Here is a 57,671-nt window from a genome sequence, read left to right on the forward strand (position 1 = left end):
AATTGTGCTTCGCGACTACATCAAACGCGGATGCAAGTGTTGGCTTCCCTGAGTAGAGTTGGCAAAACCGTTCTTCATCAAAAAACACGCCAAAGGGCGTCAAGACTTCCTGCCAACAACGAAAGTGAATGACTTCCGAGTCGACCAAGGTGCCATCAAAATCGAATAGCAACGTCGTTATCATTTTCCTCTGACCCTTACATAAAAAGCGCCACATCGGGCGCCTTTTCATTATTATTGAGCTGCAGTAGGTGGCTCAGCAGTTGCTGGTTCGCCCGTGTCAATCTCAACTAATTCATAGCCTCGCGCTTGACGTTCAACTTTAAGCACTGGCTTATCAAAGGCACTTTTTAGACGCTCTGCATCTGCTTGTAGCTCTTCTAGATTACGACCAAAAGGTGCTGCACCTGTTTCTGACCAGTTGCTTACGCGGCCATTGGCTGTGTATTCAACTTCATGAATTTGATAAAGCGGCTCTTTGCCCTGCTCTTCCGCTAAAATTACGCGGTAATTCCAAAATCCTGACATGCTTGTGCTCTCGCAAAATAACAAAGTGGTACTTTATCAGCTCGACACGCTGATATAAATGAAAAAACCCGCCACAAGGGCGGGTTTTTAGTGTCTATATTCGACTTAGAAGAAGTTCACTTTGAACTCTGCACCGAAGAAACGAGGTTCGTTTACGATTGCAGTATTGTTACTGAAATCTACACCACCGATGAATACACGCTCATCTGTGATGTTACGAGCAAATGCTGCTACTTCGAACTCGTTGCCGCCTTGGTACCATTTATAACCAGTACGTAGACCGCCTTCAAACAACGCTTCACCTTCAAACTCAACTGACTCATATAGGAAGAAGTCAATTTCGCTACGGTATGACCAATCAGTGTAAGCGTAGAACTCACCGTCACCTAGCTCTGCTGTATAGCGAAGAGTGAAGTTAGCAATCCACTCTGGAGCGTGTGGAAGACTGTTACCGTCTAGGCTGTAACCTTTTTCAGTAAGAGGGTCAGTCACTGTACATGCAAAACAACCAGGCGAGAACAAGGTATCGTCTTGTAGTTCTGTGTTGTTGTAGCTGAAGTTAAACATTGCATCGATATTGTCAGTCAATACCCATTCAGTATCTACTTCTAGACCGTAACCTACTGTTTTATCAGCATTCAGAAGTCGTGCGAAGTTACCTGAATCACCACCTACAGCGGTAAGTTGTTGGTCATCCATTTGGTAGTAGAAAACAGTAGCGTTAATACGACCGCGGCCGTCAAGAACGTCTGATTTAATACCCGCTTCAATTGAGTTGATAGTTTCTGAATCGGCAACAGTTACTTCATCACCGAATAGGATACGACCTTGAACACTTGGAGCACGGAAACCGTTAGCTGCACGAGCAAATAGGTTAATGTCGTCGCTGTATTTATAAGCAAGCGCTAGGTCCCAAGAAACGTGGCTATCATCTGGAGATACAGACTTAGTCAAGTTAGCTACTGTGTCGCCTTTGTTAGCATAGCGAGATGCCGTGAAATCACGCTCATCGTTTGAGTAGCGAAGACCAGCAGAAAGCTCAAGCTTGTCAGTTAGTTGATACTCACCTGATGCGAACACAGCCCATGCTGTTGTGTCTTGATCTTGGCGAACATAACCAATTGGGAATTCAAAACCTAGGCCGTCCCAACCGTATGTTTCAATTACTTGCTCTTCGCTGTAATAGAAAGCACCTACTTGGTAGTTGAAGTCGCTAGCAAAGTTGCTTGCTAGACGGATCTCTTGAGTAAACTGGTCATGCTCTGGTAATGCATCTGCAGTTTCAGATGCTAGGAAGATAAAGCCTGGGCCCATCTCGTCTGTAGGACATCCAGGAACGAAATCGTTACCACAACCGAAACCGCCATCTACGTCCGCTCGAGAGAAGATCTCAGCGCTTTCCCAGCCAGTGATCGACGTCAATGTGTGGTTCTCAAGGTCAAACTCTAATGTCAGGCTTGCACCTTGGCTCTCTACATTCTGAGTAGAGAATTGAATTGTGTCGTGATAAGTCACTTCAGGATCAAAACCCGGGCGAGCGTTGTTAGTACCTGTTTCAATCGCGTTCGCGTGGAATACGATTGGCTTACCATTTAAGTCACGTGTGTGATAGTTGAATAATGCACTGAATGCGTCTTTCTCATATAAGAACTGAACGCGAGCTGCAGTTTCTTGGTAACCACCAGTTGCATCATCAATAAAGTTATTTGGAGCACGGTTATCGATGTAATTATCGCGTTGTTGGCGAAGTACAGAAACACGTGCAGAAAGGTCGTCAGTAAGACCTGTACTTACAGCACCTTCAAAATCGATTGAGTTAAATGAACCGTATGAAGCAGCTGCATAGCCTTCTAGCTCTTGAGTAGGACGAGCCGAGTCAATTTTTACAAGACCTGCTGGGGTGTTACGACCGAATAGCGTGCCTTGCGGGCCACGTAATACTTCGATACGAGCAACGTCGAATACTGGGAAGCCTTTAAGAATTGGACTTTCCTGTACAACATCGTCTACTACTAATGAAACAGGTTGAGACGCGTTCAAATCAAAATCAGCGTTACCTAGACCACGTACGTAAAAACGTGGGAAAGTACGACCGAATGAAGATTCTACAGTCAAGCTTGGAATTTTCGCGTTTAGGAAACGGATGTCCATACCAGCTGAGCTATACGCTTCTAGGTTGTCGCCCTGTACAGCTGAAGCCGCAACAGGAACTTCCTGTGCGTTTTCAACGCGTTTACGAGCTGTGATTTGAATAACTTCTAGAGAGTTGTCTTTTGCAGCTGGACCTTGTTGTTCAGCAGCAGTAGATGTGAATGCAGTACCTGCAGCAGCAGAGAACAGCGTTGCTTTGATTAAGTTAGCAATCGCAGTACGTTTCATCGCTTTCATGTCGAATTTGACCCTTAAATTGTACTCTTTTGTTCAACGGTAGATATGTAGCGCCCTATCACCTGGCACAATGTTCAATTTTTCGCGCTTCCACGCGGACCTTAAATTGGAGAGTACAAACACAAATAAAAGGCTGAACATTACGGTTGCGAAGTATAGCAGTTAAAAAGGCTTTTACTTCATTTTTATTTCATTTTTTTGCAACATTTAACCGCTAATCTCTGCACATTCGAGAATTTTAATGCATTTTATTAGCAAATAAGGACATTTGTCCTTTAGTGCAAAAAATAAGCATAGCTCATCTATAATATTTCGCGATAGTCCAATAACAAAAAAACATAAAGGACATTTTACCTGTCCTTTTAAATATGTTCTGGAGGAGCTAATTTCATTCCTAATTGTTGTAATAAACTTAATGCAGCTAAATTCAGCTCATCACACCTTGCTACATAAGTATTGAAGTCCGTTGTTTCTATGTAAGCCAATACCTCTATTTTCAAACCACGCGGCTCAAAGCCAACGAATCGCACACGACAAGGTGCAGCAGATACATCCTCTTGTTCACTTAGGATTTCTAGGAATTGGGATTTGAAAGTCTCGATTTGCTCACTGTTACTTTGAGCGTCCAAAACAAATTCAGGGCGATAGGCTATGCGCTCTCGCTCAGAAATGTTTTCTAGCTCCATATCAACAAAACGCGCATTGGGTACATGAATTACAGAACGATTGAGGGTGCGAATGCGCGTAGCACGAAGACCTATTTCTTCGACGGTGCCAACATCATCACCAAAACGACATAGCTGCCCTACCTTTACGGGGGCGGATGTGTATAAAGTAATCGCTCCGATAATATTTTCCACCGACTTTTGCGCCGCTAGGGCTATCGCGATACCCCCGATACCGAGACCAGCCACTAACGTTGTGACACTAAAACCCAAATTATCGAGCCACATAAACAACGCCAAAATAACTAAAGTGATTTTCAGCACATTACCCAGAGGGCGTAACAAATATATCGCTTGTTCGTTACCCCGCTGTTGTAGACGTAATCCGTACCGATACCTGGCCACATCGATTACGCGCACAAAAAACCAGGTGCAGGCAAGGATAAGCAATGTTGCCCCTTCAAACACCGCTTTGGTGGCCAAAGTCGAATTTTCCTCTGAGGCGAAGTTACGCGCCATAATAACGGCTAAGAGTAGGCATAATGGGCCCGTTATCAAACCTTTGGCCTCATCTCCAGTTTGCGGGTTCGCCTTGATCACTAGCCACCTCAGTAGCTGGGTGATAACCAAAGCAATCAATAAAAACAGCAGAAAATTCATGCTGTAGTACACCCATTGCCACAACTTCACGCCCAAAAAAGCGGTGTGCGGCAAGTTCTTATACAACCAAACACCGATTTCAGAATAGCCATACTCTTCTTTTAATAGCGGAATATGCGCCACCGTGGCATTTGAGATTTTCCAAATATAAGAGTCACTTTGTTCTGCTGGCACACGTTGCATTAAAATTTGCACTGGCCCTTGGCTGGTTTTAATTTCGCCGACAAAGTCACGATAGCTTGGCAGAAAGTCTTCTTTCTTACCCTTAGGGTGTGCGCTCAGGGTTTCAAGTTCTATCCACAAGGTTCTATCTAACACGAGATAAAATATCTCTGCTAGTTGAGGTTTACCTATCGCAAGTACATTTTGGTTTAAATTGCGAAAGTCTAGGTATTGGCTCGCAAGCTCATAATCTTCTTTTCGCGCGGCGTTCAAATAAGCCTGCATTGAACTTCTAGGGGTAGCACGATTGAATTCATCCATGGGCATGGCATCGTCAAGTTCTTGGGAGCGTGGGACAGGTGTTCGTGCTGCCAAATCTTGCGCCTTCGCCACAGTGTCCTGTTGAGGCTGTTCCTGAGATTGCTCTTGCTGCAGCAACTCCTTCACTGTGACTTTAGGTTGAGCGCAAACGCTTAATGAACAAACTAGGCAAAAAATAACAAAGGTAATGCGGGTGATCATTGTTGACTCATAATTATTAGGGACAGTTCCTAGCATAGCCAGCTAGCGCAAAAAGCTCACGCTTTATCGCTTAAAATTGCCACAAAAGCAGTCACTTGCTAGATTGAGTTTCTAACTAATAAAACAGAGATTTTTATGTTGAAGCCTGCCCACACGCTAATCAGCTGCGCCCTACTAGCGCTTATGAACCCTGCTTACAGCGCAACCTATGTTAAAGCCGAGAAAATGCTGGATGTCAGCTCTGGTAAACTAGTCAACGATGTAGTGGTAAGTATTAACGATGGCGTTATTACGAATATCGATAAACGCTTACCGGATGTACTAAACGCCGACGATGAAGTCATCGATTTGGGCAACAAAACCCTACTTCCAGGCTTGATGGATATGCACGTTCATCTCACCTCAGATCCGCGCGTGCCTCGTTCAGATCGTTTTACCCAGTCCGCACCTCGCAAGGCGATTAAAGCGGCATATTATGCCAACCAAACTTTATTAGCTGGTTTCACCACGTTGCGCAATGTGGGTGCCACTGGTTACAGCGTTATCGCTTTGCGTGATGGCATCAATGCAGGTGATGTACCTGGCCCACGTATTTGGGCGGCGGGTCCGTCTCTTGGCGTAACTGGCGGTCACTGTGACAACAACCGAGTACCACCAGAACTTGATTACCGAGCAGAAGGCGTCGCTGATGGCCCATGGGCGGTGCGTGCCAAGGTTCGTGAAAACATTAAATACGGCGCCAACGTCATTAAGTTCTGTGCCACGGGCGGAGTATTCTCAAAAGGCACCAAAGTAGGCGTGCAGCAATACTCACAGGAAGAAATGAACGCCCTTGTGGATGAAGCACACATGCGCGGTTTAACCGTGGCGGCTCATGCTCACGGTACCAGTGGCATCAAAGCGGCTATCGTAGCAGGCGTAGACAGTGTTGAGCATGTCTCTTTCATCGACGATGAAGGCATTAAGCTGGCTAAAAAGTACGGCACTTGGCTATCTATGGATATCTACAATACCGAGTACACGCTTACTTACGGTGAACAAAACGGTGTTGCTGAGGAAAACCTCAACAAAGAGCGCCAAGTATCTAAGCGCCAACGCGAAAGCTTTAGCCGCGCTGTGGATGCAGGCTTAAACATGGTGTTTGGTACCGACGCGGCAATCTACCCACACGGTGATAATGCAAAGCAGTTTTCACGCATGGTTGAATATGGCATGACACCATTACAAGCGATTCAAAGTGCTACTATTAATGCGGCGCAGTTATTAAAAGCGCAAGACACGCTTGGGCAGATAAAAGCTAACTACGCAGCCGACATCATTGCGGTTGACGGCAACCCACTTGAAGATGTCAGTGTGTTGGAAAACGTTGACTTTGTTATGAAAGCGGGACAAGTTTATAAGAACGTTGATTAAAGAAAATTAAATTAAGGAAGCATGGAATGGCGATAAACACTTCATTACCGAGTCAGTGGCCTGTATTTATGATGCAGGGCGTGATAGCAATCATCTTCGCGGCTGTTGCTTGGTTTTTACCTGAGGTTACCCTTGGCGCACTCATTTTCGTGTTTGCAGCCTTCTTTTTGTTTGATGGTGTTTCCCGCATCTGGTTAGCATTCAAACAAAAGTCGTCTTCAAAATACTGGTATGCGACCTTGATTGCCGGCGTGTTAGGCGTGATTGCAGCCATAATTACGGTGTCGATGCCGCAGCTTACAGCCTTAGTCATGCTTTACTTAATAGCTTTTTGGGCTGTCGCCATTGGCGTCATGGAAGTCATTGCGGCTATTCAGCTGTCAAAACACATTCAAGGTTCAATGCTGATCCTGATCAGTGGTGTTTTGTCGGTGATTTTTGGGGTGTATCTGATGGTGAACCCAGGCCAAGGGATCATCGCCATGCTTTGGTTGGTCGCGCTTTATGCACTGATATTCGGAATCATTCTGTGCTGGCTTGGGTTCAAGCTACGTGGCTTAGCCAAGACTCATCAACTCTAAGTAAAAAAAGGGGAAGCCAGTTGGCCTCCCCTTTTTTATATTCGCAGATTAGTGCAATGCGGCGCGATTTGGCAAAGAAGCACATATTTGCGCTTCGCGTCTGATCACCTCAGCCAAACGTGCATCCACTTCATCTTTATCGAAATACTCATACGCAAGCTCAACAAACAAGTTTTTATGCTTTTCTTCTGATTTTGCGATAGCGGTATAAAACTCTTTATCTTTACCTGCTGGCAGTGCTTGCGCAATAAGTGCAAAGCGTTCATGACCACGCGCTTCAATAACGGCGGCTACAAGTAGTCGATCCATCATGAATACGTCTTTGCCGTGGCGGAACATACCGCGCAGCTGGTTCACATACGGGTCTTTTTTATCGTCCCCTAAATTTACGTCACGTTCAGTAAGCAGCTTTACCACTTGCTTGAAGTGAATCATCTCTTCAAGGGCCAAATCGGTCATCGCTTTAACCAATTTACGCTTGTCTGGATAATGAGAAAGCATCGACAAAGCCATGCCTGAGGCCTTTTTTTCTGCTGCCGCATGGTCCTGTAAAAAAGTATCGAAGTCAGCTAATACCGCTTCAGTCCATTCATTTGGAGTTGCAAATTCTAATTCAAACATAGGATTCAATAAGTACTGAAATTGGCGCTATTGTACTGGGACAGTCTCTTCGATGCCAGCACGTGTGACATATTGCTGTTGTGCAGAACGATTGAGCTGGTGTGCTCTAAGGCAACCACCAGCTATCAAGGTTATCTACTTTGCCGTTGCGAGTAGATGAAATTTTAAGTGGACTTTGCACTTCTCGCCACGCCATCACTTTGTTGCCTTTATTTAAATGCGCGAAGCCATCAGAGGTTGGATCAATATCCAAAAATGCACAAAACCGTTGGTAGTCAGCGGCGTTGCTCACATCAATGGTCAACAACCGCTGCGGGTCTGGCGAAAAATACTCTCGAACGGCCTGTTGATGACGCTCATAACAAGCGCTCAAGTGTTGATCATCAGCAAGCGTTTGTGCATTCAATGGCGCGAACACATCTGCATAGCTTTGTTTCAACAAAGGGCTAAAACCACCTTGTTCACACAGCAAGTTCTTTTGCATTCGTAACAAGAGTTGTTTGATGGACGCAAGCCAAGCTTGTCTGTCTCTTTGCAGCAGAATAAAGCGACCGCTGGGGAAATGCTTAGCTAAATATGGGTAATGGCTAAAGCAAGGTGTATCGGCAAAAAATTGTGCCTGTTCAAAGCATTGTTGTGTATAGGCTGTATGGGCTGTTGGGATGCCAGCATTGATTGCGGCTACGCACACGCTTGTAGTACCGGTACGTGGTAGCCCCACAACAAATACTTTATTTTCTAAACTCATAATTGCCCACTCATCGAAAGAGTGGACAATTATACGCGGACAGCTCAATGGTTGAACCCTTAGGGCCGTAACATTGGAGTATATTTTTTTGTGTTTTCACCTGACTTACATAACATCAGTGGGGAATGCAGATTCACCCTCGTCAAATGGTCCAAGGGTCACTGCAAAAGCATCCAGCTAAGATCGACCCACTCTAGTAGTATTTGTCGTGTTTTCCGTCGTCTTTTGGCTCTTCAAATAATTCACGCATACTTTGGGCGAAAGTTTTCAATTTTTCTTTCATCGTGCGCTTAACACTAATTTCCACGCTGCCAAGCACAATTCGACCGTGAATGATAATTTTCGGGCGCTGTACGTCGTTACTGCGCGGTCCCAATGTCACACGTTTATTAGCTATTGAGCCAGCGATATTGGTCACTTGCGTAATAACATCAACATTGTGTGGGACGTATATTTCATGGCTACCTAAATAACAGTTAACGTGAATATGTACTTCTGGGTGAGTAAAAATTGCGTTACTGAAATCCAACTCCATGCAGCCCAATACATTGGTGAGATTAATATGTTTTGGTACGACCCAGTCACCACTGCGCTGATCAGAACTAAGAATTGTGGTGATCTTTGAATCTGCCTGAGCTTGGTCACTGTGAGTATACTGGGGGCGAAAACGTGCGGCTTTCTCACTTTGATAACGCGGGTCTGATTGCAAGGGTAAATCAGCTACAAGTGCCATGAGTTGTTCTTGGTCTTTACACTCATAGGCACTGTCTAGGCGACGCTCAAACGCATCCGCCGATAGTTCACCATGGCTGTAGTTTAAAATAAGTTGATCGATGACCTCTTCTTTTACCACCTCGAGAGGTCTGTCTTTCGCCGCCACTGTCATAATCATTCTCCGTAATAAATCCAAAGCTGTTAAAGCAAGCTCCAGACCAAGATTAAATACTCTTTTAAATCATAGTGTTAATAACAATTAAAATGATAAGAAGTGTAAAAAACACTAACTTTATGGATTTATCACCACTTATTGACAATTATCACTCCAAACGCCCGATTGCACTATACTCACACTACGCTAGACTGAAGCTAGATTAGTCTAGCTTGCAGCAATATGATTCATTTACCAACTTTGATTGGCATATCAACACTGTTAAATTTATTTATCGGGTGTTTTTTATTGGCAATCTACTCACAACGACGACAACGAAGCTTTTGTTATTGGGGGTTATCGTGTGTGGTATTTGCCTCAGCAGAAGTTGTAGCAAGCCTTCGGGTGTTTATTGACTTTACTTTACTCACCTATACTGTTGCCGACATTCTCATTATCACCGCGCCAACCCTCGCATTATATGGTGTACTTTGGCATCTTACTCCAGAGCGTCAGTATCCGGTTGTGAAGTACATTTGTGTTGGCAGTGCTGTGGCCCTGCTAGCGTTATCTCCTTATTTAATGCTATCGCAACTATTCACCAGCCTAGTGGTCGCAACTCTGTTCGCAGCGACCGCATTTCACCTATCTAAAGCAAGAGTCCTGACCAATATTTACATCCTCATTTTAACGTCCCTTTTCGTCCTTCATAGCGTATTAATGCTTGGCCAGGCAGCCTATATGTCATCGATTCTATCGCTGCCGATATCCGATAAGTCAAACCACATCTTGGAAATTATTCTGGTTATTCACTTAGTACTAACGACCTGCACCGCGCTGGTTTTTCCGATGTTGTATTTCACTCGCTCAGAAGCGCACCTTATCAATCTTGCAAACTTTGATGCCCTCACTAACTTGTACAATCGTCGCGCCTTTTTCACCTTTGGCGAGCAACGAATAAAAGAATGCATTGATAAACAGCAACCCATTGCTGTGATGATGATAGATGTCGATTACTTTAAGCGCGTAAACGACCAATTTGGTCATGATGCTGGCGATGCAGCTTTAAAATGGATTGGTAAAAAGATTGGTGATCATATTCGCAGTTCGGACGTGGCCGCTCGCATCGGCGGTGAAGAGTTTGCCTTGATACTGGCAAACACCGATCATGAAACAGCCATCAAAGTAGGACAACGTTTGCGAGCCAGTGTCTTTGAGAGCAATTTCCGCTGGCATGATAAGGCTATCCCGCTGAGTATTAGTATTGGCGTAAATTGCCAACCGCTCGCATGCAAAGATATTAAACACATGCTGATGCAAGCGGATAAGGGCTTATACATCGCCAAAAACAGTGGTCGCAATCAACTGGTTGAGAATGACGACACACTCGTTGGCGCGGCATTGAGCTAGTGAAATAGCCACCACAAACCGACCGCGACAACGCTTATCACCACCATCGCTTTTACTTTGTGTTTTCGTATTAGTTGCTCGGCACGATTACCCGCAAAATATACAAGCACAGCTAAACCAAAATACCGAATAGCACGCGCTATAGCTGTTGCTAGGATAAAGAGGGTGAGCGAATAATGCGTGGCACCTGCTGCCAACATGGCTATTTGAAACGGTATTGGCACAATGCCTAAAGTGAGCACAAACCAAAATCCCTTTTCCTGCATTTGCAGTTTTATTTCTTGAAACTGTTCAGGGCTAGAAAACGTAGAGATTATCCATTGCCCAAGCATATCAAAAAGGTAATAACCCAGCGCATATCCAAATAGTGCGCCCAACATACAACCGAGCGTCGCGAACAGCGCAATCAACCAGATTTTATCTCTTCTGGCCTGCATCAAAGGCACGAGCAGCGCTTCAAGTGGCACGGGCACAATGGTCGATTCCAAGAATGAAGCAAACGTAATGCTCTTGAGCATGTGTTTGGAGTGAATCCACTTTTTAGTCTTTTGCGCTATGCGTTGTTTAACAGACATCCTGTTCCTTTGTTTTGTCGCAACTCGGCGCTTATTGTACCGAAAAAACATTTTAACACGCTAAATACCATGAAAAATTTGCCATTTTCGCTTATAACTCTAGGTATCACTCCAACTTATTGATATTACAGAGGCGTTATGAAGTTGAGCGACATTATGAGTTCACCCGTGGTGACGTGCTCCCCAGATGAAACATTGCGCGTTGTCGGTGATATTTTTAAGCGCACTCAATTTCACCATATTCTAGTCACCGAGCAAGGTGTATTAACAGGTGTTGTATCCGACAGAGACTTTCTCAAAGCCATCAGCCCGAATGTCGGCAAGGCATCAGCCACTGCGGCTGATAGAGCAACCCTCAATAAGCGTGTAAGCCAAGTGATGAGTCATTCACCTATTGCTTTACCAAGCACTGCCAAACTAATCGACGTGGTGGCCTTGTTTAATCAGCACCGCATTTCCTGCGTGCCCATCATTAACGACCAACGAGCCCCTGTAGGCATCATTACGTGGCGCGATATTATGCGCGTCCTGCTCGAAAAATATCAAAGTAAGCAAGGCTCAATTTAATAACTAAACGAGCACGAAGACACACATTGATGTAATGGCTTTGCCTTGATGGTATGTAAATAGTGCTGATAGCAATGCTGATTGTAGTTATCAGAATGTGCATTCATAAATCCATGTAACCCAGTTGCCCTGTGGCAATTAACTTGCTCCTTCGACGACAAAGATGACATCAGTTCTTGCACATCAAAATGTTGCTCTTCATGTGCAAAGACCAGAGTTGTTGGGCAGCTAGGCTGCAATTGTGTGCGTTTTCGAATTTGCCCACCATAAAACAGCAAAGCACCGCTGAGATTAGCTAGTTGGTGCGTACCTATCATTTCCCACACCGCAGAGGCCCCCACACTAAAACCAATTAACGTAACTGGCTCTTGGTAATGCGCTATTGCTTCTTTGACGATAGCGCCATACTCATTCACGCTACTGTGTTCAGTAAAATGGTTATAGGCCTGTGGTTCATCAATAAACCCCAAATCCATGCCGCCGTATGGGTCAATCACTTTGTGAGCATCAATATCAAATGCCAACGCCTCTAACGCTTTAGTTCTTCCGAAAATATCGCTGACAACAACTCGTTTCATTCCAGTTTTCCTTGCCCATCTAGCAACAACATCAATATGCGCTTTTTCACCTTTACAGGTAGTTTCTCAACCACCAGCAAATAAGAGTTATCGATGAATCGTTGCAGCTCACCATTTGGAATGCTGCCATCTAAAATTATGGTATTCCAGTGGCGTTTGTCCATATGATATCCAGGGACAACAGCCGAAAATATTTCTCGCAGGATTAGCGCCTCATGAGGGTCGCATTTTAGGTTCATTTGCCAACACAGCCGCCCATCTGGGGCTGCTCTTTTAATGAGTGTGGCAAACATCTTGCCTTGCACTTTATAAACGTCAACGCCTTCTCCAAAGGGCTGCCCTACCGTTGCGTCAGGTTTATCCAATAAATATTGGCGCACTGAACCTTCATCCATTTTTCACTACTCCCAAAACAAATTAGTGCCTACTATAGGAAATATCAGCATACTTTATCGGCTAAATATTGCACTTGGTCGAGTTCGACTTGAACACAATCCAGTGCCTACTTAGGATGAATCTTTCGCTAATTAAGAAGAAAAAGCTATGACCAAACTTAGTTTCGCTTTGCTCGGCACGTCAATTATGGCTGCCGCATGCGCTCATGCTGCACCAAGTAACTTATTACAGTCAGAAGATATTTTTGCCTTGGAATATGTAAAAGATCCGCAAATCAGCCCAGACGGCAACAAGGTCGTGTATGTGCGTAGCAGCTACGACATTATGACGGATAAAGGCAAACAATCATTATGGTTGTACGATGTAAAAACTGATATGCACACGCCATTGTTTGCGGATGAGCACAATTATTCGTCGGCGCGCTGGTCACCCGATGGCACACGCATCGCCTTTAGCAGCAATCGCAGTGGCTCATCACAACTGCACATGTATTGGCTTGAGCAAAACAAAACCGCTTTACTCACACAACTCCCCAAATCTGTTAGCAACCTAAGTTGGTCACCGGATGGCAAGCAACTCGCCTTCACTATGAGCCTGCCAGAGGGCAAGTCGGATTTTGTGAAGTCGGTAAAATTGCCCGCCAAACCCAAAGGCGCGAGTTGGTCAGAACCCGTAACCGTCATTGATAAAGCCCGCTACCAAGCCGATGGCCGCGGCTTTTTAGAGCCTAGCTTTAGCCAAGTATTTGTGCTTCCGGCTGATGGTGGCTCTGCTCGCCAGCTCACTATGGGCGATTTCCAGCATACCGGTCCTCTTAGCTGGAAACCAGATAGCTCTGAGCTAGTGTATTCAAGTGACCAACACCCAGAGTGGGAATACCGCACCACAGAATCAGACCTTTACGCGGTCAATGTTAATACGGGCGCACAAACCCAATTAACTGACTTACCAGGGCGCGAGTATCACGCAACGTATGCGAACAACGGCCAGAGCATCGCCTTTATCTCTCGCGATAATGAAACAGTGCCTTATGTTAATTCGCAACTGGCCATGCTAACGCTCGACTCTGGCAAAATCAGCAAAGTGAGCAAAGACCTAGATCGCTCTATTGCTGATTATGCTTGGGCAGGCAAAGGCGACTTTGTCGTTCAATATGACGACTACGGCAAGCGCAAGTTGGCCAAAATGACCCGCAGCGGTAAGGTCACGGACATCACAGATTCACTCTCTGGTACAACGCTTGGGCGCCCGTATATCAGTGGTGAATTCTCAATGGCAGACAATGGCGTTATTGCTTATACCCATGGTGACAGCCAGCGTCCTGCTGATTTAGGTATCATCCGCAAGGGTAAAAACGATGTGGTAACTGCCATTAACGAAGACATTTTAGGGCACAAGCAACTTGGCAAAGTCCATGAATTAACGGTGAAATCGCAATTCGATGGGCAGGAGATTCAAGGCTGGTACATTACCCCGCCTAACTTCGATGAAAGCAAAAAGTACCCACTTATTCTTGAGATTCACGGCGGCCCGCATTTGGCCTATGGCCCACACTTTGCATCTGAACTTCAACGCTACGCAGCAGAAGGTTATGTGGTGGTCTATGTGAATTACCGCGGTTCAACCAGCTATGGTAAAGACTTTGCCTTACTACTGGATGGTAAATACTCATCTGAAGAGGATTTTGCAGATCACAACACCGCCGTGGACGCGCTTATCGCTAAAGGCTTCATTGACAGCAATAACCTCTTTATCGCTGGCGGCTCTGCGGGCGGTATTGCCACAGCGTATGCCATTGGTCTGACCGACCGTTTTAACGCTGCGGCCATCACCAAACCTGTCATTAACTGGGTCAGTAAAGTGCTCACAGCTGATAGCTATCTTGGCCAAATCCGCAACCAATTCCCGGGCATGCCTTGGGATAACCTTGAGCATTACTGGAAGCGCTCACCGCTGTCATTGGTAGGGAATGTCACAACCCCGGCGATGATCATGACAGGTGAGCAGGACCGTCGTACGCCAATCTCTGAGTCAGAGCAGTTCTACCAAGCACTAAAACTGCAAAAAGTAGATACCGTACTGATTCGTGTGCCCGGGTCGCCACACGGCATCGCCGGTCGTCCATCACGGATGATTTCAAAAATCGAGCACACACTTGCGTGGTTCGAACGCTACAAGAAGTAACTCAAAATAGCACTGAGGGTCATCACCCTCAGTGCTTTCTTTATTGTGTAGGCTGAGCCTCTGACGCAGTCGAGCCACCTATAACAAACATTCCATCCCAATATCGCTGCCACTGTGCTACAGGAATATCAAGCCGGTATTGATGCCCAAAAAATTGGGCCCCCTCGGCACTGGCTTGTGCCAGCTTGTGTAACTGATCGCCCGAGATAAACAGCGCTTGATGGTCATCTAGTTGATGCGCTTGCGCTAGCTTTGGCTCAATGTGGTATTGGCTCGGCGTGATATTTTTTACCGCCATCGAGACATAATCACGATACTGCCCACCAGCTGCACCAATATGCGCATGGTATACGTCAGTGCCATAGGCTTGGCGCAACAAGCTGCCTAAGTTGTCATAGTGCTTCTCGATGAAGCCGGCATAATTGAGGTGCACAAAATGCCCCCAAACAATCACTTTTTTGTTTTTAAAGGGGTTATCTAGCAACCATTTTACATTGTTCGCCATAGGGATATCGTGCTCATCGTGACGCCGCTCCCCCACTAATGACTGCGCCACAAATGCTAACCCCTCTATAAGCCGAGAACGATAACCGTCACTTTCGAATGGCTTAACACTGGATTGATTCATCTCTAGAAGGTCGCGTAGAACATAAGCGGTATCAATGTAATCAAGCAGTTCTGTGCGCTCAAACTTCTCAATATCACGGTCTATAATGGCTTCAGTCAGTATTTTAAAGCGTGGCACATCAACCCCTTGCACCAAGGAAGGAGGCAAATGAGCAATCGCTTTACCCAGCTCTTCACCCACCTGGTGGCGTGACAATTCGCCACTTAAACGACCATCAAACCCTGACAATATTAACGGAGATTCACTACTGCGCGCACTGTCGATGTAATCGAATAACATCTGTAAAGCCGTGGAATGCGCGTACATATAGAATATGTTCCCAGCCGCTTGGTCTACGATGGGCGTTTTTTCGTTTTCCCACACCTTGGCAACATCGTACAACCCGCTTTCTAGCAGCAGCACATCAAAGCCATGGTGCTGGTGCAAATAACGCACAAGCTTTGCCTTTAACAAGAAATTTTGATGCTCGCCATGAGTGAGCTCATCAAGCATCACGATACGTTTGTCAGCGATAGCATGACCAAACTCAGCGAGCCCTTTGAAATCATCCGTTTGCGCTAGATTAATTTGCGCCTGAACCGGCATGAACACGGTAATAAGTAATAGCAAAGAGAGTAAAATATGCTTCATTCTCGCAACTCCTTTGGCCCACGGATCATGCGCTTTAGGGTGTCGTCTTTGTATTTAAAGTGGTGAATTAACGCGGCAAAAATATGGGCTCCAATGAGCACGGCTAATAATAGCGCGGCTATCACATGCACTTGTAAACCTACCTCGCTTAAGGTCGCATTGATGGCTTCAACACTCCCCAGTTCATCTAGGTTCTTGCTGATTAAGGGTAAAGAGAACAGCGCAATTCCATAGCCACCAAAGCCGCTATAAGATGCCCCTGAAATTAACAGTACTGCCGTTAATAGAATCAAAGACCAATGGAATAAAGAGAGCATGTGCCTCTTTGCTCCTTGCACCGCACTGGGCCAAGGTGCCATGGCTCGCAATGCCGCCCGAGGTATGAATAAACACACCATCACAATAGCCAACGATTTATGCACATGGTACAGGCGATAATCGCTCATGTAAGTCATGTAATAACCAATCATGAGTAGTAACACAGTCATAACGGCACAACTCCAATGCCAAAATCGATGATGTAAGTAGGATTTCATATTCACCTCAGTTCATTAAACACGCCCTTACAATAAAAGCTAAGCAACTGAATTGAATAGATAAGTGACGAAATAACGGGTTTTGGGACGAACGACACCCTAACTGTTTTGTGCTAGGGCGTGTTGACCTTTGTTATGTGTTTTTGCAGCAGCCATTGGGGGATTTTAGTAAGGCAGATTCCAAAGGATTCAACTAAAGGCGTGCACTGCGGTGTCATGGGCTATTAGCATAGCTCACTATGTAACATGACCCATTCCTCGTATTGAACGCCTTTGATTTGAACAAAATTCATACTTCAAAGGTCAACACGCCCTAAAGATTGCTGCAACTGGCTACGAAACGTTTTGCTGACCCCAACACTGTGCCCATTGGCTAACTGCGCCACAGCTTTACCATTATCAGCACGTGTGAGTTTGCTCACGCTGCACAAATTCACAATGTGTGAGCGGTGCACTTGCATAAACATCGCAGGTAATTTCGATGACATTTCCTTAATGGTTGCCCGATATAAATAGACTGCTTGTTGGTCGTAGATCTCCACATAGTTTCCCGCAGCTTTTATATATTGAATTACCTCATAAGGTAATTTCTTCACCATACCTCGGTGTTCAATATGAAGTGAGCCTTGCTCTTCGAGCGCATCCGCTGGTTTATGTAAGTTCGCCTCTTTCGAGTCCCCAAGTGATAGGGGATGTCTTGGTGAAACATCAGATTGGGAGCGACTCTGCCTCATACACACGTGCACCACAGTAATCCCCAAAGCACAGGCAATAATGTACTTTGGCAATAACACAGTGACACTGCTGGCAAGTGTTAGCGCGTAGAATTGAAAATCTACAAAGATACGCGCAGCAGTGCTTAGCCCCACTGCGCAGATGACAACAGCCAATAGTAAAATGGGGCTGCGCAAAACACGCTGCCCTAGCGCTGTGCTAATAAGCAACAATGAGAAAACAAGCAACACGCCCCATTCTTTGAGCCAAAACGTTTGCGAGTCGATGAAATCAAAACGAGCACCACCAATCACATGACGCCACAACAAGCAATATAGATTGAACAGCAATAGAAATACCCCCCAACAAGCAAGTAATCTCGTTTTAGGGCTGGCAGATTGCCACGTTTGATACGCCTTTATCATTCACTCCACCACCGCGCTGGCGCGTTGCACAGCGTAGTTAAACACTCTCAAATTCTTGGCCCACCTTAGGCGAACCATTGCGCCGAGTAAACTAGACCTTTATCGCAATAAAAGGCTCGACTATGGTCGCATATTGTCCGCCAAAAAAAACACCTACATTCTATATGGTCTCTCACATTTTGTATTAGGAGCCGTGTATGTCAGGCCAATACCAACAAGAATATCGTGCTTTCAGTGACAATCCTGAACAATTCTGGATGCAGCAAAGCAAGCGCATCCCGTGGTTTAGCTCACCCCAAAAAGCCTATCATCAGGACGAAAATGGCTTTTATCACTGGTTCGCCGATGCTGAACTAAACACCTGTTACCTTGCACTGGACCAGCATGTTGACATGGGTCATAGCGAGCAAACAGCATTGATTTATGACTCACCGGTTACCAATACCAAGCGCACATACAGCTACCAACAATTACTCAATGAAGTGGAAAAGTTCGCTGGCGTTATGCAAGACCTTGGCGTCACCAAAGGCGACCGCGTCGTGATTTACATGCCGATGATCCCAGAGGCCGTCATTGGCATGTTAGCCTGTGCCCGCCTTGGCGCGATTCACTCCGTAGTATTTGGCGGCTTTGCAGCGCACGAATTAGCAGTACGCATTGATGATGCCACCCCAAAATTAGTGCTCAGCGCCTCATGCGGTATCGAAATTGACCGCGTGATTGAATACAAACCCTTGCTTGATGAGGCCCTAAGCCAAGCGAAACACAAAGTTGAACATTGCGTGGTATATCAGCGTGAACAAGCGCCAGCAGACATACAAGCACCACGCGATGTGGATTGGCAAAGCGCCATGCAAGGTGCCAAAGCTGTAGGTGCAACGCCTGTAATGGGCGACGATCCGCTCTATATCTTGTACACCTCTGGCACCACAGGCACACCCAAAGGCGTGGTGCGCGAAAACGGTGGTCATGCGGTGGCCATGCACTACAGCATGGAAACGGTGTATGGCATGAAGCCCGGCGAGGTATTTTGGGCGGCCTCCGACATAGGCTGGGTGGTTGGCCATTCGTATATTGTGTACGCCCCCCTAATCTTCGGTTGTACGACCGTATTGTATGAGGGCAAACCGGTAAGAACGCCCGATGCCAGTGCATTTTGGCGTGTGGTTGAAGAATATAAAGTCACGGCGTTGTTCAGTGCGCCCACAGCGTTTCGCGCCATTAAAAAAGAAGACCCACATGCACAAGGCTTCAACCAATACGACACCTCTAGCCTAAAACGCTTATTCCTTGCAGGTGAGCGCCTAGACCCACCGACCTATGAATGGCTCAAAGAAAAAACTGGACTGCCTGTACTCGATCATTGGTGGCAAACCGAAACAGGCTGGGCGATTGCCTGTAACCCGATAGGCATTGAATCACTGCTAACCAAAGCGGGCAGCGCTACTGTGCCAACTCCGGGGTTCGATGTACAAATTCTGGATGTACACGGTGAGCAATGTGAGGCCAATGAGCAAGGCGCGGTGGTGATCAAACTGCCATTACCACCCGGTTGCTTACCGACAGTGTGGCAAAATGATACGCGCTTCAAGGCCGGTTACCTCAATCAATATCCGGGATATTACCTTACAGGTGACGGTGGCTACCTAGATGAAGACGGCTACCTATTCATTATGGGGCGCACCGATGATGTGATTAACGTGGCAGGACATCGACTCTCTACAGGAGAAATGGAAGAAATCGTGGCGGGCCACCCAGCCGTTGCCGAATGTGCGGTGTTTGCCATTCACGATGCCCTCAAAGGCCAAGTGCCAATGGCCATGGTGGTGCTTAAAGATGATTACCAGGGTGAATGTGCCACCGTAGAGCAAGAGCTTAAAGCCACGGTTCGCGGTAAAATTGGCGCCATCGCCTGTTTAAAAGACATCGTTTGCGTGCCACGCTTGCCAAAAACACGCTCGGGGAAAATACTGCGAAAGAACCTGCGCCAACTTATTGATGGTGAAGAGTTACAAATCCCTTCAACCATTGATGATGCAAGTATTTTCGATGAAATTAGTGAGTGTTTGCAAACCAGCTAATGAGTTTGTTAGTGGGTGAAATGACAAGAATAAGAGCAACTCATTGAGTTGCTCTGCTTTTAGTAACCCTAGGGTCTGTTGACTCAAGACCCTAGGCGTCTTGCTGTTGACTCATAAAGTCTTCCATACGCTTCATCAGCTCTTCTTCACTAAAATCTTCTTTGTGCGTCGCAATGGTCCAAACATGACCAAATGGGTCTTCAAGCGTGCCTGCTCTGTCACCGTAGAATTGGTCGTGCACCGCTTTGACTTCTTTGGCTCCTGCTTTAATAGCGTTGGCAAAGACCTGATCAACATCTTCAACGTACAGCAATAAGCTTACGGGAGTGCCACCGAGTTTATGCGGACTTTGAAAATGCACTTCGGGACACATGTCTGAGAGCATTAAATGTGAGTCACCAATTTTAATCTCCGCATGGGCAACACCACCATCTGGCATGGGCATCTGCATCACCAGCTGGGCATTGAACACCTCTTGGTAAAATGCAATCGCCCGCGTGGCCCCATCAATAATCAAATACGGGGTAATTGCATGAAATCCGGCAGGAATGGCTGAGGTAGTCATACGCTTATCTCTTTGATGTGTACTGAGTTACTAAGCGTAGTCGCGCAAGGTGAAGAAATAAACGTTGAGTGCTGCGGGCTGGTATGAGCGAAGAGCGGACGGCCACTTCAGCGCGTGTTTGGACAGAAACAATTCAGAGCTGAAGGACAGCTTTGAGCCAAAAGCAGATCTTCAACGCTCTTTTAGGCATTTTTAGCTGATTGGTATTCTCGAAACTGGCTTTCCATTTCTCTTTGCAGCCACTCCTCATTAATACCAAATCGCTCCCAAACTTTTTGACTCAATTTTTCAATGACACAATCTGCTATTTGAAAGAGATTTATAAGGCTCTGAAGTTCCTCTATCATCTCAACGCGCCCATCAATATCAGACATATGAACGGCATAATCGTAAAAGAAATCGTGCGCAAGCCAGTTACGCTTTTTAAGCGAGGTATTCAAAAGTACCAGTAGTTCATCAGTTAGTGCCACTTGTTTTTTTACTTGTCCAAGAAGGCGTCCAAATGTATTTGAATTTAACCCATCATATATCTCAATCCATTCTTCTTGATTGAGAGCAGAGTTATCAACAAGCCTGTAACCCATTGCAAAATTTACAAGAGACTTTTCCGCACATTGGGCATTGAATGATGCCAATCCATAAAATGCAAATACTTCTTTTTCATCACCCAACTCTAATTCTGGGATTGGTTTCAATTCGCCAATATCAATGTCGCCAATCTTCAAAATTACTCCCAAATGCCTAACGTTATGTTTACTTTCTGCTTAACAGAGGCCAACCTAAGTGTAACCTCCAATACATTTCAAGATTTAATGCTTCGGTCTGGAAATCCCATTGTTCTCCAACATCAGGGTCGACTTCTGACTCAAAGTTTGATGTTGGTAAAATAACGTAAGAAAATCGCCATTTATCTAGATCATTCAACGGGGTTTGGCGTATGCACAAGGATCCCGTCCTTGGATCATTTGATGATATTTCTTGCAATATCCTAGATCGTAAGTCGTAACTGGAACCACTAAACCCACCAACACCGTTATAAACAAGACGAAAACCATCATCTTCTTGCTGTTTAATTCCCGCTAATGCGCCAATATTTTTAGCTAAACTGGATATAGGAACGGCGCTTGCTGTAGGGGGGGCACCACAATTTTTCAATTCAGACAGTGAATACGACGTGTAGAAAAAATAGAGGCCAGCACAACGCTTGGCAGGACCTTCTATTAAAGTGTTTCCATTTCTAGCCACTTGTATTGGAGTAATTCTACTCCTTTGAATAGTCTCAATTTCTTCGATAATTTTCTGATACATCTGCGATCACGTCTGTATACATAGCGCTTATTTAAGCGGAAAAATATGGCTGGCTAAAATGTTGAACTGAGTGAAAACAGCCAACTGTATTTTTTCCGTTTGAAGTTCTTGTTAGGCAAAATCGCCACTAATTATGAATGTAGCGATAAGCCTATAAAATGAATGTAATTGAGGTTTAACTTTGAATAGATAACTCAAAGAAATTAGCTGATGCAGTATTAATAACTCTAACTTCTCCCTGTGAATTTTCCACTGATATAAGCGTACCATCTACAGCCTTAACAGTAAGTCCATATTGTGTTTCTTCACCCTGAGGTCCCACAACTATTATTACTTTTTTACCTATGAATTCTTCTAACATTTTATACTCCTTGGTTGATTTAAGTGATGTAAATTTATTTTTGCCTAACAATTTATTATCGAGCGATTGGGTCGTTTTTCTGCCGCAATCTGTCTCGTTTTTGTCCTTAGAACATTGATAGCAAATTTAGGAAGTACTTACCAGCGTTGAAGTTAAGTTACATGCGCTATATGTGGACACGACAAAAACGCCCCATTGGGTCGTTTTCCTGACTATGGAAGAAACTCAATAACCATGGATATATAAACAGTAATTTAGGTGGAAGGATGAAGGCCAGCTTTTGCCTAAAAGCCGCCCTTAGAGTATTTGCGTTAACTCGTTTCGGGGCACAAATGAGTTACATGTAAAGGTCCGCTTCTGGCTTTGAGCTGACCCTCAGGTCAGCTCTATCTTATTACTCTGGCAATAACTCAAGGTTGACTGCTGGCGCAACTTCATGCGGTAAGCGTGTCAGCACTGTATTGTATGGTGTGTGCTCAGAGAAAAAGCCCGTATTCTTCAAGTAGAACCCTGCATCATTTACACCGCCTTGATAGTCAACGCGTGCTTGTTTACGCGCGGTTGCATCGTAGGTAAAACGCGCTGAGGTTACTTCCTGCCAAGGGCCATTTGCGGTTTTCACCCATTGATTGTCATACTGAGCTAAACGTTCAAACTGCCCTGCTCCTGTCATGAAGTTCTCTAAGAAAGAATAGGCTCCCGCCAAGTAGGTGGTTGTTTTTGGGCGTCTAAAACTAGCTATGAGCTGCCATTGTTGCTCATTGGGGTCAAAAAAGTAGGCGGTGAAGTCGGTCTTATCTGTGCCTTCCACCGGGGTAATTTTGGTTAAGAAGCCATACGTGACGCCTGCTTCCCAGTTATATCGCATAAAGCTTTGGCCACCAGAGCCCTCGTTGCCAAACTCACCAACGTGCACATTCTCACCCTTTTTCAGCAGCTCCACACGGTACTCGGGTGGGATCGCTTGTGGGTTGTCTGTGGTGTACGGGCTCCAAATAGAGAACAGTACTCGACGCTCAGTGTCAGAATTCACTTGAATACCAAAGTAACCGCCATCAAAGCCATTGGCCATGTAATAAGAGCCGAGTGTATCTTGCCCTTCTGGCACGGTTACTTCATTGTAAAACCACTCATAATTTTGTGTCTCATCGGGCATTTGATATTGCAAATGCACTGATGGGCCGCGTCGCCCCCAATAAAAATCATCTTTTACGTAGTACGTCTCGCCCGCCGTTGCCTCGCCGCCAATAAGTAAATCACTGATGATTGGCATTGCGTGACTGTCGTTACTTGGGCTTGAAATGATCACTTTCTGGTAGCCTGGGGTTTGCACTTCAAATTTACCCACAGGCACTTGTACCATCTGAGTATTGCTCACTTCGATACGGCGATTTTGTTTGCCCAATGTAACATCAATAGTTACTGGCCTATCGGTTACGCGCGCGAGCATACCCAAATCAAGAGCGCCCACTTCGGAGACATAAAAATAGGTCGCTAACGCGCCATGCTCACTGCGCCATCCGCTTACGCCTTTGTCGCTCACTAAGGTTTCAGAGAGTGCAATCTCTGCGTCAACCCAGCTGTTTCCTCCTACGGGTACTTGTGATGTGTAATGTAATTCAGGAGTTTGCTCTGATTTGGTATTGCACCCTGCCAAAAGTGTGAAAGCCACGCCCACTAGCGCATAGGATAATGTATTTGAAAGGGATAAAGGGTTCGATTTCATTTCTTCACTCGTTTAAGTAGCGCCACTCACTTCAAATTCGATAGCACTCAATTGCTTTTAAATTAGGGTTACGCGCAAGGCCAACTAACAACAGGGTGCAAACACACCGGTTCCCCATACGTAAGCCAACAAAACGGTCCCATCCTTGTTTTAATTTTTGGAAGGATATAAACAGACCAAGGCTAAGAAATATACATTCAACGAAAGAAAAAACCAACAAATAACATACCGAAACTTTCACTTTATTTCTCAATGTCAAAATCCAGCGTCATGGATTTATAGCCAAAGCTGCAAAAGACCACAGAGAAAAGCAAATTTAATCAACATTATAAAAGCATACCTTTGTGCCGCCAGTAGTCGTAAAACAATTAACTAAAGAACAAATAACATAACAATATGAAAGTTGGAATGCACATTCAATTACTAGGCTATGCTCAGCCCTAATGAATAGCTTTAAATTCGCATTTGGGAGTGTGTGGAGCGAAACAATAACAACCTATGTCTTGCTGTGTGCATACAGCAACGCTGAGCCCCTGACAGGGAAGCGTCACAATTTTGCACACATTGATATTTTTTGTTAATTTATAGAAATGAAAAATAAAACCATAAAAAATTGAAATTAAAAGAAAAACAATTCAACAACCGTTTTCAATACACATAATTTACAATTTTTTCGTTTCATTTTTTTAACACCTGTGTTTTTATTACGGGGCCTTAGCGGAGCACCCGTGCAAAAGTTAGTGCCCGCCGACAAACGTCAATACCACTGTGTTTCAGGCACAGCGACAACATAATAATTAATTACAGGTATTAACTATGAAGTCTAAAATCTCTCTCGTAACCTCAGCAACATTACTCGCACTTGGCCTTGGTTCTAGTGTTGCTCAAGCAACTTCACTGCAGCCTAACTTTGAAGCGCAAGGCGCGAAAGAAGTAAAAGCAAATGGTGCAGCGAAAGAACGTGTCATCGTTAAATTCACACGTGGTAACTCTGCGTCTGTAAAAGCCCTTGCGAAGAAGCTAGGTGGTGAGATCAAAGTTGACCTTGCTAAACACGATGCTTTCGCGATGGAAATCCCTGCTGCGGCGTTGAAGGGTTTACGCAATAACCCAAATGTAGAATTCGTAGAAGCTGACGTTAAACGTCACCTTATGGCAACAAACCTAAATACCACTGAAGTCGAACCATGGGGTATTAGCCGCGTAGAAGCTGATATCGTTTCAGACAGCCTAGCGGGTAACCGCACCCTTTGTATCATCGACTCTGGTTACGATATCCGTCATTCAGACTTGGATGCGAACATGGTGTCAGGTACGAACGACTCTGGCACAGGTCAGTGGTCTACTCCTGGCGGTTCACACGGTACCCACGTAGCGGGCACAATCGCAGGTATCACTAATGGTTCTGGTGTTGTGGGTGTAATGCCAAATGGCAACATCAACCTACATATTATCAAAGTATTTAATGAAGCTGGCTGGGGCTACTCTTCAAGCCTAATTGCAGCAGTGGATGACTGTGTGGCTGCTGGCTCAGATGTTATCAGTATGAGTCTAGGTGGCGGTGGCAGTAGCCGTACCGAGGGGAACGCGTTTGCAAACTACTACAGCCAAGGCGTACTAAGCATCGCAGCGGCAGGTAACGACGGTAACACAGCGCACTCTTACCCAGCATCGTACGACGACGTAGTGTCAGTTGCCGCGGTAGACTCAGGCAATATGCATGCAAACTTCTCACAGCGTACTAACCAAGTAGAACTTGCAGGTCCTGGTGAAGCGGTACTTTCAAGCGTTGGCTTAGGTGATGGTCAGCTAGCTCAGCTGAGCGTTGGCGGCACTGATTACTTCGCAAATGGCGTTGTACCTCACCTTTTCTACAACAGCAGTTTGTCATTCGACCCAAGCGGTAACAATGGTTCTGCAAACGGCGCTCTTGGCGTGTGTACAACCACAGGTACTTCGTACTCTTGTGGCGATATGACAGGCAAAATCTGTTTAGTTGAGCGTGGTGAAAACCAAGGTGATAGCTCAACATCGACTGAAAATGCATACCCTGAATTCCGCGGTGCAAACGCATGTGCTGACGCAGGTGCAGAAGGTATCATCGTATACAGTAACGCTGCACGCCCTGGCCTACAAGCGCCATTCATGGTTGATTTCAATGGCAAGATCCAAGGCATTCCAACTGCTTCTGTAGACCGTGCAACGGGCCTAGAGTTGGCAGCTAAAGCAGGTCAAACTGCGAGCCTTTCTAAAGTTGATGGTCAAGATTGGGATTACTACAACGGTACATCAATGGCGACTCCACACGTGAGTGCGGTTGCAGCCTTAGTGTGGTCACACCATACTTCATGTTCAGCGTCAGAAGTACGTAACGCACTTGCGGTAACAGCTGAAGATTTAGATGCTGCAGGTCGTGACGTGAAAACGGGCTACGGTCTAGTAAAAGCACAAGCAGCTATCGACTACCTAGCGAACTCAAGCTGTGGCGGTGGTTCATCTGATACTGCGCCAACGGCTGATTTCAGCTACTCATGTTCAGCGCTAGCGTGTGATTTCACCGACGGCAGCTCAGATGACAATGGCGTAGCAAGCTACTCTTGGAACTTTGGCGATGGCAACACTAGCACAGCGCAAAACCCAAGCCACACGTTTGCAGCGGATGGTTCATACACAGTAACGCTAACAGTAACAGACACTGTGGGCCAAACTGATAGCTCTAGCCAAACAGTAAGCGTAAGCAGTGGCAGCACAGGCGGTAACATCGACCTATCTGCAAATGGCTACAAAGTGAAAGGTCGTCATCGTGTAGACCTTACATGGAGCGGCGCAAGCACTGCCAATGTTGATATCTACCGTAATGGTTCAGTAGTTGCTACAACAGCAAACGATGGCGCATACACTGACGCAATCAATGCTAAAGGTGGCGCAACGTACTCTTACTCTATCTGCGAAGCAGGTACATCTAACTGCTCATCAAGTGTGACTGTTATCTTCTAATTTAGAAGGTCACACACTTGACACCAAAATGCCGGTCCCTACTGACCGGCATTTTTATGTTGGTACGAAAATAACGCTAGGCACGATTAGGCGATAATTTTTGAGCCTTCAAATTTCTTCGCTTCATACATCTTATTGTCGGCTTCTTTTATCATCATATCTATGTCTGGATTATCGTCTTTCGTCACTTCGACAATGCCCACGCTCAGCGACAAGTCTTTATAAGTTTGCATAAACTTGTTGATAATACGCTCACAAATCACTTCTGCATTTTCTATATCGCAATCAGGCAAGATAATACAAAATTCGTCACCACCATAACGGCACGGCACATCGACTTCGCGTAAGGACGCCATCATTATCTGCGACAAATACTTAAGCACTTCGTCACCCTTTATGTGACCTTGTTTGTCATTAACCTCTTTGAAATTATCCACGTCAAAATAAATCAGCGACAACTTGCTGTTATTGCGCTTGAGCATGGCGACTTCCCGCTTAAGTACATCGCGCATAGCCCGCTGATTGTACAAGCCGGTGATTGGGTCTTGTTTGGCCAATTCCTCAAGTTGCTTCGTACGTTCAGCAACTTTTTGTTCCAAACTTTCCGCGTAGGCTTCCGTTTTGCGCTTCGCAGTTTCGATTTCTCCAACTAAGCTACCGATATAGGTATCAAATACCAAAGTAGTGTCAAAATAAAACAGGTTATCAAGTGCTTTGAGGGTTTCTGTTAAGGTCGCTTCTTGGGTGATATTCTCCCTGAGCACCTCTACAATAAGCTCTTTAAGCGAGCGCACCGCGGACAAATAAAGCTTTGGCTCCACCCCAATGCGTTTATGCACCATACCGATACGCAAACGGTTATTCACATACTCACTGTCGTAATTACCTGCGAACAGGTCAACAATGTATTTTCGCTGCGCATTCCTAAGGCGAGTTAAGGTGTCGGCGTCACCAATCAAGAGTGAGATTTCATCGATTTCTGTTTGTCGTAGATAGAATTCATCCACGACTTCATCGACTTTCTCTTCGATTAAAAATCGTTGATTGGCAAGCAGTCTGAAGCAATCATCGGTTAAACCTAAAAGCTCTTTTCGATTAACGATATCAACATCACTGATCTGCATCTGCTCAAGCAGCGTGGTATCGGTTCTTCTCATACTGGCCCTTCTGACAAACTAGACACTATCCATGCGTTTATGCAAACGTTGTAGAGGATTAACGTGCACTCCATTCATTTAAATTTAGGTCAAAAGTAGGGTTGTGCAATAGTGGCTTTAGCGAATCCTTTGCTAAAGATCAAAAAACATAAGCTTTTTCTTATATATGTAAACCATAAGGGTACAAAGTACCCATATAGTGAACTTTCAGTAACTTATATTATTGATGCTGAATAAATTTACTGTATGCGCTGGCCATTTTTTCATCGTAACTATTTTGGGCATAGCCGGGGCCGTTATATGCGCGTGCAAAAGCCGCCCAGTTTTTCGCAACCAGATAACGCACTATATTGTTGCGCTGAATAAACCCCACAAACGCATTTAAGTGCTCCCGCTCTGAACTAAACATGCCTTTGACAAACTGTTTAACCGTGCCATATCCGCATAACTGGCTGTTAAAGCCCATAATTTGAAAGCGCCCCCATGATGCAGAACGAAGCGCCGCTTCGGGATTCAACGTCATCGCCGCCGCAAGGCGTTGATATTCTCGCTCACCACCTAGATACAAAGACTTATCCCATTTGGGACTCGATATTTGCGGGAACTGACTGTCGTATTGATGATTAGTTTGCCGCGAGAATATATGCGCTTCAAAAAGCATTTTCGGGCGCCAATCTGCGAAGAAAGCATTACCTGCACTTTCGACGCTGGCCACCGCTTTGATAGCCGCGACCTCACAGCCAAGGTGAGCGGCAATTTGTTGATAATCTTGATCAGAAAGTAATACGCTCGGGTGTGGGATGGGCAATGCATAACTATTCGCCCCTTCGAACTGGGACAGCTTTAGATTGATCATTTGCTGTGTGCGCCCGCCTACATCAATACGGCCATCAGGGTTGGTCATACCCACAACATCGCGCTGAAATAACTGGATAGCCGCAACCGTGTTTGAGCTTGCAGGCGTTTGCCCCAGCGAGCCATCAACAGCCAGCTTGTTCATGGATGGAAGTGTGTCACTAAGCGCGTTGAGTGCAGTTTGCACCGCGATGACGTCGTCTCGATTGTTGACACCACCGATGCCAACACTGTGAGTAATGTTCATGAGCTTTCCTTGATGATGTAAGTACCGAATCGAATTTGAATATCATCGACTGGTAACCGAAGCACGCGACTAGCGAACATCCGTGGCTCATGGTTTCAATACTTGACCCTACCCAGGGAAAGATCAAGTTATTAACATTTTTTTACATTATCTTGACACTAAGGTTTTGTAGCTCTGCCTTAACCCACATTGAGTTCATTTCAGCTGAGAAACCCAGTCAATGTTTCAATGCCAATCTATAATTTGAAGCATCCTTAGGTAGCAACATGCTGCCTAAATCTATTGGAGGCAACATGAAAACAAAAGGATACGCCGCGCAATCAGCGCAAAGCGAACTTACCAGTTATGAATATGAATGCCGTGCACTGCGCGATGACGATGTAGCAATTGAGATTCTATACAGCGGCGTATGCCACAGCGATTTACACATGGCCAAAAATGACTGGGGATGGACTGTTTACCCAATCGTTCCGGGGCATGAAATTGTTGGCCGCGTTATTGATGTGGGCGCTAAAGTAAACCGCTACAAAAAAGGTGATCATGTTGCTGTAGGCTGTATGGTGGACAGCTGTCAGCAATGTACCCATTGTCACAGCGGTGAGGAACAATTCTGTGAAGAAGGTTTTACACAAACGTATAACAGCCCAGATAGGCACACCCAAGAGCTGACCAAAGGCGGTTATGCGAAAAACGTGATTGTGCGTGAAGAGTTCGTTTTACGTGTACCTGAATCACTTGATTTAGCCAAAGCGGCACCGCTACTGTGTGCCGGTATCACCACCTATTCACCACTGCGCACTTGGGATGTAGGCCCAGGCAGCACGGTTGCCGTTGTAGGTATGGGTGGCCTTGGTCATATGGCTATTAAGCTGGCTGTAGCTATGGGTGCACATGTCACGGTCTTGAGTCGCTCACAGAGTAAAAAAGCCGACGCGATGGAGCTAGGAGCGGATGCATTCTTATTGTCGAATGATGAGCAGAGTATGGAACAGGCTGCCAGTACGTTTGACCTTATTATCGATACCGTGCCAGTAAAACATGACCTCACACCCCACATTCCACTACTCAAAGTGGACGGTACCCTCACGCTAGTTGGCCAAGTGGGTCCAATGGCTGAGTTCAACACCATGCCCATGGTCATGGGTCGTCGCCGTATCGCCGCGTCACTGATTGGTGGCATTGCTGAAACACAAGAAATGCTCGATTTCTGCGCCCGCTTTAACATTTTGCCAGAGGTGGAAATGATCACCATGGAACAAATAAATGAAGCGTTTGAGCGCCTAAAGCGCGCTGATGTGCATTATCGCTTTGTTATTGATATGCAAAAATCATCGTTTTAAACCTAGTGAGATGCGAGCCAAACGCTCGTATCTCCTTCATTTGTAATCTCTACTTACCCTGCAATGCTTGGTGCATCATCGCCTGACCTTCGGTTTCCACATATTCCAAAAACACCTGTGCTATGGGTGAGAGTGTTTGCCCTTTGAGCCATGAAAACGACCATTTGGTCTTAATCGGCAGTGACTCAACATTCACTACTTTCACGCCATAAATTTCGCCAAATGCGAGCGTGTGGGCTGATAAAATAGAGACCCCGAGCCCTGATAAAACCGAGTGAATGATGGCCTCATTACTGGCGATGGTCATTTTGATATTGGGTTGAATATCATGCTCTTTAAAGAATGTTTCTGTCGCGAAGCGCGTGCCAGAGCCTTGCTCACGAATTAAAAATCCGGCCTGGCAAAACTCCTCTAATGACACCTTCTTTTGCTTTGTCAGTGGGTGCGCTGCAGGTGCAATAGCAACGAGATCGTTAGGCATAAACTCACGTACTTCAATTGCCAGCCCTTGTGGTAAATGGCTGAACACATAAAAGTCATCTAACCCTTGCTCAAAACGTTCAATCACTTGCTGGCGGTTAGCAACGGTAAACTGAATATCTATCCCCGGGTAGCGCTCACAAAAGGGCCCAAGTAGATGTGGAATGAAGTATTTTGCGGTAGTTGCGCAAGCTAAGCGCAGCGTACCCGACGTTAACCCACGTAGGTTAGAGAGTCGCATATCCAGCTCTTCACAACTTTGCAGTACTTGTCGTGCGGTTTGCACTGTGGCAATACCCGCATCAGTGAATTTAAGCTTACGACCCACTTGCTGATAAAGCGGAAATCCAATTGCTTCACTGAGTTTCTTCAACTGCATAGACACTGTCGGCTGAGTAAGAAACAAGGTTTCCGCAGCGGCTTTCACACTGCCACCCTCGTACAGTGCCAATAAGATTTCTAATTGCCTAAATGTACCAATATGGGCATGTAAACGTGATGCCATTGCCACCTCAACAAAATAGACTTTTATCTATATTAAAACTAATTAATATCTATTTTTATCTATCAAGTATGAAATGTAAACTTCTCCAAAATCTTGAGGAGGAAAAACATGACTAACCGTGAATTAGTATTTTCTATTGTGACCAGTTTGGTATTACTCGGAGTAAGCCTTATAGGACAACAAATTGGCTACGATTCTCATGGATTTGCCTTGGTAGCGACCGGGTTATTAGCATTCACTGTGGGTAATAAAGCTAAAAGCATATTCTCCAGCAAACAACACAACCGCGCCAATGTTCGCCTTAACGACCCTGTTGGAGAGAAGTAGTCATGGTTATAGACGCTGTTGTCGCCTTTTTCATTCTCGGTGTTGTTGCCCAAATTTTAGGTGCCAAGCTGCCCTTCCCCGACGGCTTATACAAGTCTCTGAGCATGTTCTTAATGATAGCCATCGGTCTTAAAGGGGGCCTAGCGCTCCAAGAACACATTGACCCTGCATTAGTTGGTATGTCGGTAGCAGTGGTCGCGTTTGGTCTGCTATTACCGTTAATCGCCTTTCCAATCCTTCGTTACTTTGGTCAACTAGACAAGATAAACGCTGGTGCAATCGCTGCACACTATGGTTCGGTGAGTGTAGCAACCTATGCGGTTGCAGTAGCCTTGTTAGAGGCTAGTAATATCAGCTACGAAGCTTACTTCCCGCTGTTTGTCGTGTTATTGGAAATGCCTGCAATCTTGGTGGGATTAGTGCTCGCCCGCGGTAGTCTGAAACAAATTGATGGGCATTTTATTAAAAAAGAACTCATTGCTAACCAAAGCATCTTACTGATGCTGGGTAGTCTAGTCATTGGTTACTTTGGCGGCTCGAGTGTTACTAAGTTGGCCCCCTTCTTTATCGAATTATTCTCTGGCATTTTGGCGCTGTTCCTATTGAAGATGGGCCTCGTCGCCGGTGAACAGCTGGCTACACTTAAGCGCAATAGCCTGTTTTTAATTAGCTTTGGTATTCTCATGCCGATAATAGGCGGCCTTGCTGGCACAGGGTTGGGTATAGCGATGGACTTAAGCGCAGGTGGTATCGCACTGATGGCTGTACTCGGTGCGAGTTGCTCCTACATTGCTGTGCCCGCAGCGATGAAAGAAAGCCTACCCGAGGCGAATGCGGGCATGTCTATCACCGCCTCGTTAGGGATAACCTTCCCGTTTAATGTATTGTTTGCAGTGCCGTTTTTTATCGCACTTGCACAGCATGTTGCCTAACCCTGCATATTAGAAGCCCTGAACAGGGCTTCAAATTCCCATCACTTGAGGACGCATCGGTGCGAGCATTTTTAACAAGCGGTTTTGGGTGGGATAATCCACATCGTTTTCTTCTAGGGCGATAATAAGCAACTCGACCACACGATTGAAATCTGCTTCGTTGATGTTCATGCCCGTATGGATATCGACCATGCTATCGCCTTCGTATTCACAAGGGCCGCCCGTAGCAGCGCATAGGTGGGTAATAAAGCCTTGGCGAAAGTGACTCACACTGGATTTAGCGAAATAAGGGAAAATGGCTTCGTCTTTTGCTATTTGCTTTATAAAAGAATCAGTGATCGATTCAATTCCTTGTTTTTCACCCAGCGCTTGATAGATGCTTGGCTGTGGCTTTGACGCGCATCCCAATAGCGCCGTCACACTTAAGACCATCAATAGATATCGGTTGAATGCTCGCATTAGTAATACCCCACTACTGATAAATACCAGCCTTGTTGATCCGGCACAGCGGCAATGGCACCAAGTTGCACATACGCTGCGGTGACACTGATATGCTTATTGGGAAACCAAGCAATAAACACATCTCGCCAATCATCCTCGCCTAGACCCAGATTGTTAGGTTTTTGTCGGTACTCAACACCTACAGCCAGATGCTGATTCAACAATACCGCAGCAGAGAGCTCAGATTGAATTGAGCCATTTCCTTGGCCACCACCAAATCCAAGTAACCCCATTTCATTGGCTTCGGTATATCGCAAAGTGGCATTCCACAAGAAGTTATACCCAGCAACCATGCCTAAATGCAGTTTGCTGGCAGCCAAATAGACATCAGTACCTGAATCGTCTTTGGCACCGACTGCAAACGCGATGTCCGCGGTGTCTAAACGTTTATGTTGTGCGCCCAACGAGATTTGCGGCCAGGTGCTATACACCACATCACCATAAAGACGCACTTTAACCCCTGAGATAGACTGCTTTAGGGTGATATTTAGCGGGTCAACATCGAATCGTTGTTCAGCATAGGATAGCTCAACGCGGTCAAATAAATTGCCCTGTACGCCGCAGCTATCAAGCTGAAAATCATCAACAGATGCGCGGGAACAATAGCCAGATAGTGCCCACTCATCTTCGGTGGCATAGCCGGCAAGTTGTGCCCATGGCACAAGTCCGCCACCAGCGGAACCTTCCACCTGCGAAACTCCAGGGGTGGCCAATATTTTGCCATTTGCATGACACAAAAATGGCATCAAAAGAATACAGGCTGCACTAGCTAGTCTTTTCATAGTCACTGTACCATTGAATTAGTTGTTCCGGCTTTAACGGCCGAGATAAGTAATATCCTTGGGCGTAATCGCACTTATATGATTTTAATAGCGCGAGGCTTTGCTCCGTTTCCACACCTTCGGCAACAACCCGCAGACCCAGCTTATGACCAAGCTCTACGGTAGAAGAAACAATGTCTTGATCCTCTGCACATTTGTCCAAATTGAGGATAAAGCATTTATCTATTTTGAGCTCATCAACAGGCAAGGTTTTGAGCTTCGCCAACGATGATTGACCAATACCGTAATCGTCTACAGACACCTCAAAACCAAGCGATTTAAGATGCGACAAGCGTGAAATTATCAAGGCTTCGTTATCGGCGATATCACGCTCGGTCAGCTCTAAAATGATCTGTTTCGCAGAGACTGAAAATTCACCCACAGTATCAAGCAAGTAGCCCACAAATCCTGTTGCCTGAATATCTTGAGCCGACAAGTTAATCGACACATTAAAGTGATAACCCTGCTCATTCCATTGCGCTACCTGCATGATCACGCGGCGAATGACCCATTGCGTTAAGGTCACAATCAAGCCTGATTTTTCCGCCAAACCCACGAACATTTCAGGGTTAACAAACTCCCCTTCTTTGTTAACCCAACGGATCAATGCTTCTAATTTATCGACCTCACCTGTTTGCAAGTTTAACTTGGGTTGATAATTCAAAAACAAGGGGCTCTCGCGTGCTTCCAACGCTTGCTTTAACTCCTCAATAAGTCGCAGCTTGAGCAAATACGCTTCATCTTCGCCTTGTTTATAATGACGCATCACAACCTGCTCGGTAACAGCCATTGACGCAGCCATCGTTACCCGACGTACGAGCTTTTCTGCATCTTTGCCGTCTTCTTGCGAGTTCGCGATGCCGTAGTAAAAGCTCAACAGCAGATTAATTTCTTCAAGCCAGAAAGGTCGTTCAAGTTCAGCACGTAATAGCGAGCAAAGCACACTAAGGTGATCGAGGTTCTTAATTGGAATGGCCAATAGGAAATCATCGCCACTGGTACGCGATGTTAGAATCGGTTGCTCTACATCGCCCTTATCACAAAACACACTTAAACGTGCGGCAATTTCAACTAGCAACTTGTCGCCGTTGGCTACACCAATGGTGTCATTGAGGCCCTTAAAGCCTTTTACGTTCACGTTCACTAACGCGACATATAAGTTTTCTTTTAAATAACAATCCAGCTCTTCTAAGAACTTAGGGCGGTTAAACAAGCCTGTTAGCAAGTCACGCTCAGCCTGATATTTAATTTTAGATTCACGATTTTCAATGGCATGACCCATGGTAGAAAAGCCACTGTAGAGAGCTTTAAACTCTCTGGGTAACGCTTGTCTAGGTTCGGGCACTTGCAAGTTACCATCGGTGATCTCTTTGGTTAAACGCAGTAGGCTTTTTAGCGGCATGGTAATGCTGCGCGACAACCACCCTGACAATCCGACCGCAATAAGGAGTACCACAAGTGCACCCAAAAATGTGGCGTAAATCAGCTGGTTAAAGTCACGATGAATCTCGTTAAGTGGTGCAGAGAGGATGGCCACAACTTCATTGGAATTGGCAAAAGGCTCTCGCTGATGGAAAAACTCATCGTCAGAGAGCAGTAGCTCAAACGGACTCGTACTCGCGTTATTGGCTAATAGCATATCGGCGCTTGGAGCAGCAAAACTTGACTCAACAATGACCCCATCACTGACCAACGTCACATCAACGGACGATACTTCCTTGAGTTGTTCAAGGGCGCGTTTATCAAACATAAAGCCGATGTAAGCATAGGCGATGATGCGCGGTGCCTTTACTGGCACCACAATCACTTGGTACACATTGTTTTCAATACTCAGTATTTGCGCGTATCCCGCTCGCAGCGGTAATTGGCTAACATAGGGGGTAAGGTCCTCTGGAAGCTCGCGGCCATTGGTACTGATGGCGACCGATTCACCATCAAGATCCGTAAGCATTATCAAATCTGCATTGATACGCTTACCATGATTAAGTAGCGCGCTCTCAATGGTGCCTTGGTCGCGTGTGGCGACGGCTTGCTTGAAACCAAAGTCGGCTGCAAGCACACTCGCGGAGGTACTGAGTACCTGTTCTTGCTGCAAAATAGTTTGTTGTAGAACGTTGCCAGCGACCTGCATTTGCTTTTGCACTTGCTGTTCGATGTAGTGGGCTGTTTTAATGAAGTAATTGGCCGTAAGCACCACGATAGTGAGCAAGATTAACCCTGTGGCCAACCATGTAATTTGCGCTTTGAAACTGAGCTTATTGAGCATTAGTAAATACGTCTTCGAAGCTATCTCTTGCTTGGGCTGGCTGCACATCTATCACAGCCTGATACCCTTTTTCCGTTTTTGAAAGTGAAGAAACAGCCACGACTTGACGTTTTTCTACTCCCGCTTTCGCTCTTGGGTGCCATAGCCACACAGCAGCTCCTAAGGCGGTGTCATCGTCAATCCAAACTTGCCCCTGTGAATCCGTTTTGTAAGCTGGGTGCTCGTGAACATAGATATATCCAACCATGGCATCGTGAATATTGCAGCCCAATACCACCACGCCATTAGTTTCGAAGCGAACAGGCTCTTTCGGCTGACCCGCATACAGCTTTAATTCAAAAGGCTTTGCTTGCGAGAAAGAATAAACGTGATGACGAATATCATCACTATTGGGAAACTGTACCAAAGAACTTTTACCCACCAGCAGCACATGCGGGGCAAATGATTTATCGACTTGGTCCATCACTAAGGGTGAAGAGTCGGGCTGAGCTGGGACGACAGTCTCGCTCTGCAGCTCGATAATCGCATCCGCTAAAGGTTGCCCTTGTTGATCTACAACGGTAATCAAGGTTTTTGCTTCACTACCCAAAGGTAATAATAAGGACAGCGTAGCGACAAATATTATTATTTTTTTCATTATGTTAGTTGTGTTTCATCGGCAAGCAAATAACTCATCTAAGCATAGCCATACTCTGTAGGACTGTCTAATGAAGTGAGACGTAGGAACAGTAAAAAGCGAACAATGACCATATAAATTGAGGAGCTTTGTCCCGTCACATTGAGTCACTGCTGTTTTGCCACCAAAAGTGACATAGGAACACCCAAGCCGAGGAGTTCAGCTGGTAAAGTCAAAAACTTTGTAATTTAATGAGGATCCACAAAAATATTGATTCGCGAAAATTCCGTTATATAAGGCTCCACAGCTTGAGCAAGCGTCTTATAAGCATGATATAATCGCTTTTTCGATTTTAAAGATGATTGCCACTGTGACCTTACCAGCCTTTTCAACCACATCCCTTTCACCGTCATTACTCGATAATCTCGAGACCTTGGGTTATCACACCATGACAGAAATCCAAGCGCAGACATTGCCGCTTATTTTGGCGGGCAAAGACGTGATTGGTCAGGGTAAAACGGGCTCAGGTAAGACAGCCGCATTCGCTTTGGGCCTTTTGCACAACCTCAATGTGAAGCGTTTTCGCGTTCAAGCCTTGGTCGTGTGCCCTACACGTGAATTGGCGGACCAAGTGGCGGTCGAAATACGAAATCTCGCACGTGCCATTCATAATATTAAAGTGCTCACCCTTTGCGGTGGCGCCCCTATGGGGCCGCAAATCGGCTCGCTTGAACATGGTGCGCATATAGTTGTAGGTACACCAGGTCGTATTGAAGAGCATTTACGTAAAGGTCGCTTATCTTTGGATGAAGTAAACACCTTCGTGCTTGATGAAGCAGATCGCATGCTGGAAATGGGTTTTGAAGAGCCATTGCAATACATCATTGACCACTGCCCAACAACGAGGCAAAACTTGCTGTTCAGTGCTACTTATCCGCCTAAAATTGAGCAACTTGCTGAGCATGTGATGAAAGCTCCACACAAAGTGACTGTGGAATCCAAGCACGACAGCAGTTCTATTGAACAATACTTCTATGAAGTGGATGACAATGACATGCGCCTAAACGCGACGCAAAAGTTATTGCTGCACTTTAGACCAAACTCGGCAGTCATTTTCTGCAACACCAAAGCGCAATGCCAAGAAGTCTGTGATGCCTTATCGCAATGTGGTTTCGACGCTGCGTCTTTGCATGGTGATTTGGAACAAAAAGACCGAGATCGTACCCTTGTTCGCTTTGCCAACCAAAGCTTGAGCGTGTTGGTTGCGACCGATGTTGCAGCGCGCGGTATTGACGTTGACCATGTAGACATGGTGATCAACTACCACATCGCCCATGACCCTGAAGTGCATGTACACCGCATTGGCCGCACGGGCCGTGCTGGTAAAAAAGGCGTAGCGTGCTCATTAATGAGCTACAAAGAGTCGCACAAGGTCAATAGCCTTGAGGATTACTTGGATATCACGGTGGAGCCAACCGACTTACCGAACGACAACGTATTCGCGAATCCTATTAGTCGCGCGCCTATGGTCACCATTCAAATCGATGGGGGTAAAAAGTCTAAGCTTCGCCCGGGTGATATCTTGGGTGCCCTAACCGCCAACAATGCGCTAAAGGGTGACCAAATTGGTAAAATCAAAGTCACGGCTATCAGCTCCTATGTCGCTGTTGAACGCAAGTTGGCAAACGCCGCGCTAAAAACCATCAGCGAAGGCAAGATGAAAGGGCGAAACTTCCGCGCCCGCAAACTTACTCGCTAATAAGAAAAGGCGTAGCAACAAAGCTGCGCCTTTTTTGTTGAATCCGCCGACTAAATAAATCCCCATAATTTCAGCCTGTTACCAAAATAAGCTTGCGTCCAGTTAGACTAAACATAAAAAAATCGTAAATATTTGTCAGCTTTAGTGCCTCACTCTCGACTAGGTAGTTAAATTCTATCAATTGAGGTTTACAGCCATGACAACAAACGTTCAAGCACATATCAATGAAGCTCATACTAAGGCTCAACAATCTTGGTTTTATCAAGGATGGGAACTATTTAAAAAGGCACCCTTTTCGCTCTTCCTATTTATGATTATTCCTATGGTTCTGGCTGGGCTCATGCAACTCCTACCCGCACCTTATTCTATTGTCCTTTCTAAGTTTTGCGCGTGGCTGCTGGCCGCAATGGTTTGGCCCGTTATGCATCACTTAGACCAGCACAATAAAGTTTCGGTTACAGCCATTTTTGCCGCCCCGGGTTGGTCGAAAATGCCACTGATGGCTTTGTGTGGGCTTACTGTGTTTGCTTTCGAAGTTCTGGTCGCATTTTTACTATTAGGGAGTCAAGGCATTGAGCTGACTTTGTGGGGCAAGATCAACAATGTGGCACCTTGGCAACTCGGTGTTATCTTTGCAACCAGCGCACCAATAGCGGTAGCTTTAAGTTTGGCAACTGCTTGCTGTTTGCTCTGTTCAACACCAGTGTTTGCGGCCATAAAACGCAGCCTGAAGGTTTGTTTAAACGCCAACAAGGCTTTAGCCCTCCTCATTGTTATCAATGCACTAGCGCTCTTTATTGCACCATTTACATTTGCATTAGGGAGTCTACTTCTGGCACCTTGGTTAACTTGTGTCGGCTATTACGCCTACCGTTCAATGTTTACTACCAATGGATGATAAGAGTGACTAATAGCAAGGAATTTAGCCGAATATTAAGTGAATACGCGCCCTTAGTAGCGCGTGTTGCCACTACTTACGAGGCTGATGCGATGCATCGACAGGATCTAATCCAAGACATCTCCCTCGCGCTGTGGCGTGCATTGGAAACATTCAGAGGTGATGCAAGCCTCAAAACCTTCATTGCCAAGGTCGCTCATAACCGTGCGGTCGATCATGTATTAAAAGAAACTCGGCGGCACGACCGCCTTCAATGTGACGAATCGCTGCATGAGGTCCTTAGTAGTGGCCACAATGACACGCAGGACAAGGCACTTGATTTAATGACCGCTATGCGCCGCTTAAATGTGCGCTATCGCCAAGTGATCGCCCTACAGCTAGAAGGGTTCACGCATGGTGAAATTGCACAAACACTAGGGTTGAGCGAGGCTGCTGTATCGCAGCGAGCACACCGTGCACGGCATGAACTGGAAACGATTATGGGGCAAAAGTAATTATGGACTCACAGTTTAATGAATGGCAACAAGCATTTAAGAAGGCTACACCCAAAATTGATGTAGATGCACTGATTGCGCAAGTAAATCAGAGTCGACGAGCTGAAAAGCGCAAAGCATGGGCTGATTTAGTCATAGGATTCGCGGTCAGCTGTTTGTGCCTATTTATGTTGCTCACACATGCATCCGAGATTGGCGAAAAGATCCTGTTTGCGTTACTTACTCCCATCCCTCTTAGTGTAGGCGTATGGGCGTTTATGCTGCGCAAGAAGCAGTGGCGGACAAGCACATTGGATGTAGAAAGTTTATTGGCATACAAACATCTAGCCCTGCAAGTACAAATGCGATATTGGTGGGTAAACTTACTGGGTGTTACCGCACTTTTTACAGCGGTGTTGGGTGTTTTACTCACGCGCTTAGCGCTGGGGATGAGCTGGCACCTGTGGCTAGCCCAATTAGGTGTATTTGCTGCGATACTGGGTGTGGTAATTATCAAATACACACATATCAAAAGAAATTTCCCGCGTCGCTTAGAGGAAATAGAACGCTTGCGTACTGATGAGTAACTTTGCGTATGCTCACTTTTTCATTACTGCCATTCATGAGCTAGGGTTAATACATATCTTTATCCCTATTTGTACCCAATTAGGGTTTGTGATACAGATAGATACGGCGCAAGCGCCTAGCAACATAACAACGACAATAATGAAACCTAAAAACAGGCGCAGAGGAGCACACGATGAGTAATACCCAAAATGAGGCACTCGAAGAGTGTGAATGCACGGTACCCTGTGACACCATTAGAATGGTATTACACCCCAGAGACAAAGATCTTGGGGGCTTTTCGGTGCGTCGCTCATTACCTACACACCAAGCCAAGATGATTGGCCCATGGATCTTCTTTGATCATATGGGCCCAGCGCAATTTGAACCCGGTGATGGTATCAACGTACGCCCCCACCCACATATTGGTATTGCTACTGTTACGTATTTGTTCGAGGGGGAAATTTTACATCGAGACTCCCTTGGCAGCGTGCAGGCAATTCGCCCCGGCGACATTAACCTGATGGTGGCAGGCAAAGGGATTGTTCACTCAGAGCGCGAAAGTGAAAAGCGTAAAGCATTTCCAAGAACGCTCAACGCCTTACAACTGTGGATTGCATTACCCACTGAGCACGAAGAAATTTCACCCGCTTTTTATCACTACCCTAGTGATGAAATCCCGACTACCGAAATTAATGGCGTGTCAGTGCGCGTAATGATGGGCGATGCTTACGACTTGCACTCGCCAGTGATGACCTTTTCAAAAACCTTGTATGCAGAGGCGCAATTAAAAACGGGGCATACTATAGAGTTACCAAACGCACAAGAGCTTGGTGTTTATGTGGTTGAAGGTTCTTTGCAGGCTAAAGCTACTGAATTACCCACGCACTCCATGACCATACTCGACAACCCAAAAGGGGTTGTTGTTGAAGCAAAAGAGCCTACGCGTATCGCTATTATTGGTGGCAACGCACTCGGTAAGCGTTATATAGATTGGAACTTTGTATCGAGCGATAAAGAGCGCATTGAGTTGGCAAAAACAGATTGGAAGATGGACCGCTTTCCACGCGTCCCAGGCGATGATGAGTCGATTCCACTGCCCAAGTAACCGCAAAGAAATGATGGTAACCCCCATCATTTCCTGAGAATCAATCGCTACAGCTGACTAAAATCAACTTCTGGGAGCCCTTCGAACATGGGCTTAGCGAATAAATAACCTTGCATCAATTCCACCCCTTGAGATTTAAGCCAAAGGTACTCGGCTTGAGTCTCAATTCCCTCTACCAACGCCGTGATATTGAGGTCTTGCATCATGTTCAAGCAATTTTTAACTATCGCTTGGCGAACAATGTCGGTATCGACATTACGAATTAGCTCCATGTCTAATTTAATGATGTCTGTTTGAAAATCAGCGAGGAGATTGAGTCCCGCATACCCTGAGCCAAAATCATCAATCGCTGTACTAAAGCCTAATGATTTGTAGTAGGAAACGACTCGCTCGACGTGCGCGCTATCCTCAATTTTCTCAACTTCAGTGAATTCAAACATAATGTTTTTAGCAGGAAAGTGGTATTTCTGCGCCGCATCCAGTGTGGTTTTAATACAGCGCTCGGGACTGTAAATAGCGTTTGGTAAGAAGTTGATACTGAGTTTAGTGCTCATGCCCAGCTTCGACGCCAACGCAATCGCTTTTACCCTGCATAATTGATCAAATACGTAACGATTAGAATCATTCACCTGCGAAATAACAGAGAATGCAGATTCATTATCAGGCCCGCGAACTAGGGCTTCATAACCAAAAATAGACTGCTCTCTAACATTCACTATAGGCTGGAACGCCATGGTGAAATCAAAACCCAACCCGCTGAGATCTTCGCAATGGCCGCAACGCGACCTATCGCAGTTTTGTGACTCTTCGTTCACTATTCACTCCAGTAATGTGTATTCATTCAGCTTAGTTATATCATGCGTCGGACGCAAACAAGTACTCACGGTTATGTCTACTCGCTGCTTTGTACATTATTGTTTATATGCTGATTTTTCAATTTCATTGTAACGCAAATTGAGTTTTATGCACTGGACACACGCCTACCAAGCCTGACATTATCATTACCACTACAACAAAAATAATCAGGGGAAGCGACGTGCCAAACACACTTTTAGACTCAATAAGCCAATGGTTCGCACTGCTGATGGATTTCAAGCTGTATGAAGCCATTGTTATCCCCATTAATTCGTTGTTCTGGAACTACTATTTCCTTCTCACCTTATTGAGCGCATGCGGCGTGTGGTTTACGTGGAAACTCAAGTTCGTTCAACTGCGTTACTTCACCCATATGTTTGCAGTAATGCGCGGTAGCACCCATGGCAACAAATCAGGTATTAGCTCATTCGGTGCACTGTGTACCAGCTTGTCGGCGCGAGTAGGCACAGGGAACCTCGCGGGCGTGGCCATCGCCATCACTATGGGTGGCCCAGGCGCTGTATTTTGGATGTGGGTGATTGCCTTTGTAGGTATGGCAATTGGATTTGCTGAAAGCGCCCTAGGTCAGCTCTACAAGGTGCGAGATGATAATGGGGAGTTCCGTGGTGGCCCCGCCTACTACATTCAACAGGGTTTAAATAAACGCTGGCTGGCTGTTGCCTTTTCCATGGCGCTATTCTTTGGTTATGGCTTCATATTTAACTCGGTGCAAGCCAACTCTATTACCGACGCGCTCAATCATGCCTATGGTTTTGAGCCGCTCTACGTGGGTATTGTCATTTGTATTCTCGCTGCGCTCATCGTGGTTGGTGGGCTACGAAGCATTGCTCGCTTTTCACAGATGATTGTGCCATTTATGGCCGTTGGCTATGTACTGGTGGCAGTCGGGATTACGCTTTGGAATATCGAACTGGTACCAACCATGATATATCACATAATCAGCTCCGCCTTTGGTTTTGACCAAGTCGCAGGGGGCACCTTCGCAGCGGCTATTCAACACGGGATTAACCGCGGCTTATATTCTAACGAAGCAGGCGCCGGCAGCGTACCCCATGCCGCGGCAAGTGCAGCACCTGTACCCAACCACCCAGCTACGCAAGGCTTTGTGCAAATGCTCGGAGTATTCGTAGACACTATGATTCTGTGTACCTGCACCGCTATCATCGTGCTGCTGGCAGGCGGTGAGCAAACGGGAGAAATGGAAGGCATACGTCTAACACAAGATGCGATGACTTTCCACCTAGGTGCAGGTGGGGAAGACTTTGTCGCCGCTGCGATTGCGCTGTTTTCATTTACCTCCGTCGTGGCAAACTACGCCTATGGCGAGTCCAACCTGCACATGTTCAAACTCGACAATAAAATCGGCAGAACGATATACACTGCGGGTTATTTGAGTGTGATCATTTGGGGGTCAGCAGCCGCACTGCCAAAAGTGTGGGCCATGGCGGATATGGCACTTGGGCTGATGACGGTTATCAACGTGATTGCCATTATTTTGATGACGCCGACTGTGGTTAACATTACCAAGGATTACATCAACCAGCGCAACGCAAATAAAATACCCGAGTACAAAACCGGAAACTGTGAAATTCAAGGTCAATCTGAAAAAGGGATTTGGGACTAAGCGTTATGTGATGTTTCTAGAACCTCTCGCTCATTGAAGCGTTTATCCAATCGCGCAGGAACTAGAAACATTAACCTATGATTGATTATTTGACGCCTTTTCCGTCACACCCTTGCTCCATTAAGAGATCATAAGCGGCTTTAGCTTGCACAAGGCCGTTACCATATTTGTAATCGTACCCTGTATCACCTAAATCCATTGCTGATGCGCTCAGCGCGTTGCGTATCTCGTAGTTGTTACACTGTGGGAAGTGACTCCACACTAATGCGGCAACACCAGAAACATGAGGTGTGGCCATCGATGTACCCGACATTGATGCATACAGGTCCCCGGGGTATGTTGAAATAACATCAACGCCTGGCGCCGCTAGTTCAACTTGTGATGTTCTTTGTGAGAAATCAGCATGGTTCATTTGATCATCAACGGCAGCAACAGACACAACTGAGTCGTACGAGGCTGGGTAGCTGTGTGTAGCGTTACCATCATTACCCGCAGCGGCAATTGCTAACACGCCAGCACGTTCCAAACGTGCAAATGCTCTTTGTTCCACTTTAGTGGAAAATGCACCTCCTAGGCTCATGCTCACTACTTTCGCACCGGCATCAGCACAATCACTCACAGCACCAGCTAAGTCTGACGCGTAAACAAAGCCACCGTCATCATTGAATACACGCACAATGTGAAGGTCTGCCATACCGGACCCAAGTACGCCCGTGACGCCACCATTACCGTCGATACCCGCGATAGTTCCAGCAACATGAGTACCATGACCATGGCCATCCATATACCACGGACCCGCCCCCTCATCATCGCCGGTTACATTTGATGATGGTAGATCCTTATGGCCTAAATCATAACCTGTATCGACAATACAAACCTTGATGCCGCCCAGATAACTCAACTCCCCTGCTTGCACCATATCTATGCCATAAGGAACATAGTCTTGGAAATCTGCTGGTGTAGCAGCCTCTGGACCCATGTTACGAATCGGATCCAGCTCTAGTGACTTTATCGCTTTATTACCTTTGACCGTATTGTAAACATCTAAGTTGATTACAGCGGCAATTGCATTGTCGTTATCCAACTCTTGCATTACCTGGCCACCAGCAGCTTCTATCGCGCTCACTAAATCTTTTTTGTTCCCTTTGTGATATTCAAAAATAATACGGGTACTTTTACTTTCTAATTTAGTTGTATCATCGACCAGCTCTGCCTGTGCTGAAAAAGCAGTGGCAACCATTATGGGTAATAGACTTTTCTTAAACATCTGCTTTCTCCTTATTCAGCGTCAGATTTATCTGGGCAAGTATGTTGTTGAATATTTCCATTAACGGTACCCACATTGGAATAACCATCAAATGGGCCATCGATTAAGTTAAAAGCAGTGATGGCACCATGAAAATTCCCCTTACCTTCACCGGTATCGAAAAAGCACACAAACCCCGTACCATCTCCAGGTGCCGCTGGATTTTTGGATGAATAGCTAAATTGAGCCTCATACTGATCTTCACAGTTACACTCCTGTACACCTGAATCGATACCCTCATCGGTTAATGTACAAAAGCCAAAATTATCGACTTCAGCATTGAGGCTTACACCCCCGATGGACTCAAAATCAATTGCACTGTGATCGATGTAATTTACACGGCCCTTTACTTCTTCGCCTCCGCAGTTTTGGGCGTTAAAGGTAAATACGGCGTTCTTATCGCCCCCAGCGGATGCCATGGAGCCGCCCCCTGTGAACTTGTGTTCTCCAACAAAAGTACATCCTGTTGACAACATGCCGGCCACAAGTGCGGCAGTGATTAGTTTGAGCTTTGATTGGACCATTACGTCCTCCCGTTATAATTGTGTTCAACTTACTTAACGACTTTTCATAGAATGACGCGTTGCAGTTTCGTCGAAGTCATCCGTTGTGAAGTTCAAACAGTTGTTAGAGCTACCCCTAAGTAGCAATGCACCTTCAGCTGTGTGAAGTTTTAGTTTAAAAGGTTAAAACGAAGTAACATATTGAGCGCATTAACTAAAATATGTAGGCATTTGACCTAGAGCACTTAGCAAATGACCTAGGACAAATGATTTATTAACGCCTTACTTAGACTAGGTGTTGCTCCTATTAATCAAACAACACACGCTAATTCATGATGGTGATAGAGGTAATTAGTTGAGAAGAGAATTGATCGTTTTTTTATATTCAATTGCTGCTTGTGTTCTGTTGGTAACATTCAAGTGTCTAAATATTGCACTTGCATGAACTCGAATGGTTTTCTCAGAAAGATTCAGCTGTCGCGCAATAGCCTTGTTACTGTATCCTTCAGATATAAAATGCAGCACTTTTTTCTGACTTGGTGTTAAGTGTTTCAGGTATTCATGTGTTTTAGATAATTCACTAGAGACAGTATTATCCTTGTTTTCACTCAGGTATTTCGAAATGACAGATGTGAAGACAGTATCTAGTTCTGCTTTTGAAATGAACTCTGTAGCCCCTGCATCTAAGCACTGTGTGCAACTCTCAAAATCATCATTGCCGCTAATAACTATGATAGGTGTGAGCGGGTGGTGCTCACGAATGTACTGGATCCCTTGGATTCCAACACAACCTGGCATAGCTAAGTCTGTGATAATTAAATCAATACTGGGTGTGGACTGCTCCATTAATCGAAACAGTTGCTGATAACAATAAGCTGACTCTATCTCAATGCCTCGCCTCAGTGACTTTATCTTATGCGTAATTGCATAAACAATTAGGGGATGATCGTCCGCAACAATAATTTTCATAGCTCGCCCTCCTAGCAATACTTATCGTTGAACAGTTAGGCCCTTAATAAACATAGATTCAACCCGAAAAAGGTACAAATTAAGAACACATCCTTTTACTGCTCTTCGTTCACCATCCTATTAATTAACTGCAAACGCAACAAATAGAAATCTGACCATTAGCCCTGAGTCACACCATCTACCTCGTCCTATGTTCCTATTTTATTTAAATTATATTGGAATTTAGTATTTCTCTTGCTACCCTGCCTTGTAACAATTTTATAACACGTTTGGCAAACCATTCGAAAGGGTGGGACGCAAAGTCACCGGTCTAAGGGGGTCAGCCCTATGATAGCGGGATTGCTAGTACAGTTCGGGAACTCGGGCTGTCTATCTTTGCGTTGCAAATGACCAGATTTATATTTGGAGCAACACTATGAAACTCAGTTCTGCACATAAACTCAGCGCGATCGTTAGCGCTATCAGTATCGCGGTGAGTAGCTATGCAGTAGCAAAACCCGATAGCGAACAACAGCTGCAATTACCCTACCAAGCGCTGGACAAACTGCCCGATAACCGATTAAAGAAAAGTCTGAATAAGCTACCAGCGCATGTGCAAACTAAGGTACTGAGCAAGCTTTCAACACTGAATATCCCAGTTATCGACACCGATTACATCGAAGCAGATGCGTCAGGCGAGTTGTTTTACATTGAAGAAGGCTTAACCTCCTCATCGACAGAGCTCGATATTGCAGTTGTTGCAGCGGCGTTACCCGAGATTGACGTATTCAAGCTACACAGTAAGCCCAATGCAGCGAACACAGTGTATTTGGACTTTGATGGTGGCATCGTCAGTGGTAAAGCATGGGGCGGTGGTAAAACCTATGACACGCTTCCCTATGATTTAGACGGCGATCCAAGCACATTTAACGAAACGGAACGTAGCCGTATTCATTTAATTTGGGCACGTATGGCTGATGACTTCTCAGCGTTCGATATCAATGTAACCACCGAGGCGCCAGCGAGCTTTGGGCCCAAAGTTGGTTGGGTGTTATTTACTAAAGACAGTGATGCCACTGATGTTGCTTTGCCATCACAAGGTGCCGGTGGTGTTGCCTATGTAAATGTTTGGGGTGGCAGTAACTACACTTACTATCAACCCGCTTTCGTATATTACAACCGCCTTGCAGGAGGCGCGGCAACAACCATGTCTGAGGCGGGTTCACACGAACTGGGACACAATCTTGGCCTTAGTCATGACGGAACCTCTACCACCTCTTACTATGGCGGTTTAGGCGAAACCAACGATCTAAATAGTTGGGCGCCAATCATGGGTAACTCGTACAGTAAAAATATTACTCAGTGGAGTAAAGGCGAATACCCTGACGCCAACCAATTTCAAGATGACATCGCCATCATGGCGACCAAATTGGGTTCGTCGATTGACCAAGAGGGCAATGAACAATCACCAATCGCCTTAGTTGTGGATCAAGCGGGTCAATTTTCTGCAACGAATCGCGAAGCGGACCCTAGCAACGTTGAAGCAGCTAACAAGGGTACTATCGAGCAAGGTGACAGCGATTGGTTTCAATTCAGCGCAGGCACTGGTGCCGCTCAATTCACAGCAACGCCAGCGTGGGATGCGTTTACACGCACCAATCGCCGCGGTTCAAATTTGGATGTTGGCTTACGACTGTATGACGCACAGGGCAATTTATTGGCAACGGCAGAGCCACAAACAGATACCAACGCCAATATTCAAATTGATCTGGCGGCGGGCATTCACTTACTTGAAGTGTATGGCACATCAGGCCCTTATGTGAGTGATTACGCAAGCCAAGGTCATTACTACCTAAACGGCTTTGTGCCGCCAGCAGCACCTGACACCACAGCACCAGATCCTAACCCGATGAACTTCGCAGCAGCGCCAGCTGCAATCAGTGACAGTGCAGTGACAATGCAAGCAACCACTGCCATTGATGATAACGGCTCCACTGTCAGTTACTTGTTTAATTGCAACCAAAGCGGCAATGATTGCTCAACGGGCGTATGGCAAAGTAGCACATCATTCACAGCTACAGGCTTGGCGCCGAATACTCAGTATTGTTTTAGCGTGCAGGCGAAAGATTTAGCGAACAATACCACCCTACCTTCTGCGTCCTTGTGTGCGACCACGCTAGATAAATTACTACCTCCAAACGCTCCGTCATTGCTAAGCACAACGAACGGCCAAGATGGCACCGCATCCTTAAGTTGGGCTGACAACAGTGACAACGAGAACAGCTTTGACATTCAACGTGAAAAACAACACAAGAATGGTCAATGGCGTGCAACCCAAATCATTGCGCAAACAGCTGCAGATACCACAGGCTATGTGGATGCCAGCGACAGTGGGACTTTCCGCTACCGCGTACGCGCCACAAATAACGCTGGCGCTTCGACCTGGAGCAATTGGAGTTCGGTGACGGTTACAACCTCTGGAAGCGGCGGTGGCGGCGGTGACAAGCCATGTCGAGGAAAAAACTGTGCAAAGTGAAATGGGAGTAAGACTGGTGCAAGGAAGCACTAAAGCAACACAGTTTGTTCGCTATTTTTAATCAATTGATTCCCCTGAAATTGAGCCCAAAGCAGCCTAATGGCTGCTTTTTTTATATCAGCATCTCGCGACTCGCGCGCCGTGGCTTTAAGCGTTTCGTTCACCGCTCTTGTTGTAACGAGTTTATCAACTCCTTCGGAACATCATATTGATGCTGTAAGAAGTGGCCAACAAGGTAGGTGTGGGTTTGCGCTCCTGTAAAAAAAGGACACTGATTTAGCGTCCTTTTCTTAAATGCATTTATTTACTATCGCTACGCGTAGTTAAAACTATCAATATGAATCCGCTGGTCGCTTACACCCCTTTTGTGCAGAGCCGTGATGGTGTCATCCATCATTGCCTGCGGGCCACAGAGGTAAAAATGAGCACTGAGCAACAACTCATCGGTGATGTCTTGGAACATACTTTGCTGCGCATACCCCTTCCTTCCTTGCCAGTTAGCACTAGGTTGCGATAACACCCCAGTGAAATGGAAGTTGGCAAATTGCTGGCTTAAGCGCTCAAATTCACTGCGGTATAATAAATCGCCTTGGCTGCGAGCACCAAAGTAAAAATGAATCGGCTGTTGATAGTGTCGATTTAACAACAAGTCTTGGATGATGGAATGCAGGGGCGCCATACCTGAACCTGCACCGACCACAATGATAGGCGCGTTAATCGAAGGTTCGACATAAAACTCTTCGAAAGGCCCCACAGCATCTATGGTGTCACCCACTTTGAGATTACACATATAGCTTGAACCGCTGCCAGCTGGCACTCCCTGCTCCGGTGCTCGTTGATATTTAACCGTAAACACCAGTTCATCAGTGAGCTCTGAAACCGAAGCAAGCGAATAATTGCGTGAGCAAGCCTGCGCCTCAAATGTGCCCTCTTCCACCTCCTGCCAGTGTGCTTGATATTGCTCAGGGAGCCTATCTGGCTTCGCTTTGACGACTCCACCTGGAATTAAAAAGCGCATAAACGCTCCCGCTTTGTATTGCAGTCCTTGCGCAGGCAACTTAAAGCGTAACTCTTTGATTTCAGGCGTCACAAACTCACTACTCAACAAGGTCAGTGTCATTTTTTGGGCGTCGGTGATATCAAACAAGGTCATGTCTTGCACATCATCCGAGAAATGCTGACATGCTAGTCGAAATCCTTGCTCAAGCTCTGGCTGCGAGAAATGCTGTTTGTCTGCTGAGGTTACTTGTGGTGCAGGGTTAATAAGCACTTTACAGCGGCCACACGTGCCGCCACCGCCACAGCTCGAAGGCAGAGCAATATTATGCTCGCTAAGCCCATCAAGCAGGTTGGTGGCTGTTGAAATATCAACATGATCCAAAAGCTGCTGTTGATGATCAAAGAGCTTAATTTCTCTGTGCGAAGAGAATAATTTAACCTTGTATTGGCCGCGCTTGATTAAATCCAACGTCCAAATAAATCCTGTTAGGGTTAACCACAAAGTGACGAACGCAAAGAGGATAATTTGAATACTGTTGAAATTGCCTTTATTGCCGTAATCCATAAAGTGCAGCATAAAGAAGATACCAGCGAAACGTTTGTGAGCATCACTGTGACCAACAACACGTCCAGAACCAGCCTCTATGTAGACACTGGTTTCAATGTCATCGTTAAAATCGACACGCCATGAAGCATTTTTCTGCTTGGGGAAATCTTCAATTGGTGGTTGCAACAGACGCACTTGCCCCACCTCACCGGGTCCATTATAAGAGCGCTTTGCAAGTCGCGTAGCAAAAGCGCCATCAATGCGCACTTTGTCACCTGTGTAGGCATCAAATAAGCTGTACTGATTCTCAAAATACGCATACAAACCGCGTTTGTGGCTCACCAAGTAATAGGGCTGGTCCAGCAAGGTTATTTGTTTTAACTCCACGCTGGGCGCTGCACTTTCAAGCACTTGCTTAGGCTCAACTAAAGCGCTGGTGTCAATTTCTATCTCAGAGTGCCCGTGCGCACGGTATGTGTGACCACCGGCTTTATGATGGTCCATGAGATTGAAATAAAGGCCACTACCCAACCACAGTAATAGTTGGATGCCGACAATTACGGACGCCCATTTGTGTATTTTTCTTGTCCACTGCATTACACACGACCCTGTTCAATATTATTATTTTTATGAAGTCGCGGGATTAAACCCTGCACGTTAATCTTGTTTTTGATCACTGTGAAATAGATCAGCACAGCCCCCATAACGGCGGCAAAAATTGCAAATAAAGTCACCCAAAACAACAAGGAGTTATCAATTTCGCTGTCTTGGTAATCCATCACATGAAAGCGAAACATCCAATCAAATAAACGCCACCATTGATGGCGTTTCCCTAAGACCTCCCCTGTGCGCTCCGAGATATAGAGCGTTGGGCTGCCCACGTTATCAAAGTTTACTCGCCATGCCGGTAATGCACTGTGCACTCGGCTGCTTAACTCTGCGGGCGGATTGGCATCAATGTACTCAACACTGTCAATGCTGCCGCTCCCTGCGTATTCATACTGCGCAACCTTGAGGGCTTGTTCTTTGCTCAGGGGCGATAGCAACTCACCCGTTTGCGCATCCACCATGTAATGCACATCATCTTGCACAAAGCGATAAACCGGTTTATCAATATGCATGCCCACAGAGAGCTTTTCTAATTGCGAATATTGCGCTCTAAGCGAACTCATCGGGTAGTTCAACTGCTGCACTGGCACTTTGGTTTGGTGGTTTTTCACTAGGGTATCGCCATGGATATAGTCGATATCAAAAAACACCATATATGCCCCCGTGACCGACCAAATCACAAACTGAGAACCAACAAACAACATGAGCCATTTGTGATATTTGCGACTCGTTTTTAGTGCGCTAAAAGGCGGTGTGTTGTCTGCTTCGATGCTGCGAGCGCGCCAAATGAAATACACCGCAGGCAGCACTAAGAGTGTCAATAACACCGCGCTGAGCATACCACCCACCATAGGTGCGGCAATGCGACTCATGACCTCTGAGCCCGTGCCCGAGCCATAAAGAATCGGCATCAAACCGATAATAATCGTCGCCACCGTCATCATAACAGGGCGAATACGCATCCCCGCCCCTTCCATAATGGCCCGGGTAAGCGCTGACCTATCAAAGGCAATACCCTGTTCCTTACAACGATTAAGCGCTTCTTGGTAAGACTGGTTCAAGTACACCAGCATAATCACGCCGATTTCCACCGCGACCCCAGCTAGGGCAATAAAGCCTACCCCCACAGCAACGGAGAAATTAAAGCCTTCAAGATACATTAACCATAAGCCACCAATCATCGCCATAGGTAAGGTGATGATGATGATTGCTACTTCAACCAACGAACGGAAGTTGAGGTAAAGCAAGATCACGATAATAGCGAGGGTCAGCGGCAGCACGTAAGTCAGCTTTTCTTTCGCGCGCTCCATGTATTCATACTGGCCAGCCCAGTTGATTGAATAGCCAGCGGGCAGGTCTAAGTTCGCCGCCAAATACGCCTTTGCATTTTCAACATAGGTGCCCACATCAACATCCGCGATATCAATGAAGGTCCAGCCGTTAATGCGGGCATTTTCACTTTTGATCCCCGGCGGGCCAATTTCAATACGAATATCCGCCACATCACCTAAGGCGATACGCTGACCATTTGGCGTCACCACTGGCAAACGCGACAATTGCTCAGGAGAGTCACGGTAATCTTGTGGATAGCGCAAGTTAACAGGGTAACGTTCTTGCCCCTCAATAGTTTGCGTCACATTCATGCCGCCAATCGCTGTGGACACAACCTGTTGTACATCCTCGATATTCAAGCCAAAGCGGCTGGCCTTTTCGCGAGAAATATCCACTTTAATGTAACGACCACCCGCTACGCGCTCTGAGTACACAGAAGCAGTGCCTTGTACGTTAGGTAGCAACTGCTCGATTTGCTCACCAATGTCTTGAATTACATCCAATTTCGGACCAGCAACCTTGATGCCCACAGGCGTTTTTATGCCCGTTGCTAGCATGTCGATACGGGTCTTGATAGGCATTACCCACGCATTGGTTAGACCCGGGAATTTAACCAACTTATCAAACTCAGCCTTGAGGCTTTCAGTTGTCACCCCTTCACGCCATTGGTCGCGAGGTTTGAGCTGAATAAAGGTTTCAATCATGGTTAATGGCGCGGGATCGGTCGCCGTTTCCGCTCGACCCACTTTACCGAACACGGTTTCCACCTCTGGCACAGTACGAATGAGCTTATCGGTTTGCTGCAACAACTCTCGGGCTTTACCAATAGATATGCCCGGATAGGTTGTTGGCATGTACATCAGGTCCCCTTCATCCAGAGGTGGGATGAATTCACTGCCAATTTTATCGACCGGATAGAAGCCAACCACAGTCAAAACAATCGCTAACACCACGGTGATCTTCGGAAATTTCATCACCAAATTCAGCGCTGGCTTATAAATGGCAATCAACAAGCGATTAAGGGGGTTTTTCTTCTCAGAGATCACCTTACCGCGAATAAAGTAACCCATCAGCACGGGCACTAAAGTAATAGCCAAGCCCGCAGAGGCCGCCATGGCATAGGTTTTGGTGTAAGCCAACGGCGCGAACATGCGCCCTTCTTGCGCTTCAAGAATAAACACCGGCAAGAATGAAACCGTGATAATCAACAAACTGAAGAACAAGGCTGGCCCCACTTCGGATGCGGCTTTGGCGACAATTTCCCAGCGGTTGTCATCGGTAAGCGGGGTTTTCTCCATGTGCTTATGCATATTTTCTATCATGACGATGGCACCGTCTGTCATCGCACCTATGGCGATAGCAATACCGCCTAGCGACATGATATTAGCGTTGATCCCCTGCATGTGCATGATGATAAACGACACTAAAATCCCCAGAGGCAGCGTTACCACAGCAACAATGGAAGAACGCAGGTGGAATAAGAATGCCACACACACTAACGCGACTATGAAGAGCTCTTCTGCAAGTTTGCTCCACAAATTATCGACCGCACTTTCTATTAGTTTTGAGCGGTCATACACAGTGACGATTTCAACGCCTTCAGGCAGCGATGATTCCAACGACTTAAGCTTTTCTTTGACGCCATTAATGGTTTGCTGGGCATTTTCACCAAAGCGCATCACCACAACACCGCCAACAACTTCGCCCTCACCGTTTAGTTCCGCAATACCGCGACGCATTTGTGGCCCTAAACTAACACTGGCAACGTCACCAATTCGCAGCGGCGTGCCCTGCTCATTCAACCCCAAGGGGATCTTTTCGATATCTTTGACCGAGGTGATGTAACCCGTTGCGGTCACCATGTATTCGGCTTCGGCCATCTCTACAACCGAGGCGCCTGTTTCTTTGTTGCCACGCTGCAGAGCGACTTGAATTTGTGCCAGTGGTACGTTGTAAGCACGCAATTTATCGGGGTCAACTTGCACCTGATATTGCTTTACCATGCCGCCTACTGCCGCCACCTCGGATACACCGGGAACTGTTTGCAACTCGTACTTCAAAAACCAATCTTGAATACTGCGCAATTGGCTTAAGTCATGGTTGCCGGTTTTATCCTCAAGTGCGTAAATGTACACCCAACCCACACCTGTGGCATCAGGACCAAGCTGAGGTTTAGCGGTGTCTGGTAAGCTTGAAGCGACCTGGCTTAAATATTCAAGCACCCGCGAGCGTGCCCAATACAAGTCGGTGTCATCATCAAAAATGATGTAGACATATGAGTCACCAAAGAATGAGAAGCCACGCACCGTTTGCGCGCCCGGCACTGACAACATCGCCGTCGTCAATGGGAAGGTCACTTGGTCTTGCACCACTTGCGGCGCCTGCCCTGGGTAACTCGTTTTAATGATGACTTGGACGTCAGACAAATCAGGAATTGCATCAACGGGGGTATTTTTCAATGAATACAAGCCACCGAAAGCAATGATTAAGGTGATCAGTAAGACAAAAAAGCGATTGCCCACTGACCAGCGAATTATTGATTCAATCATGTTTATTCCCTCTCATTAATGCATAGAGTGGTCAACAGCGTTTTGTTGCTGCTCACCCTCTAACAGAGAGATTTCGGTAATAACGAAGTCATCACGTACCTCAAAGGTAAAGGTCACCGAAGCCCCGATTTTCAATGCCGATACATCAACACCGTCTGCCACTGCAAAGTCCAAAGTTGCAGCTGGCCTACCCCATTTTTCAATAGGGCCTCGGCTAATGTTCAGCACACGACTTTGTTCATCAATCGCGTTTACAACGCCATCAACGGTAGCACTAGAAACCTCAGGCTGTGTCATGATATGAATGCCTGTGAGTTCATAACCACCATCTGCTGTTTTAGTCACTTCAAAATGCAGTGTTTGCCCTGATTTCAAGTCATTGATGTCCACCGTATCTGCCACGGTGAAATCCATGGTCATTTCTGGCCAATCCCATTCTTTGGCTGGACCATGGGTGATGTTCACCATGTTGTGCGATGGCATCACACTATTAATCTCACCTTCCATCCACACTGAGTTCGGCTGTTGCTGTGCAGACATACGTTTGAAGTCAGAGTTTTTGCTTGATTCTGAGTCAATCAAGAATTGCGCGGAGGTAACAATCACATCCCCTTCATTTAGGCCATCAAGGATCTCAATGTCGTCTTCGCCTACACGGCCAAGTGTCACTGCAATTGACTTAAATTGACCATCGCCAAAATCCACCACAACTCTGTCTTGCTTGCCTGTGCGGATCACCGCCTCTTTAGGCACAACCAACCTATTAGCGCTAGGCTCAGCCATAATCGCAACCTGCGCGAACATGTTCGGCTTCAACTCATAACCTGGATTATCGAAACTCAAACGCACACGCAAAGTACGGGTTCGGCTATTGAGCGCCGGATACACATAATCAACTACACCCTGCCATTCTTTGCTTGGCAAATAATCCAAGGTCATAGTAACTGGCAACCCTTCTTTAATGAGTGCCGCGTCACGCTCGAAAACTTCCGCTTCAACCCACACTTCATCCAATTTAGCGATGCTCATTAAGGTCGTGCCCGGGCTTACGTAGAAACCTTCGCGAATTTGCAGGCCGTCAATCACCCCTTTTTGCGGCGAATAGAAAGTAACGTTTTGCTGCACGTGGCCAGTTTTTTCCAAATTGGCAATGAATGCATCGGTCAATTGCAGAGATTTCAAACGAGCGGTCGCCGCTTCAATCAATGAACGGGTGTTGCGTTTAAGCGCAATTAAAAACTCTTCTTGCGCGTTTACAAGCTGTGGCGAATACAGAGTATAGAGCGCTTGGCCTTTTTCCACGGGGTCTCCCGCCGCTTTTACGTATAGCTTCTCAACCCAGCCATCGACTCGAGGATGAATATGAATAAGCTTATCTTCGTCATATTGCACATAACCTACTGTGGAGATTTTCGTATCCAGGGTCTTCATTTCTACATTCGCTGTGCGCACACCTAAATTGTGCACAACGTTTGGTGCTATTTTCACCGCGCCAGGACCGATGTCATCGCCACCGGAGTCTTCTTCGTAAACGGGGACTAAATCCATCCCCATCGGTGATTTACCCGGTTTATCGCGACGATAATTTGAGTCCATAGGCGCCACCCAGTAAAGCGGCTTCTTTTCACCGGATTCGGCACCTTGCCCGTCAGCAGCTGTGTGTTCACCTTGGAAAAGCGTCATCGCGCCTGCTCCGAGCAATGCGCCAACAATTACAGCGATAATAGTTTTGTTAGTAGCAGACATTATTGTTCTCCAATGTGGTATTCACGTTCAGACATCTGATTGCTATTGTCTGAGTGCTCGAAGCGAGATAAGAAGTAATTGATACGCGCCACTGTTTTTAGCACATCAACATCAATTTTAAGCGCGGCAATACGTGCATTTAGCTCAGCGATGCGCGCCCGCACCACCTCTGCGAAGTCGCCATCATCATGGGTGTAAGCTGTCAGCGCAGCTTGCGCTTGGTCATGGGATTGTTTGATCAACTTTTGCGTGTAAATTTCTTTGCGCTGCGATAAACGCGTGAGCTGCATGAGCTCTTTTTCAACAGCGCTGACCATCTGCTTAGTTAGAAGCAGCTTTTCAGTTTTTACCGCTTCGGTTTGCGCCACTGACGCAGCAACTTGCTGGTCTTGGCGTTTTTCCGTAAACAA

At 46.0% G+C, this 57,671-nt stretch carries 50 protein-coding genes, 1 pseudogene and 1 riboswitch (2 of these 52 cut by a window edge); of the genes and pseudogenes, 17 read left to right on the plus strand and 34 right to left on the minus strand.

Annotated features, from left to right (window positions below):
* From V1358_RS03505 to V1358_RS03520, 4 genes are all read right to left on the minus strand, one after another.
* Positions 1-184, minus strand: partial view of an HAD family hydrolase gene (locus tag V1358_RS03505; protein ID WP_347388947.1) — the 5' portion only. It extends 467 nt beyond the left edge of the window; only the first 184 of its 651 coding nucleotides appear in the window; it begins with the start codon at positions 182-184; its stop codon lies off the left edge, out of view.
* A 50-nt stretch (positions 185-234) separates the two neighbouring features.
* Positions 235-528, minus strand: coding sequence for a hypothetical protein (locus V1358_RS03510; RefSeq protein ID WP_347392602.1), 294 nt, complete (start codon positions 526-528; stop codon positions 235-237).
* Positions 529-633: 105 nt separating this feature from the next.
* Complete coding sequence (locus V1358_RS03515) at positions 634-2,916, minus strand: TonB-dependent receptor (RefSeq protein WP_347388945.1); 2,283 nt, start codon at positions 2,914-2,916, stop codon at positions 634-636.
* Positions 2,917-3,278: 362 nt separating this feature from the next.
* Positions 3,279-4,925, minus strand: a complete 1,647-nt coding sequence (locus V1358_RS03520; RefSeq protein ID WP_347392603.1) for a mechanosensitive ion channel family protein — start codon at positions 4,923-4,925, stop codon at positions 3,279-3,281.
* A 135-nt stretch (positions 4,926-5,060) separates the two neighbouring features.
* Here V1358_RS03520 and V1358_RS03525 point away from each other — a divergent pair, with 135 nt between their 5' ends.
* Positions 5,061-6,338: a Xaa-Pro dipeptidase gene (locus V1358_RS03525; RefSeq protein WP_347388943.1), complete on the plus strand. Its 1,278-nt coding sequence runs from the start codon at positions 5,061-5,063 to the stop codon at positions 6,336-6,338.
* A 26-nt stretch (positions 6,339-6,364) separates the two neighbouring features.
* Positions 6,365-6,919, plus strand: coding sequence for an HdeD family acid-resistance protein (locus V1358_RS03530; protein WP_347388942.1), 555 nt, complete (start codon positions 6,365-6,367; stop codon positions 6,917-6,919).
* 48 nt (positions 6,920-6,967) lie between these two features.
* Here the strand turns inward: V1358_RS03530 and V1358_RS03535 are convergent, their stop codons facing one another.
* The 3 genes from V1358_RS03535 to V1358_RS03545 form a co-directional block, all read right to left on the minus strand.
* The gene (locus tag V1358_RS03535) at positions 6,968-7,540 is read right to left on the minus strand and encodes a MiaE family protein (RefSeq protein WP_347388941.1); all 573 of its coding nucleotides are present in this window, start codon (positions 7,538-7,540) and stop codon (positions 6,968-6,970) included.
* A gap of 106 nt (positions 7,541-7,646) precedes the next feature.
* Entirely contained in the window at positions 7,647-8,288 is a 642-nt protein-coding gene (locus V1358_RS03540) for a sulfotransferase (RefSeq protein ID WP_347392604.1), read from the minus strand.
* A 193-nt stretch (positions 8,289-8,481) separates the two neighbouring features.
* A complete protein-coding gene (locus V1358_RS03545) occupies positions 8,482-9,174 on the minus strand; it encodes a DUF1707 SHOCT-like domain-containing protein (RefSeq protein ID WP_347388939.1) in 693 nt (230 codons plus the stop codon).
* Positions 9,175-9,522: 348 nt separating this feature from the next.
* Here V1358_RS03545 and V1358_RS03550 point away from each other — a divergent pair, with 348 nt between their 5' ends.
* The gene (locus V1358_RS03550; RefSeq protein ID WP_347392605.1) at positions 9,523-10,566 is read left to right on the plus strand and encodes a GGDEF domain-containing protein; all 1,044 of its coding nucleotides are present in this window, start codon (positions 9,523-9,525) and stop codon (positions 10,564-10,566) included.
* Here V1358_RS03550 and V1358_RS03555 read toward each other — a convergent pair.
* Positions 10,563-11,141, minus strand: a complete 579-nt coding sequence (locus V1358_RS03555; protein WP_347392606.1) for a YqaA family protein — start codon at positions 11,139-11,141, stop codon at positions 10,563-10,565. The genes V1358_RS03550 and V1358_RS03555 overlap by 4 nt on opposite strands.
* Before the next feature lie 138 nt (positions 11,142-11,279).
* Here V1358_RS03555 and V1358_RS03560 point away from each other — a divergent pair, with 138 nt between their 5' ends.
* Entirely contained in the window at positions 11,280-11,708 is a 429-nt protein-coding gene (locus V1358_RS03560) for a CBS domain-containing protein (protein ID WP_347392607.1), read from the plus strand.
* Here V1358_RS03560 and V1358_RS03565 read toward each other — a convergent pair.
* Together V1358_RS03565 and V1358_RS03570 are read right to left on the minus strand one after the other, a co-directional pair.
* Complete coding sequence (locus V1358_RS03565) at positions 11,705-12,286, minus strand: dienelactone hydrolase family protein (RefSeq protein ID WP_347392608.1); 582 nt, start codon at positions 12,284-12,286, stop codon at positions 11,705-11,707. The genes V1358_RS03560 and V1358_RS03565 overlap by 4 nt on opposite strands.
* Entirely contained in the window at positions 12,283-12,681 is a 399-nt protein-coding gene (locus tag V1358_RS03570) for an MmcQ/YjbR family DNA-binding protein (protein WP_347392609.1), read from the minus strand. The genes V1358_RS03565 and V1358_RS03570 overlap by 4 nt, the downstream gene beginning before the upstream one ends.
* Positions 12,682-12,829: 148 nt before the next feature.
* On the opposite strand from V1358_RS03570, the gene V1358_RS03575 reads away from it, so the two are divergent.
* Entirely contained in the window at positions 12,830-14,866 is a 2,037-nt protein-coding gene (locus V1358_RS03575) for a S9 family peptidase (RefSeq protein WP_440589856.1), read from the plus strand.
* Positions 14,867-14,906: 40 nt separating this feature from the next.
* Here the strand turns inward: V1358_RS03575 and V1358_RS03580 are convergent, their stop codons facing one another.
* From V1358_RS03580 to V1358_RS03590, 3 genes are all read right to left on the minus strand, one after another.
* Positions 14,907-16,124, minus strand: a complete 1,218-nt coding sequence (locus V1358_RS03580) for an erythromycin esterase family protein (protein ID WP_347392610.1) — start codon at positions 16,122-16,124, stop codon at positions 14,907-14,909.
* Positions 16,121-16,660, minus strand: a complete 540-nt coding sequence (locus tag V1358_RS03585) for a cytochrome b (protein WP_347392611.1) — start codon at positions 16,658-16,660, stop codon at positions 16,121-16,123. The genes V1358_RS03580 and V1358_RS03585 overlap by 4 nt, the downstream gene beginning before the upstream one ends.
* 296 nt (positions 16,661-16,956) lie before the next feature.
* Positions 16,957-17,799: a LytTR family DNA-binding domain-containing protein gene (locus V1358_RS03590; RefSeq protein WP_347392612.1), complete on the minus strand. Its 843-nt coding sequence runs from the start codon at positions 17,797-17,799 to the stop codon at positions 16,957-16,959.
* 197 nt (positions 17,800-17,996) lie between these two features.
* Here V1358_RS03590 and V1358_RS03595 point away from each other — a divergent pair, with 197 nt between their 5' ends.
* Positions 17,997-19,880: a propionyl-CoA synthetase gene (locus V1358_RS03595; RefSeq protein WP_347392613.1), complete on the plus strand. Its 1,884-nt coding sequence runs from the start codon at positions 17,997-17,999 to the stop codon at positions 19,878-19,880.
* 91 nt (positions 19,881-19,971) lie between these two features.
* Here V1358_RS03595 and V1358_RS03600 read toward each other — a convergent pair whose 3' ends face one another.
* The 5 genes from V1358_RS03600 to V1358_RS03620 all read right to left on the minus strand — a co-directional run bounded on the left by V1358_RS03600 (position 19,972) and on the right by V1358_RS03620 (position 23,840).
* Complete coding sequence (locus tag V1358_RS03600; RefSeq protein WP_347392614.1) at positions 19,972-20,445, minus strand: VOC family protein; 474 nt, start codon at positions 20,443-20,445, stop codon at positions 19,972-19,974.
* A 182-nt stretch (positions 20,446-20,627) separates the two neighbouring features.
* Complete coding sequence (locus V1358_RS03605) at positions 20,628-21,170, minus strand: hypothetical protein (protein ID WP_347392615.1); 543 nt, start codon at positions 21,168-21,170, stop codon at positions 20,628-20,630.
* 28 nt (positions 21,171-21,198) lie between these two features.
* Complete coding sequence (locus V1358_RS03610) at positions 21,199-21,753, minus strand: hypothetical protein (RefSeq protein WP_347392616.1); 555 nt, start codon at positions 21,751-21,753, stop codon at positions 21,199-21,201.
* A 175-nt stretch (positions 21,754-21,928) separates the two neighbouring features.
* Positions 21,929-22,114 (minus strand): hypothetical protein, encoded by a 186-nt coding sequence (locus V1358_RS03615; RefSeq protein ID WP_347392617.1) that lies wholly within the window; start codon positions 22,112-22,114, stop codon positions 21,929-21,931.
* Positions 22,115-22,508: 394 nt separating this feature from the next.
* A complete protein-coding gene (locus V1358_RS03620; RefSeq protein WP_347392618.1) occupies positions 22,509-23,840 on the minus strand; it encodes a DUF3472 domain-containing protein in 1,332 nt (443 codons plus the stop codon).
* An 816-nt stretch (positions 23,841-24,656) separates the two neighbouring features.
* Between V1358_RS03620 and V1358_RS03625 the strand changes: the two genes are divergently transcribed.
* Complete coding sequence (locus tag V1358_RS03625) at positions 24,657-26,837, plus strand: S8 family serine peptidase (protein ID WP_347388928.1); 2,181 nt, start codon at positions 24,657-24,659, stop codon at positions 26,835-26,837.
* An 86-nt stretch (positions 26,838-26,923) separates the two neighbouring features.
* Here the strand turns inward: V1358_RS03625 and V1358_RS03630 are convergent, their stop codons facing one another.
* On the minus strand, positions 26,924-27,994 hold the full coding sequence (locus V1358_RS03630; RefSeq protein WP_347392619.1) for a GGDEF domain-containing protein: 1,071 nt from the start codon (positions 27,992-27,994) through the stop codon (positions 26,924-26,926).
* A gap of 220 nt (positions 27,995-28,214) precedes the next feature.
* Positions 28,215-29,096 (minus strand): N-acetylmuramidase family protein, encoded by an 882-nt coding sequence (locus V1358_RS03635; RefSeq protein ID WP_347392620.1) that lies wholly within the window; start codon positions 29,094-29,096, stop codon positions 28,215-28,217.
* A gap of 293 nt (positions 29,097-29,389) precedes the next feature.
* On the opposite strand from V1358_RS03635, the gene V1358_RS03640 reads away from it, so the two are divergent.
* Positions 29,390-30,436: an NAD(P)-dependent alcohol dehydrogenase gene (locus V1358_RS03640; RefSeq protein WP_347392621.1), complete on the plus strand. Its 1,047-nt coding sequence runs from the start codon at positions 29,390-29,392 to the stop codon at positions 30,434-30,436.
* A 49-nt stretch (positions 30,437-30,485) separates the two neighbouring features.
* Here the strand turns inward: V1358_RS03640 and V1358_RS03645 are convergent, their stop codons facing one another.
* Positions 30,486-31,421, minus strand: a complete 936-nt coding sequence (locus V1358_RS03645; RefSeq protein ID WP_347392622.1) for a LysR family transcriptional regulator — start codon at positions 31,419-31,421, stop codon at positions 30,486-30,488.
* Positions 31,422-31,529: 108 nt separating this feature from the next.
* On the opposite strand from V1358_RS03645, the gene V1358_RS03650 reads away from it, so the two are divergent.
* Both V1358_RS03650 and V1358_RS03655 read left to right on the plus strand, forming a co-directional pair.
* On the plus strand, positions 31,530-31,748 hold the full coding sequence (locus tag V1358_RS03650; protein ID WP_347392623.1) for a hypothetical protein: 219 nt from the start codon (positions 31,530-31,532) through the stop codon (positions 31,746-31,748).
* Positions 31,749-31,750: 2 nt separating this feature from the next.
* A complete protein-coding gene (locus tag V1358_RS03655; protein WP_347388918.1) occupies positions 31,751-32,680 on the plus strand; it encodes a sodium-dependent bicarbonate transport family permease in 930 nt (309 codons plus the stop codon).
* A 30-nt stretch (positions 32,681-32,710) separates the two neighbouring features.
* Here the strand turns inward: V1358_RS03655 and V1358_RS03660 are convergent, their stop codons facing one another.
* The 4 genes from V1358_RS03660 to V1358_RS03675 are packed head-to-tail and all read right to left on the minus strand — an operon-like array spanning position 32,711 to position 36,905.
* A complete protein-coding gene (locus V1358_RS03660) occupies positions 32,711-33,139 on the minus strand; it encodes a group I truncated hemoglobin (protein WP_347392624.1) in 429 nt (142 codons plus the stop codon).
* Positions 33,139-33,963, minus strand: a complete 825-nt coding sequence (locus V1358_RS03665; protein ID WP_347392625.1) for a DUF3034 family protein — start codon at positions 33,961-33,963, stop codon at positions 33,139-33,141. Before V1358_RS03665 ends, V1358_RS03660 begins: the two co-directional genes overlap by 1 nt.
* Complete coding sequence (locus V1358_RS03670; protein ID WP_347392626.1) at positions 33,947-36,268, minus strand: bifunctional diguanylate cyclase/phosphodiesterase; 2,322 nt, start codon at positions 36,266-36,268, stop codon at positions 33,947-33,949. The genes V1358_RS03665 and V1358_RS03670 overlap by 17 nt, the downstream gene beginning before the upstream one ends.
* A complete protein-coding gene (locus tag V1358_RS03675) occupies positions 36,258-36,905 on the minus strand; it encodes a methylamine utilization protein (RefSeq protein WP_347388914.1) in 648 nt (215 codons plus the stop codon). The genes V1358_RS03670 and V1358_RS03675 overlap by 11 nt, the downstream gene beginning before the upstream one ends.
* Positions 36,906-37,242: 337 nt before the next feature.
* Here V1358_RS03675 and dbpA point away from each other — a divergent pair, with 337 nt between their 5' ends.
* From dbpA to V1358_RS03700, 5 genes are all read left to right on the plus strand, one after another.
* Entirely contained in the window at positions 37,243-38,643 is a 1,401-nt protein-coding gene (dbpA, locus tag V1358_RS03680; protein ID WP_347392627.1) for an ATP-dependent RNA helicase DbpA, read from the plus strand.
* 196 nt (positions 38,644-38,839) lie between these two features.
* Positions 38,840-39,541, plus strand: a complete 702-nt coding sequence (locus tag V1358_RS03685) for a hypothetical protein (protein ID WP_347392628.1) — start codon at positions 38,840-38,842, stop codon at positions 39,539-39,541.
* Positions 39,538-40,035 carry an RNA polymerase sigma factor gene (locus V1358_RS03690; RefSeq protein WP_440589857.1) on the plus strand — a complete coding sequence of 166 codons (498 nt, stop codon included), beginning with the start codon at positions 39,538-39,540 and terminating at the stop codon, positions 40,033-40,035. The genes V1358_RS03685 and V1358_RS03690 overlap by 4 nt, the downstream gene beginning before the upstream one ends.
* 2 nt (positions 40,036-40,037) lie before the next feature.
* A complete protein-coding gene (locus V1358_RS03695; protein WP_347392630.1) occupies positions 40,038-40,601 on the plus strand; it encodes a hypothetical protein in 564 nt (187 codons plus the stop codon).
* A gap of 173 nt (positions 40,602-40,774) precedes the next feature.
* Complete coding sequence (locus tag V1358_RS03700) at positions 40,775-41,686, plus strand: pirin family protein (RefSeq protein WP_347392631.1); 912 nt, start codon at positions 40,775-40,777, stop codon at positions 41,684-41,686.
* Positions 41,687-41,733: 47 nt separating this feature from the next.
* Here V1358_RS03700 and V1358_RS03705 read toward each other — a convergent pair whose 3' ends face one another.
* Positions 41,734-42,501: an EAL domain-containing protein gene (locus V1358_RS03705; protein WP_347388908.1), complete on the minus strand. Its 768-nt coding sequence runs from the start codon at positions 42,499-42,501 to the stop codon at positions 41,734-41,736.
* A 281-nt stretch (positions 42,502-42,782) separates the two neighbouring features.
* Between V1358_RS03705 and V1358_RS03710 the strand changes: the two genes are divergently transcribed.
* Positions 42,783-44,186: an alanine/glycine:cation symporter family protein gene (locus V1358_RS03710; protein WP_440589862.1), complete on the plus strand. Its 1,404-nt coding sequence runs from the start codon at positions 42,783-42,785 to the stop codon at positions 44,184-44,186.
* Between the two features lie 85 nt (positions 44,187-44,271).
* Here the strand turns inward: V1358_RS03710 and V1358_RS03715 are convergent, their stop codons facing one another.
* The 3 genes from V1358_RS03715 to V1358_RS03725 all read right to left on the minus strand — a co-directional run bounded on the left by V1358_RS03715 (position 44,272) and on the right by V1358_RS03725 (position 46,964).
* Positions 44,272-45,453 (minus strand): S8 family peptidase, encoded by a 1,182-nt coding sequence (locus V1358_RS03715; RefSeq protein ID WP_347392632.1) that lies wholly within the window; start codon positions 45,451-45,453, stop codon positions 44,272-44,274.
* An 11-nt stretch (positions 45,454-45,464) separates the two neighbouring features.
* Complete coding sequence (locus tag V1358_RS03720; RefSeq protein WP_347388906.1) at positions 45,465-46,016, minus strand: hypothetical protein; 552 nt, start codon at positions 46,014-46,016, stop codon at positions 45,465-45,467.
* A 330-nt stretch (positions 46,017-46,346) separates the two neighbouring features.
* Positions 46,347-46,964 (minus strand): response regulator, encoded by a 618-nt coding sequence (locus V1358_RS03725; RefSeq protein ID WP_347388905.1) that lies wholly within the window; start codon positions 46,962-46,964, stop codon positions 46,347-46,349.
* 261 nt (positions 46,965-47,225) lie between these two features.
* Positions 47,226-47,311: riboswitch (cyclic di-GMP riboswitch) on the plus strand.
* 68 nt (positions 47,312-47,379) lie between these two features.
* On the opposite strand from V1358_RS03725, the gene V1358_RS03730 reads away from it, so the two are divergent.
* The gene (locus V1358_RS03730; RefSeq protein WP_347392633.1) at positions 47,380-49,479 is read left to right on the plus strand and encodes a M12 family metallo-peptidase; all 2,100 of its coding nucleotides are present in this window, start codon (positions 47,380-47,382) and stop codon (positions 49,477-49,479) included.
* A 313-nt stretch (positions 49,480-49,792) separates the two neighbouring features.
* On the opposite strand, the gene V1358_RS03735 is transcribed toward V1358_RS03730, so the two are convergent.
* The 5 genes and pseudogenes from V1358_RS03735 to V1358_RS03755 form a co-directional block, all read right to left on the minus strand.
* Positions 49,793-51,622 (minus strand): 2Fe-2S iron-sulfur cluster-binding protein, encoded by a 1,830-nt coding sequence (locus V1358_RS03735; RefSeq protein WP_347392634.1) that lies wholly within the window; start codon positions 51,620-51,622, stop codon positions 49,793-49,795.
* Positions 51,622-52,338: a PepSY domain-containing protein gene (locus tag V1358_RS03740; RefSeq protein ID WP_440589863.1), complete on the minus strand. Its 717-nt coding sequence runs from the start codon at positions 52,336-52,338 to the stop codon at positions 51,622-51,624. The genes V1358_RS03735 and V1358_RS03740 overlap by 1 nt, the downstream gene beginning before the upstream one ends.
* A 60-nt stretch (positions 52,339-52,398) precedes the next feature.
* Positions 52,399-55,515 (minus strand): annotated as a pseudogene (locus V1358_RS03745) (efflux RND transporter permease subunit); the annotation flags it as partial.
* Between the two features lie 15 nt (positions 55,516-55,530).
* On the minus strand, positions 55,531-57,261 hold the full coding sequence (locus V1358_RS03750) for an efflux RND transporter periplasmic adaptor subunit (RefSeq protein WP_347392635.1): 1,731 nt from the start codon (positions 57,259-57,261) through the stop codon (positions 55,531-55,533).
* On the minus strand, positions 57,261-57,671 hold the 3' portion of the coding sequence (locus V1358_RS03755) for a TolC family protein (RefSeq protein WP_347392636.1). Its footprint extends 987 nt past the window's final position; the window shows 411 of its 1,398 coding nt (coding positions 988-1,398); its start codon lies beyond the right edge, outside the window; its stop codon occupies positions 57,261-57,263. Before V1358_RS03755 ends, V1358_RS03750 begins: the two co-directional genes overlap by 1 nt.

Source organism: Pseudoalteromonas pernae (assembly GCF_039831865.1).
Taxonomy (GTDB): Bacteria; Pseudomonadota; Gammaproteobacteria; order Enterobacterales; family Alteromonadaceae; genus Pseudoalteromonas; species Pseudoalteromonas pernae.

What these genes read in the sequence shown, in the direction of transcription:
- V1358_RS03585 (WP_347392611.1), bottom strand. Translation starts at nt 16,660, where the DNA reads ATGAAATCCTACTTACATCATCGATTTTGGCATTGGAGTTGTGCCGTT.
- V1358_RS03740 (WP_440589863.1), bottom strand. Translation starts at nt 52,338, where the DNA reads ATGTTGTTTGTTGGTTCTCAGTTTGTGATTTGGTCGGTCACGGGGGCA.
- V1358_RS03715 (WP_347392632.1), bottom strand. Translation starts at nt 45,453, where the DNA reads ATGTTTAAGAAAAGTCTATTACCCATAATGGTTGCCACTGCTTTTTCA.
- V1358_RS03555 (WP_347392606.1), bottom strand. Translation starts at nt 11,141, where the DNA reads ATGTCTGTTAAACAACGCATAGCGCAAAAGACTAAAAAGTGGATTCAC.
- V1358_RS03735 (WP_347392634.1), bottom strand. Translation starts at nt 51,622, where the DNA reads ATGCAGTGGACAAGAAAAATACACAAATGGGCGTCCGTAATTGTCGGC.
- V1358_RS03600 (WP_347392614.1), bottom strand. Translation starts at nt 20,445, where the DNA reads ATGACTACCTCAGCCATTCCTGCCGGATTTCATGCAATTACCCCGTAT.
- V1358_RS03540 (WP_347392604.1), bottom strand. Translation starts at nt 8,288, where the DNA reads ATGAGTTTAGAAAATAAAGTATTTGTTGTGGGGCTACCACGTACCGGT.
- V1358_RS03510 (WP_347392602.1), bottom strand. Translation starts at nt 528, where the DNA reads ATGTCAGGATTTTGGAATTACCGCGTAATTTTAGCGGAAGAGCAGGGC.
- V1358_RS03665 (WP_347392625.1), bottom strand. Translation starts at nt 33,963, where the DNA reads ATGAAAAGACTAGCTAGTGCAGCCTGTATTCTTTTGATGCCATTTTTG.
- V1358_RS03720 (WP_347388906.1), bottom strand. Translation starts at nt 46,016, where the DNA reads ATGGTCCAATCAAAGCTCAAACTAATCACTGCCGCACTTGTGGCCGGC.
- V1358_RS03750 (WP_347392635.1), bottom strand. Translation starts at nt 57,261, where the DNA reads ATGTCTGCTACTAACAAAACTATTATCGCTGTAATTGTTGGCGCATTG.
- V1358_RS03545 (WP_347388939.1), bottom strand. Translation starts at nt 9,174, where the DNA reads ATGACAGTGGCGGCGAAAGACAGACCTCTCGAGGTGGTAAAAGAAGAG.
- V1358_RS03670 (WP_347392626.1), bottom strand. Translation starts at nt 36,268, where the DNA reads ATGCTCAATAAGCTCAGTTTCAAAGCGCAAATTACATGGTTGGCCACA.
- dbpA (WP_347392627.1), top strand. Translation starts at nt 37,243, where the DNA reads ATGATTGCCACTGTGACCTTACCAGCCTTTTCAACCACATCCCTTTCA.
- V1358_RS03535 (WP_347388941.1), bottom strand. Translation starts at nt 7,540, where the DNA reads ATGTTTGAATTAGAATTTGCAACTCCAAATGAATGGACTGAAGCGGTA.
- V1358_RS03650 (WP_347392623.1), top strand. Translation starts at nt 31,530, where the DNA reads ATGACTAACCGTGAATTAGTATTTTCTATTGTGACCAGTTTGGTATTA.
- V1358_RS03645 (WP_347392622.1), bottom strand. Translation starts at nt 31,421, where the DNA reads ATGGCATCACGTTTACATGCCCATATTGGTACATTTAGGCAATTAGAA.
- V1358_RS03635 (WP_347392620.1), bottom strand. Translation starts at nt 29,096, where the DNA reads ATGAACATTACTCACAGTGTTGGCATCGGTGGTGTCAACAATCGAGAC.
- V1358_RS03590 (WP_347392612.1), bottom strand. Translation starts at nt 17,799, where the DNA reads ATGATAAAGGCGTATCAAACGTGGCAATCTGCCAGCCCTAAAACGAGA.
- V1358_RS03610 (WP_347392616.1), bottom strand. Translation starts at nt 21,753, where the DNA reads ATGTATCAGAAAATTATCGAAGAAATTGAGACTATTCAAAGGAGTAGA.
- V1358_RS03630 (WP_347392619.1), bottom strand. Translation starts at nt 27,994, where the DNA reads ATGAGAAGAACCGATACCACGCTGCTTGAGCAGATGCAGATCAGTGAT.
- V1358_RS03625 (WP_347388928.1), top strand. Translation starts at nt 24,657, where the DNA reads ATGAAGTCTAAAATCTCTCTCGTAACCTCAGCAACATTACTCGCACTT.
- V1358_RS03515 (WP_347388945.1), bottom strand. Translation starts at nt 2,916, where the DNA reads ATGAAAGCGATGAAACGTACTGCGATTGCTAACTTAATCAAAGCAACG.
- V1358_RS03580 (WP_347392610.1), bottom strand. Translation starts at nt 16,124, where the DNA reads ATGAAGCATATTTTACTCTCTTTGCTATTACTTATTACCGTGTTCATG.
- V1358_RS03690 (WP_440589857.1), top strand. Translation starts at nt 39,538, where the DNA reads ATGATAAGAGTGACTAATAGCAAGGAATTTAGCCGAATATTAAGTGAA.
- V1358_RS03655 (WP_347388918.1), top strand. Translation starts at nt 31,751, where the DNA reads ATGGTTATAGACGCTGTTGTCGCCTTTTTCATTCTCGGTGTTGTTGCC.
- V1358_RS03615 (WP_347392617.1), bottom strand. Translation starts at nt 22,114, where the DNA reads ATGTTAGAAGAATTCATAGGTAAAAAAGTAATAATAGTTGTGGGACCT.
- V1358_RS03685 (WP_347392628.1), top strand. Translation starts at nt 38,840, where the DNA reads ATGACAACAAACGTTCAAGCACATATCAATGAAGCTCATACTAAGGCT.
- V1358_RS03730 (WP_347392633.1), top strand. Translation starts at nt 47,380, where the DNA reads ATGAAACTCAGTTCTGCACATAAACTCAGCGCGATCGTTAGCGCTATC.
- V1358_RS03570 (WP_347392609.1), bottom strand. Translation starts at nt 12,681, where the DNA reads ATGGATGAAGGTTCAGTGCGCCAATATTTATTGGATAAACCTGACGCA.
- V1358_RS03525 (WP_347388943.1), top strand. Translation starts at nt 5,061, where the DNA reads ATGTTGAAGCCTGCCCACACGCTAATCAGCTGCGCCCTACTAGCGCTT.
- V1358_RS03660 (WP_347392624.1), bottom strand. Translation starts at nt 33,139, where the DNA reads ATGCGAGCATTCAACCGATATCTATTGATGGTCTTAAGTGTGACGGCG.
- V1358_RS03595 (WP_347392613.1), top strand. Translation starts at nt 17,997, where the DNA reads ATGTCAGGCCAATACCAACAAGAATATCGTGCTTTCAGTGACAATCCT.
- V1358_RS03620 (WP_347392618.1), bottom strand. Translation starts at nt 23,840, where the DNA reads ATGAAATCGAACCCTTTATCCCTTTCAAATACATTATCCTATGCGCTA.
- V1358_RS03565 (WP_347392608.1), bottom strand. Translation starts at nt 12,286, where the DNA reads ATGAAACGAGTTGTTGTCAGCGATATTTTCGGAAGAACTAAAGCGTTA.
- V1358_RS03725 (WP_347388905.1), bottom strand. Translation starts at nt 46,964, where the DNA reads ATGAAAATTATTGTTGCGGACGATCATCCCCTAATTGTTTATGCAATT.
- V1358_RS03575 (WP_440589856.1), top strand. Translation starts at nt 12,830, where the DNA reads ATGACCAAACTTAGTTTCGCTTTGCTCGGCACGTCAATTATGGCTGCC.
- V1358_RS03520 (WP_347392603.1), bottom strand. Translation starts at nt 4,925, where the DNA reads ATGATCACCCGCATTACCTTTGTTATTTTTTGCCTAGTTTGTTCATTA.
- V1358_RS03675 (WP_347388914.1), bottom strand. Translation starts at nt 36,905, where the DNA reads ATGAAAAAAATAATAATATTTGTCGCTACGCTGTCCTTATTATTACCT.
- V1358_RS03700 (WP_347392631.1), top strand. Translation starts at nt 40,775, where the DNA reads ATGAGTAATACCCAAAATGAGGCACTCGAAGAGTGTGAATGCACGGTA.
- V1358_RS03560 (WP_347392607.1), top strand. Translation starts at nt 11,280, where the DNA reads ATGAAGTTGAGCGACATTATGAGTTCACCCGTGGTGACGTGCTCCCCA.
- V1358_RS03695 (WP_347392630.1), top strand. Translation starts at nt 40,038, where the DNA reads ATGGACTCACAGTTTAATGAATGGCAACAAGCATTTAAGAAGGCTACA.
- V1358_RS03640 (WP_347392621.1), top strand. Translation starts at nt 29,390, where the DNA reads ATGAAAACAAAAGGATACGCCGCGCAATCAGCGCAAAGCGAACTTACC.
- V1358_RS03530 (WP_347388942.1), top strand. Translation starts at nt 6,365, where the DNA reads ATGGCGATAAACACTTCATTACCGAGTCAGTGGCCTGTATTTATGATG.